At 38.1% G+C, this 53,617-nt stretch carries 46 protein-coding genes, 1 tRNA gene and 1 pseudogene; 22 read left to right on the top strand and 26 right to left on the bottom strand.

The features are described from left to right. The first annotated feature begins 499 nt into the window (after positions 1–499). Both BMW39_RS16355 and BMW39_RS16350 read left to right on the top strand, forming a co-directional pair. Positions 500–1,045 carry a tRNA methyl transferase PRC-barrel domain-containing protein gene (locus tag BMW39_RS16355; RefSeq protein WP_051880041.1) on the top strand — a complete coding sequence of 182 codons (546 nt, stop codon included), beginning with the start codon at positions 500–502 and terminating at the stop codon, positions 1,043–1,045. Between the two features lie 10 nt (positions 1,046–1,055). Next, positions 1,056–2,810, top strand: a complete 1,755-nt coding sequence (locus tag BMW39_RS16350; RefSeq protein ID WP_034978462.1) for an endonuclease — start codon at positions 1,056–1,058, stop codon at positions 2,808–2,810. A gap of 551 nt (positions 2,811–3,361) precedes the next feature. On the opposite strand, the gene BMW39_RS16345 is transcribed toward BMW39_RS16350, so the two are convergent. Continuing rightward, the gene (locus tag BMW39_RS16345) at positions 3,362–5,623 is read right to left on the bottom strand and encodes a glycoside hydrolase family 3 C-terminal domain-containing protein (protein ID WP_034978465.1); all 2,262 of its coding nucleotides are present in this window, start codon (positions 5,621–5,623) and stop codon (positions 3,362–3,364) included. 225 nt (positions 5,624–5,848) lie between these two features. Next, on the bottom strand, positions 5,849–6,232 hold the full coding sequence (locus tag BMW39_RS16340) for a hypothetical protein (protein ID WP_034978468.1): 384 nt from the start codon (positions 6,230–6,232) through the stop codon (positions 5,849–5,851). A gap of 210 nt (positions 6,233–6,442) precedes the next feature. On the opposite strand from BMW39_RS16340, the gene BMW39_RS16335 reads away from it, so the two are divergent. The 5 genes from BMW39_RS16335 to BMW39_RS16315 all read left to right on the top strand — a co-directional run bounded on the left by BMW39_RS16335 (position 6,443) and on the right by BMW39_RS16315 (position 12,210). After that, positions 6,443–6,979 carry an NADPH-dependent FMN reductase gene (locus BMW39_RS16335; protein ID WP_034978470.1) on the top strand — a complete coding sequence of 179 codons (537 nt, stop codon included), beginning with the start codon at positions 6,443–6,445 and terminating at the stop codon, positions 6,977–6,979. A 362-nt stretch (positions 6,980–7,341) separates the two neighbouring features. Then, positions 7,342–8,334, top strand: a complete 993-nt coding sequence (gene purM / locus BMW39_RS16330; RefSeq protein ID WP_034965419.1) for a phosphoribosylformylglycinamidine cyclo-ligase — start codon at positions 7,342–7,344, stop codon at positions 8,332–8,334. Positions 8,335–8,409: 75 nt separating this feature from the next. Continuing rightward, on the top strand, positions 8,410–8,973 hold the full coding sequence (gene purN / locus BMW39_RS16325) for a phosphoribosylglycinamide formyltransferase (protein WP_034978473.1): 564 nt from the start codon (positions 8,410–8,412) through the stop codon (positions 8,971–8,973). 197 nt (positions 8,974–9,170) lie between these two features. Next, the gene (gene purH, locus BMW39_RS16320; RefSeq protein WP_034978476.1) at positions 9,171–10,688 is read left to right on the top strand and encodes a bifunctional phosphoribosylaminoimidazolecarboxamide formyltransferase/IMP cyclohydrolase; all 1,518 of its coding nucleotides are present in this window, start codon (positions 9,171–9,173) and stop codon (positions 10,686–10,688) included. 352 nt (positions 10,689–11,040) lie between these two features. Further along, positions 11,041–12,210 (top strand): proline dehydrogenase family protein, encoded by a 1,170-nt coding sequence (locus BMW39_RS16315; protein WP_034978479.1) that lies wholly within the window; start codon positions 11,041–11,043, stop codon positions 12,208–12,210. 30 nt (positions 12,211–12,240) lie between these two features. On the opposite strand, the gene BMW39_RS16310 is transcribed toward BMW39_RS16315, so the two are convergent. Genes BMW39_RS16310 through BMW39_RS16300 form a run of 3 tightly spaced genes read right to left on the bottom strand, consistent with a single transcriptional unit; the run spans position 12,241 to position 14,175 of the window. Then, complete coding sequence (locus tag BMW39_RS16310; protein WP_131474359.1) at positions 12,241–12,630, bottom strand: hypothetical protein; 390 nt, start codon at positions 12,628–12,630, stop codon at positions 12,241–12,243. A 17-nt stretch (positions 12,631–12,647) separates the two neighbouring features. Further along, positions 12,648–13,091 carry a nuclear transport factor 2 family protein gene (locus tag BMW39_RS16305; protein WP_051880042.1) on the bottom strand — a complete coding sequence of 148 codons (444 nt, stop codon included), beginning with the start codon at positions 13,089–13,091 and terminating at the stop codon, positions 12,648–12,650. A gap of 43 nt (positions 13,092–13,134) precedes the next feature. Further along, a complete protein-coding gene (locus tag BMW39_RS16300; protein ID WP_034978485.1) occupies positions 13,135–14,175 on the bottom strand; it encodes a hypothetical protein in 1,041 nt (346 codons plus the stop codon). A 143-nt stretch (positions 14,176–14,318) separates the two neighbouring features. On the opposite strand from BMW39_RS16300, the gene BMW39_RS16295 reads away from it, so the two are divergent. Next, entirely contained in the window at positions 14,319–14,837 is a 519-nt protein-coding gene (locus tag BMW39_RS16295; RefSeq protein WP_034978488.1) for a DUF421 domain-containing protein, read from the top strand. Between the two features lie 113 nt (positions 14,838–14,950). Here BMW39_RS16295 and pncA read toward each other — a convergent pair whose 3' ends face one another. Together pncA and pruA are read right to left on the bottom strand one after the other, a co-directional pair. Beyond that, positions 14,951–15,556 carry a bifunctional nicotinamidase/pyrazinamidase gene (gene pncA / locus BMW39_RS16290; RefSeq protein WP_034978491.1) on the bottom strand — a complete coding sequence of 202 codons (606 nt, stop codon included), beginning with the start codon at positions 15,554–15,556 and terminating at the stop codon, positions 14,951–14,953. Between the two features lie 292 nt (positions 15,557–15,848). Further along, a complete protein-coding gene (pruA, locus tag BMW39_RS16285; protein ID WP_034978494.1) occupies positions 15,849–17,474 on the bottom strand; it encodes an L-glutamate gamma-semialdehyde dehydrogenase in 1,626 nt (541 codons plus the stop codon). A 358-nt stretch (positions 17,475–17,832) separates the two neighbouring features. Between pruA and BMW39_RS16280 the strand changes: the two genes are divergently transcribed. Further along, positions 17,833–18,684 carry a T9SS-dependent choice-of-anchor J family protein gene (locus tag BMW39_RS16280; RefSeq protein ID WP_051880043.1) on the top strand — a complete coding sequence of 284 codons (852 nt, stop codon included), beginning with the start codon at positions 17,833–17,835 and terminating at the stop codon, positions 18,682–18,684. Positions 18,685–18,755: 71 nt separating this feature from the next. Here the strand turns inward: BMW39_RS16280 and trhA are convergent, their stop codons facing one another. Further along, positions 18,756–19,391, bottom strand: a complete 636-nt coding sequence (gene trhA, locus BMW39_RS16275; RefSeq protein WP_034978665.1) for a PAQR family membrane homeostasis protein TrhA — start codon at positions 19,389–19,391, stop codon at positions 18,756–18,758. Positions 19,392–19,543: 152 nt separating this feature from the next. Between trhA and dacB the strand changes: the two genes are divergently transcribed. From dacB to BMW39_RS16260, 3 genes are all read left to right on the top strand, one after another. Next, on the top strand, positions 19,544–20,917 hold the full coding sequence (gene dacB, locus BMW39_RS16270) for a D-alanyl-D-alanine carboxypeptidase/D-alanyl-D-alanine endopeptidase (RefSeq protein WP_034978497.1): 1,374 nt from the start codon (positions 19,544–19,546) through the stop codon (positions 20,915–20,917). Positions 20,918–20,978: 61 nt separating this feature from the next. Beyond that, entirely contained in the window at positions 20,979–21,464 is a 486-nt protein-coding gene (locus tag BMW39_RS16265; protein ID WP_034978500.1) for a DNA-deoxyinosine glycosylase, read from the top strand. Beyond that, entirely contained in the window at positions 21,461–22,111 is a 651-nt protein-coding gene (locus BMW39_RS16260) for a hypothetical protein (RefSeq protein WP_034978502.1), read from the top strand. Before BMW39_RS16265 ends, BMW39_RS16260 begins: the two co-directional genes overlap by 4 nt. Position 22,112: 1 nt before the next feature. On the opposite strand, the gene BMW39_RS16255 is transcribed toward BMW39_RS16260, so the two are convergent. Further along, positions 22,113–22,838 (bottom strand): shikimate dehydrogenase family protein, encoded by a 726-nt coding sequence (locus tag BMW39_RS16255; protein ID WP_034978505.1) that lies wholly within the window; start codon positions 22,836–22,838, stop codon positions 22,113–22,115. A 127-nt stretch (positions 22,839–22,965) separates the two neighbouring features. Between BMW39_RS16255 and BMW39_RS16250 the strand changes: the two genes are divergently transcribed. Next, positions 22,966–23,799, top strand: a complete 834-nt coding sequence (locus tag BMW39_RS16250) for an aldo/keto reductase (protein WP_034978667.1) — start codon at positions 22,966–22,968, stop codon at positions 23,797–23,799. 66 nt (positions 23,800–23,865) lie between these two features. Here the strand turns inward: BMW39_RS16250 and BMW39_RS16245 are convergent, their stop codons facing one another. From BMW39_RS16245 to BMW39_RS16235, 3 genes are read right to left on the bottom strand one after another with little or no spacing between them, the layout of a single operon-like run. Continuing rightward, positions 23,866–24,225, bottom strand: coding sequence for a response regulator transcription factor (locus BMW39_RS16245; RefSeq protein ID WP_034978508.1), 360 nt, complete (start codon positions 24,223–24,225; stop codon positions 23,866–23,868). Between the two features lie 31 nt (positions 24,226–24,256). After that, positions 24,257–26,125, bottom strand: a complete 1,869-nt coding sequence (locus tag BMW39_RS16240) for a PAS domain-containing sensor histidine kinase (protein ID WP_034978511.1) — start codon at positions 26,123–26,125, stop codon at positions 24,257–24,259. Between the two features lie 11 nt (positions 26,126–26,136). Further along, a complete protein-coding gene (locus tag BMW39_RS16235) occupies positions 26,137–27,813 on the bottom strand; it encodes an amino acid permease (protein WP_034978670.1) in 1,677 nt (558 codons plus the stop codon). A 207-nt stretch (positions 27,814–28,020) separates the two neighbouring features. Between BMW39_RS16235 and BMW39_RS16230 the strand changes: the two genes are divergently transcribed. From BMW39_RS16230 to BMW39_RS16215, 4 genes are all read left to right on the top strand, one after another. Next, complete coding sequence (locus BMW39_RS16230; protein ID WP_034978514.1) at positions 28,021–30,015, top strand: T9SS type A sorting domain-containing protein; 1,995 nt, start codon at positions 28,021–28,023, stop codon at positions 30,013–30,015. Between the two features lie 171 nt (positions 30,016–30,186). Then, positions 30,187–33,159 (top strand): tetratricopeptide repeat protein, encoded by a 2,973-nt coding sequence (locus BMW39_RS16225; RefSeq protein ID WP_034978672.1) that lies wholly within the window; start codon positions 30,187–30,189, stop codon positions 33,157–33,159. Positions 33,160–33,295: 136 nt separating this feature from the next. Next, positions 33,296–35,089, top strand: coding sequence for a TonB-dependent receptor (locus BMW39_RS16220; protein WP_034978517.1), 1,794 nt, complete (start codon positions 33,296–33,298; stop codon positions 35,087–35,089). Between the two features lie 67 nt (positions 35,090–35,156). Then, positions 35,157–35,230 (top strand) — tRNA-Arg (locus BMW39_RS16215). A 580-nt stretch (positions 35,231–35,810) separates the two neighbouring features. On the opposite strand, the pseudogene BMW39_RS19550 reads toward BMW39_RS16215, so the two are convergent. Next, positions 35,811–36,758 (bottom strand): annotated as a pseudogene (locus BMW39_RS19550) (recombinase family protein); the annotation flags it as partial. Positions 36,759–36,809: 51 nt separating this feature from the next. Next, complete coding sequence (locus BMW39_RS16205; RefSeq protein WP_034978520.1) at positions 36,810–37,028, bottom strand: hypothetical protein; 219 nt, start codon at positions 37,026–37,028, stop codon at positions 36,810–36,812. A 433-nt stretch (positions 37,029–37,461) separates the two neighbouring features. On the opposite strand from BMW39_RS16205, the gene BMW39_RS16200 reads away from it, so the two are divergent. The 5 genes from BMW39_RS16200 to BMW39_RS16180 all read left to right on the top strand — a co-directional run bounded on the left by BMW39_RS16200 (position 37,462) and on the right by BMW39_RS16180 (position 41,539). Next, positions 37,462–38,094, top strand: coding sequence for a Crp/Fnr family transcriptional regulator (locus tag BMW39_RS16200; protein ID WP_034978522.1), 633 nt, complete (start codon positions 37,462–37,464; stop codon positions 38,092–38,094). A 71-nt stretch (positions 38,095–38,165) separates the two neighbouring features. Next, a complete protein-coding gene (locus BMW39_RS16195; RefSeq protein WP_034978525.1) occupies positions 38,166–38,960 on the top strand; it encodes a sulfite exporter TauE/SafE family protein in 795 nt (264 codons plus the stop codon). Positions 38,961–39,045: 85 nt separating this feature from the next. Beyond that, positions 39,046–40,458: an MBL fold metallo-hydrolase gene (locus tag BMW39_RS16190; RefSeq protein ID WP_034978527.1), complete on the top strand. Its 1,413-nt coding sequence runs from the start codon at positions 39,046–39,048 to the stop codon at positions 40,456–40,458. Positions 40,459–40,481: 23 nt separating this feature from the next. Continuing rightward, positions 40,482–41,045 (top strand): YeeE/YedE family protein, encoded by a 564-nt coding sequence (locus tag BMW39_RS16185; protein ID WP_034978529.1) that lies wholly within the window; start codon positions 40,482–40,484, stop codon positions 41,043–41,045. An 11-nt stretch (positions 41,046–41,056) separates the two neighbouring features. Continuing rightward, positions 41,057–41,539, top strand: a complete 483-nt coding sequence (locus BMW39_RS16180) for a DUF6691 family protein (protein WP_034978531.1) — start codon at positions 41,057–41,059, stop codon at positions 41,537–41,539. Here the strand turns inward: BMW39_RS16180 and BMW39_RS16175 are convergent, their stop codons facing one another. The 12 genes from BMW39_RS16175 to BMW39_RS16120 form a co-directional block, all read right to left on the bottom strand. Next, positions 41,540–42,235, bottom strand: coding sequence for a VIT1/CCC1 transporter family protein (locus BMW39_RS16175; protein ID WP_034978533.1), 696 nt, complete (start codon positions 42,233–42,235; stop codon positions 41,540–41,542). A 1-nt stretch (position 42,236) separates the two neighbouring features. Beyond that, positions 42,237–43,004, bottom strand: coding sequence for a phosphatase PAP2 family protein (locus tag BMW39_RS16170; RefSeq protein ID WP_034978534.1), 768 nt, complete (start codon positions 43,002–43,004; stop codon positions 42,237–42,239). 6 nt (positions 43,005–43,010) lie between these two features. Next, entirely contained in the window at positions 43,011–44,201 is a 1,191-nt protein-coding gene (locus BMW39_RS16165; RefSeq protein WP_034978536.1) for a DUF3570 domain-containing protein, read from the bottom strand. A 33-nt stretch (positions 44,202–44,234) separates the two neighbouring features. After that, positions 44,235–44,465, bottom strand: coding sequence for a DUF4266 domain-containing protein (locus BMW39_RS16160; RefSeq protein WP_034978538.1), 231 nt, complete (start codon positions 44,463–44,465; stop codon positions 44,235–44,237). Positions 44,466–44,508: 43 nt separating this feature from the next. Continuing rightward, complete coding sequence (locus tag BMW39_RS16155; RefSeq protein WP_034978675.1) at positions 44,509–45,435, bottom strand: FAD:protein FMN transferase; 927 nt, start codon at positions 45,433–45,435, stop codon at positions 44,509–44,511. A 3-nt stretch (positions 45,436–45,438) separates the two neighbouring features. Continuing rightward, on the bottom strand, positions 45,439–45,879 hold the full coding sequence (locus BMW39_RS16150) for a thioredoxin family protein (RefSeq protein ID WP_034978539.1): 441 nt from the start codon (positions 45,877–45,879) through the stop codon (positions 45,439–45,441). 82 nt (positions 45,880–45,961) lie between these two features. After that, positions 45,962–46,345: a hypothetical protein gene (locus BMW39_RS16145; RefSeq protein WP_034978541.1), complete on the bottom strand. Its 384-nt coding sequence runs from the start codon at positions 46,343–46,345 to the stop codon at positions 45,962–45,964. 55 nt (positions 46,346–46,400) lie between these two features. Then, positions 46,401–46,868: a heme-binding domain-containing protein gene (locus BMW39_RS16140; protein ID WP_034978543.1), complete on the bottom strand. Its 468-nt coding sequence runs from the start codon at positions 46,866–46,868 to the stop codon at positions 46,401–46,403. A gap of 42 nt (positions 46,869–46,910) precedes the next feature. After that, positions 46,911–48,065, bottom strand: coding sequence for an efflux RND transporter periplasmic adaptor subunit (locus BMW39_RS16135; RefSeq protein WP_375600496.1), 1,155 nt, complete (start codon positions 48,063–48,065; stop codon positions 46,911–46,913). A gap of 3 nt (positions 48,066–48,068) precedes the next feature. Then, complete coding sequence (locus BMW39_RS16130) at positions 48,069–52,418, bottom strand: CusA/CzcA family heavy metal efflux RND transporter (protein ID WP_034978547.1); 4,350 nt, start codon at positions 52,416–52,418, stop codon at positions 48,069–48,071. Positions 52,419–52,603: 185 nt separating this feature from the next. Next, complete coding sequence (locus tag BMW39_RS16125) at positions 52,604–52,984, bottom strand: hypothetical protein (protein ID WP_034978549.1); 381 nt, start codon at positions 52,982–52,984, stop codon at positions 52,604–52,606. Positions 52,985–53,100: 116 nt separating this feature from the next. After that, complete coding sequence (locus BMW39_RS16120) at positions 53,101–53,601, bottom strand: hypothetical protein (RefSeq protein ID WP_074719365.1); 501 nt, start codon at positions 53,599–53,601, stop codon at positions 53,101–53,103. Positions 53,602–53,617 lie beyond the last annotated feature (16 nt).

Raw genomic sequence — 53,617 nt, 5'->3', positions numbered from 1 at the left:
GGTGGCTGAGCGTAGCCGAAGCCAACCCCGTCACTGCGAGTGATTCGACTTCAGTCGAATCGTATCGAGAAGTTTTGCCTACGTAACCCAGTTCTCGATACGCTTTGCTACTCGAACTGACGGTGCAATGTTATTTAAATTTAGAATACGAAAACTAGGAGCGTCGACTCCCGTCACTTCGAGTGATTCGACGTCAGTCGGATCGTATCGAGAAGTTTTTCCTACGTAACCCAATTCTCGATACGCTTCGCTACTCGAACTGACGGTAGATTTTTTTGTTTAACATCTTATGTTTGTCAAAATTAAAAACAAAAAGGATTTTAATGATGACCAAAGGCGGACTAGAAAGCGTTCGAATCCTGCTGTGTTATCTTTTTGTAAATCTTTAGGAATGGCGTGCTTCATTTAAATAAAATTAATTACTTTAGCGCCCCCGTTGTCTATTAACTAAAAATAATGGACTATTTCGGAATTAGAGATAATAAATAATCCATTATTAATGATTACTAAAGGTCAAATCGTCGAAATACCAGCAAGCTCCGTAATCTATGCAACCGATGAGGTGGTTTTCGATAATAAGAAAGATGAGCTCACTCGCAAAGTGGCCAAGAGAAATTATGGTCTTTTTGATGGCTTTTTGGTGGGTGAACATCAAGGTGTTGACCAATTCAAATTGGGTCAGCGCAAGGGCATCAATGTGGGTGGAAAGCAAGAACCTTTGTACGTCATCGGGATCAATGAAGAGACCAATCAGCTTTTTGTAGGCGCTGGTGAGAAGCATCCCGGTCTTTGGAGCGAAGTATTGTCATTCTCGCAGGCACAACTCAACCCAGGCAATCTTGATCTGGATTCTGAGAGAGCAGAGCAAGGCTTTGAGGTCAGTATCCATTCATCGGTCACAGATATTGATATGATCGCGACTCTTTATCTTTTCGATGGTATTTTATATCTCGAGTTCGAGGCGCCAGTTTCGATCGCCATTCAGGACCACCATCTGGAGATTTACTTCGATGACCATTCTACAGCAACTATTACAATTAATTAAATCATATCGCATGAAATTAAAATTTTCATTTTTTGCAAGCATTGTTTCGTTTGTCGCTTTTGCACAATCGGCGCCTTCGTATTATTCTGGTGTCAACTTCAATAAGACGAAGAACGAACTGAAAAATGACCTTGCTACCCTTATCACAAGCACTCACACGTCGACGATCAGTTATTCTGCAGGATTGGCCTCTCTTTTCAAAACGAGTGATGCGGATCCACAAAATCCATCCAACATGTTGTTGATCTACGGCTCGCAGAGTTCTGGAACGCACCAAAGAAGTAGACCGTACACGGGACAATGGAACCGTGAGCACGTCTATGCCAAATCCAAAGGAACGCCTAACTTGGGAGAATCAGGTCCAGGTTCTGATGGTCACCACTTGCGTCCTGCTGACAATACTTTGAACAGCACAAGAGGAAGTCTTCTTTTTGATGACGGCACCGGCGCAACAGCTTACAAAACAAGCCGTGGCGGATGGTACCCAGGTGACGAATGGAAAGGCGATGTCGCTAGGATCTTGATGTACATGTACGTAAGATACAACTCGAGATGTCTTCCATTGAACATCACGATGAATCCATCCACATATTCTCCTGATTTCCCGGATATCCTACTAAAATGGAATGTGGAAGATCCCGTTTCTGATTTCGAAAGACAAAGAAACAATGTGGTTTCAGGTATTCAACATAATAGAAACCCTTTCATCGACAATGCTTATTTAGCAACAGTGATCTGGGGTGGGCCAGCAGCTCAGAACACATGGCCAGATACCTTCAACGGTGGAACAACAACGGATACAGAAGCACCATCCACACCACTGAACCTTAGCATTTCTGGAAAAACTTCTTCTAGTATTTCATTAGCTTGGACAGCTTCTACAGATAATATCGGCGTAAGCGGTTACGATATCTATGTGAATGACAGTTTCAAAACGAATGTGAGCACCAACAGCGCAACAGTTTCAGGATTGAACGCTGCAACATTGTATTCTTTCTACGTGATCGCAAGAGATGTAGCAGGAAACAAGTCTGGAAATAGCATAACCGTACAAGGCACAACTGATAATGGCACTACGCCAGGAACAGGAACAACCTGTGGAACTGAGGATTTTGAAAGCCTACCAGCTGCCAATTCTTCATATGCCGAGAGAGAATGGTCCAACCAAGGGATTGTTTGGAATGCTACAAAAGCTAGAACTGACAAGCAGATCTACATCGACGGAGACAACAACAAAGCGATTTGTATCAGACAAGGTTCTTTGAAATCTTCTACAATCTCAGGTGGTATCGGATCACTGACTGTGAAAACTTATTTGCCTTTCGCCGACTCAAACGGAAATTATACCCTAAAAGTAAACGGTGAAGTAAAAGGTCAAATTCCTTACTCCAAAACAGCTGGCACTTTCACGATCAACGATATCAACGTGGAAGGAAATGTTGTGATCGAATTGGTAGACGAAACAAGCAACAACCGTGTTTCTTTTGATAACCTGTCTTGGACTTGCTACTCAAAATTGGCAACGGATGATGTCGCGTCTAAAAACCAAAAGCTTTCCATCTATCCAAACCCTGTGAAAAATCAAGAATTCTACATCAATGGAATCGATAAGAGTGAGACTGTAAAGATCTACAGCCTGAACGGACAATTGGTTCAGACTATCGATAAAGTGGAGAACAAAGGGAAAGTTAGCCTTCGTAAACTACCAAAAGGTATTTATTTGGTGAAAACTAAAAACCAATCTTCAAAGATCATCGTTGACTAATCTTTTAGAGACGATTAACTAATCTTAAAACCCCGGAAGTTTATGCTTCTGGGGTTTTTGTTTCTCAAGATTTTCGGGGCAGCTTTATCCGCCCTCCGTTCCCGCTTTTTTTTGCCTAAGCATTTCCAGCTGCAAAAAAGAGCTCCACTCAGGTCGGGCTGCGGGTTTCGGTTGCAAAATACACGTTTGGTGTAAATCAATGTTGATTCCTTCTATCGAAAATTCAAAAGGAATTTATTTTTGATTGGGCTTCGAGAGCCTCAGCTTGACAAGGTTTTAGGTGATTAAAGAACATTAATCTGATTCACTGTAAGTGATGGATAATGAATTTAAAAGGAATTTTATTTTTGATTGGGCTTCGAGAGCCTCAGCCTGACAGTATTGTAGATAATTAAAAAACCGAAGTGTTCAATGTGAGTAGCCGTATGTTAAATCTATGGTAATCATAACAAAAAAACAAAAGCCTAAGAATCTCTCAGGCTTTTTATTGTAAATATGACTTCGACTACGCTCAGCCAACAAATGACTTCTGTAGTTTCAGTAATATGTAATTATTTCAAAGTGAACTTCACTTTGGTTTTGATGTTATCGGAAGAATTCCCGATCAAAGCTTCAAAGTCTCCTGGCTCAGCCACCCAAGCATGCTTATCAGCATCGAAGAAACTCAAGGCTGCTTTGTCAATAGTGATGCTCACTTCTTTTTCCTCGCCAGGATTTAGGAATACTTTTTCAAAGCCTTTCAGCTCCTTGGTTGGTCTTGGAAGGGAAGATTTCAAGTCAGAGATATAAAGTTGGGCCACTTCGGCACCCGCTTTTTTTCCTGTATTTTTTACAGTGAATGTAAATGTGATCTTATCATCCTGACCAATCGTCGTTTTATCTGCCTTAGCTTTTCCAATCTCGAAAGTCGTATAACTCAAACCGTGACCAAAACTGAAAAGAGGTTTGATCTTCTTCGTGTCATGCCAACGGTAACCTACGAAGATGCCTTCGTTGTAGGTGATGTTGATCGGGTTTTTCTGGTCTTTGCCTTTGCCAGCAGCCAATTCCTCTTTGTTTCCAGGGTATTCACCAAGTTGGTGCGCGGAATTATCTTCCAACTTCACAGGGAAAGTGAATGGTAATTTTCCAGACGGATTCGCATCACCAGCCAAAACAGAAGCTAATGAATTTCCTGCCTCAGAACCAAGATACCAAGATTCTACAATCGCGGGCACCTCTTTGATCCAAGGCATTGCCACCGCATTTCCGGAAACCAGAACCACTGCTAGATTTTTATTCGCTTTAGCCAAAGCCGAGATCACATTATCTTGATTATAAGGCAATCCATAACTTGTTCTGTCAACGCCTTCAGCATCTTGATGATCTGCTTTATTCAGTCCGCCAACAAAGATCACGAAGTCAGATTTCTTAGCCAGCTCAACTGCTTCATTCAGAATGACTTCAGGAGCACGGTCGTCTTTCAGGTCCTGTCCGGATTTTACACCATTATATTCGCCGCCTGGGTCACCCACGTAACCTCTTGCGAAAGTTACTTCCGCTTCCTTACCAAATCGGCTTTTGATTCCGTCCAATGGCAAAGTTTCGTATTTCGCTTTCAGGGAAGACGATCCGCCACCAACGGTCATCATTTTGATGGCATTTTCTCCGATCACTGCGATGGTTTTCACTTTTGTAAGGTCGATTGGAAGAATATTATTTTGATTTTTCAATAATACAATTCCTTCTTCACCTACTTGTTTTGCCACCGCTCTGTGGTCTTCAGAAGCCACATTTCCGAACGGCTTGTTTTTGTTCATTGTGGTCTTGTAGGCTAGGTTCAAAAGTCGGGTCACTTTATCGTCCAATTCCTTGGTGCCCACTTTTCCGGATTTGATGAGGTCAAGATAAGGCTGAGCCAAATAGTAGTTGTCGTAAGCATTCTTGGTTCCGGCAGAAAGTCCATTGGTCCAGCTTCCGAATTCCAGGTCCAAGCCGTTTTTGATAGCCTGCTCTGTGTTATTGACTGCGCCCCAATCTGATACCACCACACCTTTGTAGTTCCATTCACCTTTGAGAATGTCATTCAGTAAATATTGATTTTGACTCGCATATTGTCCTTTGTACATGTCGTACGCACCCATGATCGTCCAAGAGTCACCTTCGGTCACCGCTGCCTTGAAAGGTGGAAGATAAAGTTCGTACAAAGCTCTGTCATCAACTGTGACATTGCTTGTGTGGCGGAACATTTCCTGATTGTTCAAAGCATAATGTTTTACAGAAGTGGCCACGCCATTGGATTGTACACCTTGGATGTAAGGAACGACCATTTTTGATGTTAAGAACGGATCTTCTCCCATGTATTCGAAGTTTCTTCCGTTAAGCGGCGTACGGTAGATGTTGACACCAGGTCCGAGTAGAATATCTTTTTTTCTGTACCTTGCTTCTTCACCCAAAGCTTTTCCGTAGTTCCAAGACATTTTCTTGTTCCATGTCGCAGATAGTGCGGTAAGAGCGGGGTAGGCCACGATTGAATCATTGGTCCATCCGGCCTGGTCCCATTCGTCCCATTTCACTTCGGCACGTACACCATGAGGACCATCTGTGGTCCAGAATTCTGGAATTCCCAATCTCGGGACACCTGCCGAACTGAACTTCGACTGTGCGTGGAGCATTCCCACTTTTTCCTCCAGGGTCATTCTGGAAAGCGCATCCTTCACTCTTTCGGCTACGGGTTTGGAATCGTCAAGGTAGGTCGGGATTGTTTTGGTTTGGGCTGTGGAAGCCGCATATGTCAGTGTTAAAAAACTAAGAAAGACAATTTTCTTTAACATAAAATTTATTTAGTGGTTGTTGACAAATGTAATAAAATCTTTATTATCCCACTATGAGAAAATAAAGATTTTTGAATTAAATCAATTATTTGCATGTTGTTTTGCTTTTACAAAAGTATGATTTGTTCATATTAAGTTCATTCTAAAAGCATAAAAAGAGACCTGAAATTACTCAGGTCTCTTTATTAAAAATATATCGATTTGAAGATTTGATCTAATGGCTCATTATTGAATGATCCTTACATTGTCTGGGTCGTTGATATCCAATTTGTCAATCAGCTTTTGAATGTTTTCCAGATCCTTTAAGACTTTCAAATACGATGCTCTGGCGTAATCTGCAAATGAGGCTGTTGTATTCATCTCATCCACGTTTTTAAAGACATTGATCTCGGGATTTGCAACCATGTCATCTTTGTAATTGTTGAGACACTCATTGATGGCTTTCCGCTTTCTTTTGCAAACAACTTTACTTTTCAGCTTTTGAAGCGAGCTGATCAGATATGGACTATCATTATAGGGATTGACAAAATCTGCATTTCCAGATTCTTCTTGGTAAACGTGATAAGTACTCTCGTTACTTGGCTTAATAAAATTTTTGTCGAAGATCATAGCGTTACAGATTTAGAATTATCAATCAATAATGAAGTTGGTTTGAATTTTCATTATCAATTTTAAGACCAATTTCTACTATACCTATTGGCCAAAATTCATTATCGAACATAAATCGCATCATAACACATCGCCACAAATGAAAATCATATCATAAATCAAGCTTTGTCCTACTAAAAGTCTCTACATTTGCTTCTTTAAAATTAAACAATGAAAATACTAGCATTTGGCGGAAGTAACGCCAAAGATTCGATCAATAAAACATTAGCTGGATTTGCAGCAAAACAATTTACAGGAGCAGAAGTGGAAGTCCTTGATCTTAATGATTTCGAGATGCCACTCTTCAGCACAGACAGAGAAAAGCACGAAGGAATTCCAACTGTAGCATTGAGATTTGCTGAGAAAGTGGATGCCGCAGACTTACTGATCATTTCTTTAGCCGAGCATAACAGCACTTATACCGTTGCTTTTAAGAATGTATTCGATTGGATTTCAAGAATCAAAGACCGCAAGCATTTTGGCGAAAAACCGGTTTTCCTTTTGGCAACTGCACCTGGTCCTGGAGGTGGTAAGAATGTGGTAGCAGCGTTTGAAGCGAGAGCACCTTTCAGCGGAGCCAATATTTTACAAAGCTTTACATTACCAAAATTCAAAGAGAGTTTTGATGCAGAACAGGGGATTGTGAATGCGGAGAAAAAGGCGGAGTTCGAAGAAAAATTATCTGTTGTTAAAAACTTTTTTGGATAAGATTTTGGAAATTGATATTAAGAATGCGTAACTTTGCCATCAAATAAGGACAATGAAAATTCAACAAGTTCATTTTGAGAAATATCCTAATTCTTGCCAAGAGAATTACATCAGCACCTCCGAACTTGTGGACTAAAATAACGGCCGATAATCTAAAAGATTGTCGGCTTTTTTATTTAAAAAATCTGAAGAAGTAAGTTTGAAATAAATCTAGTAAATTCTGATATTCTTTCAGGCCTCAAAAACCTGAAAGAGTTGATGAAGAGAGAAAAAAAGTCAAACAAGCCAAAGCGTGGCGACCGATTTATCAGCATTGGATTTCAATCCAATGAATAAGAATAAATGAAATTAAAAATCTAAAAATGAGCAATACCTATAAATCCGCCGGAGTCGATAAAGAAGAAGGCTACAAAACCGTAGATAAAATCAAATCTGCCGTTGCCGAAACCCACAACAAAAATGTTCTCAACAATCTTGGAAGCTTTGGCGCTTTCTATGAGATTGCTGGCTACAAAAATCCCGTATTGGTTTCCGGAACAGATGGCGTCGGAACCAAGCTGAAAATCGCGTTGGATACAAAACAATACGATTCTATCGGCATCGACTGTTTTGCAATGTGTGCAAACGATATTCTTTGCCACGGTGCAAAACCCTTGTTTTTCCTGGATTATCTAGCTTGCGGAAAACTCGATTCTGAGATTGCCGCTGAGATTGTTCTCGGAATGGTAAAAGCTTGTAAAGACAACAACTGTGCATTGATTGGTGGCGAAACTGCCGAAATGCCAGGAATGTACCAGCCAGGCGATTACGACGTTGCAGGATTCTGCGTCGGAATTGTGGAAAAAGACCAAATCATCGACGGTTCCAAAATCAGAGCAGGAAACAAAATCATTGTGATTCCAAGTTCTGGATTTCATTCCAATGGATTTTCACTGGTGAGAAAGATATTCCCGGATTTTGAAGAGCAATTTGAAGGAAAACCTTTGTACGAAACACTTTTGGTTCCTACGAGATTATATTATCAGGACATTCATAAAGTGTTGGAAGAAGCACCACTTTACGGCATCGCGCACATTACAGGAGGCGGATTGTACGAGAATGTCCCTAGAATCATCCCAGAAGGACTTTGCGCAACCATCGATGCTTCAAAAATCCAAATTCCAACCGTAATGCAGGAATTGGAAAAACGTGGCAATATCGCAAGAGAGGAGATGTTCGGAACGTTCAATATGGGTGTTGGAATGGTGCTCGTGACCGATGAAAATCACGTTGATAAAATCCTTGACCTTTTGGAAGATGCTTATGTAGTGGGCGAAATCACGGAAGGAAGCGAGAAAATAAAATTATCAATCTAGCAATTTAATAATGTACCAGTTTACCAATTTGTTCAATTGTTAAATTATTAAACTGATACATTGTTACATTTATAAATGAAAAACATCACCATTTTAATTTCAGGTTCAGGAACCAATCTTCAAAGGATTATCGATTGCATTGACAACGGAGAAATCCGAAATGCAAGAATCATCCAGGTCATTGCTGACAGAAAATGCTACGGACTGGAAAGAGCGCAGAAACATCAAATCCCGAATGAATTAATAAAACGCGGAAAAGACTTCGCTGAGAATCTTGAACAAGCTGTTCCTGAGAATACAGATTTGATTGTTTTGGCAGGTTTTCTATCTATTTTGAAGCCGGATTTCTGTGAAAAATGGGAAGGCAAAATCATTAATATTCATCCGGCATTATTACCAAAATTTGGTGGAAAAGGAATGTGGGGACATCACGTTCACAATGCGGTCATCGAAGCAGGCGAGAAAGAAAGTGGTGCAAGCGTTCATTATGTGACCTCAGGCATCGATGAAGGCGAGGTGATTTTGCAGGGAAAATTTGAGATTGATGAAACTGATACTGCGGAAAAAGTTGCGGAAAAAGTTCATCTTGTTGAATACAATATTTTTCCGAAAGCCATAGATATGGTTTTAAATAAATGATATTATTTAGTTAAAGTAAAAATTAGTAAAAATATTATAAATATCTATTATATAGTAATTTATAATATTTAATTTAAAAATAACTTTAATAAATTAAATATAAAATCTAAGTAAATAAAAAGTAAATCCGGAGGTGAAAGAACCGGTAAATCACAGTTTGGATAAAACTGTAAAAAGTAAAATTTGAAAGAGAAGGTATGAGTAAAAAGAGAGCACTTATCAGCGTATCTGATAAAAGCGGTTTGGTGGATTTCGCAAGATTTCTCGAAGAACAGAACTACGAATTGATTTCCACTGGCGGAACATTCAAACATTTGAAAGACGCCGGATTGAGCCCAATTCAAATCGATGAAGTCACAGATTTTCCAGAAATGCTGGACGGCAGAGTAAAAACTCTGCACCCGAAAGTTCACGGCGGATTGTTGGCGGTTCGTTCCAACGAGGAACATATGAAAACCGTTCAGGAGTACGAAATCGGACTGATTGATATGGTCATCGTGAATCTTTATCCGTTTTTCGAAAACGTGAACAAAGAAATTTCTCTTGACGAAAAAGTAGAATTCATCGACATTGGCGGACCTTCTATGTTGCGTTCTGCAGCTAAGAATTTTAACTCGGTTGTGGTTTTGACAGACGTGAATGACTACGAAATCATCAAAAATGAAATGTCAGAAAATGGCGATTCGACCATCGAAACGAGAAAAAAATTGGCTGGAAAAGTATTCAATCTAACTTCTGCTTACGATGCAGCAATTTCCAGAATGCTTTTAGATGAAGAATATCCAACTTATCTGAACGCCTCTTACAAAAAGGTTTCAGACTTACGTTACGGTGAAAATCCGCATCAATCTGCGGCTTATTACACTTCGACTTTCGAAAATGGTGCAATGAAAGATTTTGAAATTTTGGGAGGCAAAGAATTGTCTTTCAATAATTTGAGAGATATGGACTTGTGTTGGAAAGTGGTTAATGAGTTCAAGGATGAATTGGCTTGTTGTGCCGTAAAACACTCAACGCCTTGTGGTGTTGCGGTTGGAACTACAGCTTTGGAAACTTATACAAAAACATTCGAATGCGACCCAGTTTCCATCTTCGGTGGCATCATCGGAATGAATTATAAAGTTGATGCGGCAACGGCTGAGGAATTGAACAAAACGTTCCTCGAAATCGTGATGGCAACAGACTTTGACGAAGATGCTTTGGAAATCCTTAGAAAAAAGAAAAATCTTAGAATCATCAAAATCAAAAATCAGGTGACAGACAAACAAGCCTGGGTGAAAATCGATGGCGGAATGTTGGTTCAAAGCGCCGACGACCAATTCTCAGACGATATTAAATTAGTGACAGAAAGCGCTCCAACAGACGAACAAAGAAAAGCATTACTGTTCTCTCAAAGGGTGGTGAAATATGTAAAATCAAACGCAATCGTGGTTTCAAACGGCGTTCAAGCCATTGGAATAGGTGGTGGACAAGTGAATAGGATTTGGGCAACACAACAGGCGATTGAAAGAGCCAAAGAGAAATTCGATGGTGAGTTGGTTTTGGCTTCGGATGCATTTTTCCCTTTCCGAGATGTGGTGGATTTCTGCGCGCAGGAAGGCGTCAAGGCGATTATTCAGCCGGGTGGAAGTATGAGAGACAATGATTCTATTGAAGCGGCGAATGAGCATCAAATCCCAATGTTGTTTACGGGAATGAGGCATTTCTTGCATTGATATTATTTGGGCAGCTATTTCCGCCTTCCGCTCCCAATCTTTTTTGCAGACGATTTCACACTAAATAGAACTTTAATCCAAGCAAAAAAGGATTTCCGCTCAAGTCGGGCTGCAGATTCAACATAAATCAACGTTTTTACAAAATATAACCCTTTCAGAGTCTGACTTCGAAAGGGTTTTTTTTTAATAATTAATAAAAATTAGTCTGAAAAATTATCGTTCGTTTGATGGATTTAGAATTATGTTGAGATATTGATTTTCTTGTCAGTTAATTTTAAATTAATGATAAAATTTCGGCTAAAAATTCATCTTGAAATCGAAATAATATTTACTTTTGGGACAAATTCTGGATATGAGTATTTTCAATGATACAAAGCTCGCATTTGCCGATAAAACGGATGCTCAGCTGAGAAAAGCGTATTGGATGTTCAAGGCAATCGAACAGCCTACATTGACGAATATTGGCGTTTCACTGCTCAATTTTACTGTTAAGAACAATTTCCCGTTTGTGGACGGCATCGTGAAGCAAACTTTGTTCGAACAGTTTTGTGGTGGCGAAACCCGCGAGGAAAGTATGTCTGTCGTGAAACAGATGTTCAAACGTGGCGTTGGAAGCATTTTCGATTACTCCATTGAAGGGAAAGAAGAAGAGGAAGTTTTTGATGCGGTTTGCAAAGAAATCAAAGATATCATCAGATTTTCTGTTGGAAATCCAGCGATTCCGTTTATCGTTTTCAAACCGACGGCTTTTGGAAGAATCGATATTTATGAAGAAGTTGGGAAAGGCAAAGAACTCACCACCAGCCAAAAAGAAGAATGGAATAGAGTAGTGAAGCGTTTTGATGAAGTCTGCAAACTCTGTTTCGAGAACAACAAAAAAGTAATGGTGGACGCCGAAGAATCCTGGATGCAAGACGCGGCCGACCAACTTTGTGAGGAGATGATGGAAAAGTACAATCAGGAAAAACCCATCGTTTGGAACACCATTCAAATGTACAGAACCGGCCGTTTGGAATATATGAACGCACATCTTGAAAGAGCTAAAGAAAAAGGCTATTTCATTGGTTATAAGATTGTTCGTGGCGCTTATATGGAGAAGGAAAGAAAGCGCGCCGAGGAACAAAATTACCCAGACCCAATCCAACCAACCAAACAAGCTTCCGACGATAATTACAATGCAGGAATTGATTTTGTGATGGCGAATCTCGATAAAGTTTCAGCATTCTTTGGAACGCACAACGAGAAATCCTCCGAATTGGTGATGGATAAAATGCAAGCCAACAATCTGGAGCACAACAATCCGCACATCTATTTTGGACAGCTTTACGGGATGAGTGATAATATTACTTATTACTTGGCGGACAAACATTACAATGTTGCCAAATATCTACCTTATGGTCCTGTGAAAGATGTTGTTCCATACCTTACGAGAAGAGCGCAGGAAAATACGTCTGTTGCCGGACAAACCGGTCGGGAATTGGGACTAATTGATAAAGAATTGAAAAGAAGAAAATCGAAATAGAAAAATCCGCCTCACAGCGGATTTTTTTTATTAATTTGATTTTCTCTTGAAAATCCACTTTATTTTTGAATTTTCTGTGGGATAATTTTCAGTACACGATTTTCCTTCACAGAACGCGATTGACCAACCTGAAGGTAAGTTATAAAAATAGCCCCAACCAATTTCTTTAGTTAAGTTTTGCTTTATTTCTGAAGGAAGTTCTGAAATTTTTTTTCCAACATTTAATCCTTCTTTAATAATAAATCTACTATCAGTTGTTGCTAAATAAATTGTATCCCTATTTTTCAAAACTAAATCAAAATCTATAGAATTAATTTTGACAATCTTTGATTTTGACATTTGGCCACTAGAAATTAGTATAGACTTTTGTCCAAAAATGTTTATAGATAGGAAAATTAAAAGTATTAAATTGGCTTTCATTTTCGTTTATTCTTGACTTATTTGTTTTTCTCCACCTTCACAGCATGTCTCGCCAACAATTTCCAACCACTTTTAGTCTTAGACCAAACATATAAAATATCCAAATTCACTTCGCCTGGTTCTTTTCCAAGGTCTGCTGTTTTTCCGTACAAATGATTGCGAACTATCGCTGTTTTATCAACAATCTGGATGGATTGATTCGTGTTTTCTATGTTCAGGAAATTGGATTGTTTGCTGACCAACTTTTCTACAAATTCTTTCGCGTCATCAATGTGACCGTTGGAATGTCCGTAAGTAAGTTCCGGGAGAATTAGAGATTCTAAAGCGTTTTTGTCACGACTGAGCATCGCTAGTCTTAATTTTTCTGAGGCGTCGGCAACGGCTTGTTGGTCGCTGTTTTTCTGCGCAAACATTAGAGATACGGAAATAAAACTTAATGCGATTAATAATTTCTTGATCATAATTATAGTATTGATTTTCTATTTCAAAGATAATGAAGTTCAGTTAGGTTTTGGTTAGGTTTTCTGATTTTACCTTTCTGCGTTTGTAGATAAACCACACCAACAGCCCGTATATCAACAGTAAAAAAGGATATGTAAAGACATAAAGTAAAACATAGCCATGCTTTGTATGATCTTTTCCCAAGCTGAAATCAATAAGGTCATAGGAAAGAAAGTAAATGACGTAAAAGAGGATTGGAACAAGCAATATTCCCAGAATCATCACATACTTTTTCGGCTTCTTTTTTATCAATCTCAAATGGAGAACAAACATAGCCAAAAGTGCAATGGCAGAGATTCCAATAGGCTGAATGAATAGCAACACTTTCGAGATAAAAGATGTTTTCTCGCTGATTACAATTTTGAGGTCTTCTCTATTTTGTGGTGCGATGGTCCATTTCAAGGTGTTTTTATCTTCTTTTCCTTTCCCTAGATTGGACTCTTTGAACTCTAATTCATCACCGAATATCAATTTGACATCAATAGGTCCAAAAGATTTCCAAAATTTGGATGGTGCTAATGAATATTCCAATTCGTAGTTTGTGATAAATCCAAAGGTGTTGTAAGTCAATTCTGCATCATACTTGACCTCGATAATGTTGTCGCCCTGTTCCAAATCGGCAGCGAAGTACAGCAGGTCATTTTGGTTGACATACACTTTATGCGCGTCGTCATACTTCACAAATGTCTGGTTCCCACTTTTTTCGATGAATGGATAAGCTGTATTTCGGAGATCCAGCGGAATGATCTTGCTGATTTTATTATTGACCTTGATCTCCTTATTTTCATTGAGGTTGATCGCAATGAAGAGCAGTGGAAGTATTTGTTTTTGCTGGGAATTGATGATGTATCTGATCGTGTATGTTGCAAAATAGTGCCTATCCAAAGCGTTGTACTTCAGATTGATATCAATGGTTTCTCGCTTTACAGAGGCATTTTCTGAACCGAACAAAACAGAATGTTCAGAACCATCACTCCAAGGTTTTGCCATATTTCCAAACATCAGAAGCGGAAATAGAAGCAATAGCAACAATGTTTTTGTCATGGGTCAAGTTTTTATCAATAACTGAAATTTCATTATTGATTTCTAAATTAAGTAAAAATCACTTTCGCACCACAATTAAAATTGAAATATGTTTTCAACCGTAACCCAAAACTGTCTATCTTTAATCTATTAATTTTCAGACTTTGAATCCAATTCTTGATATTGTTCTCCGTTCGCTTGCCGTTTACTTTTTTATGGTCATTGCAGTGCGCGTTTTTGGTAAGAATCAATTGTCACAACTCAATGCTGGCGATGTGATTTTATTATTGTTGATTAGCAACGCGGTTCAGAATGCGATGGTTGGTCCTAATAATACGTTGATTGGCGGAATTGTGGCAGCCTCGGTTTTGTTTGTTGCAAATTTCATTGTCAAGAAATTCATCTTCAAAAGCAAGTTTGTGAAAGAATTGATAGAAGATCATCCTTATATTTTGGTCAAAGACGGAAAGGTGTTCACTGATGTTTTGAAAAAAGTCCAAATCTCGGAAGACGAATTGGAAGAATCCATCCACGAACACGGCATCGAGACAATTTCTGAAGTGAAGTTGGCGATTCTGGAAGTTGATGGCAATATCAGCGTGATGTCCGTTGATAAAGACAGTCACCAGACGCATTATTCCAGACATAAAACCAGGATTAAAAGAAAATTCAATCCTAGATGAAATGAACAATTCGTAAGTTAAATTAAAGTTGTAAAACACTTCGACTCCGCTCAGTGTGACAGATTTAACATTGTCAGTCTGAGCGGAGTCGAAGACTTTATAAAGGTTTTTATTTAAGCTAAAATAGTAATTCCTTTCTCAGCCAAATCATAAATCGTATTCTTTGCGCTGTCTGGTTTTACATTCACCGCTTTTGTTCCGTTGAAGTGGAGACAAGTGATAAATCCTGCATTGAAAGCGTCAATCGCGGTAAACTTCACGCAATAATCCAAAGCCAAACCAACAATCTCGACCAGTTGAATATCGTGATATTTCAGATAATCTTCCAATCCTGTTTTCACAAAATGATTGTTGTCCTGAAAACCGCTGTAGCTGTCGATTTCTATATTTTTTCCTTTTTGAATGATGTGCGTCACTTTGTCACGGTTCAAGTCCTTGTGAAACTCAGCTCCGAAAGTTCCTTGGATACAATGGTCTGGCCACATAAATTGTGCACCGCCGTTTAATGTAATGGTTTCGCCAACATTTTTTCCGTTGTTGGAGGCGAAGCTTTTGTGATTTGCCGGATGCCAATCTTGCGTCAGAATGATCTCGTCGTATTGATTGTCTTCCATCAGGCCATTGATGTACGGAATGATACTATTTGCTTCCGGAACCGCCAATGCGCCACCTTCGCAGAAATCATTTTGAACGTCAACTACTATTAATGCTTTTTTCATCTGTTAGAATATTGTCGGAAGTCGGATGTCCGAAGACCGAAGTTGGATAAATGTCGAAACCTATAGCCCCGATAGTAGCGGTTACCCCACAGCAAGCGTCGGGAAAAGCCTTGGCGCGAGGAGTAGTAGCGGATAGCGGGAAACAGCTCCATGTTAAAATAATATAACTGTTCGACGTAGTCAAATAGCTCCTAATTTTTTTAAAAGAGAAAAGTCAGATGCCGGCAGTTTTCAACACGAAGTTTTTTTTCGAATTGAAATCTTTCGTCATCTGACCTCTGACTTCAGGCTTTTAGCCTAAATATGGATATTTGTAATCTTTTGGAGAAACAAAAGTTTCTTTGATACTTCTTACGGAAACCCAACGCGTCAAGTTCATTTTAGAACCTGCTTTGTCATTGGTTCCAGAAGCTCTAGAACCACCGAAAGGTTGCTGTCCAACCACCGCACCCGTAGGTTTGTCGTTGATGTAGAAGTTTCCGGAAGCATTTTCCAAAGCTTTGTAAGCCTCGTCGATGGCATATCTGTCTTGTGCGAAAATAGAGCCGGTCAAAGAATATTGCGTCGAAGTGTCAACCAATTTCAAAGTATCTTCCCAGTTTTCATCTTCGTAAACAAAAACGGTAAGGATTGGTCCGAAGATCTCCTCCACGATACTTTCGTAGTAAGGATTGATGGTTTCGATAACGGTTGGATGCACGAACCAGCCTTTTTTGTCATCGTATTTTCCACCAATAACCACTGTTGCGTCGTTTGCCGCTTCAGCTCTGTCGATGTAGCCTTTGCATTTTTCGAAAGAATTTTTGTCGATCACGGCATTCACGAAGTTTGATGGATCTTCTGGAGAACCGATTTTGATGGATTTGATTTGAGATTCCATCACTGCTTTAACTTCATTCCAAAGGGATTTTGGAACATAAGCTCTTGAAGCTGCGGAACATTTTTGACCTTGATATTCGAAAGCACCTCTTACCAAACCAGTTGCGACTGCCTCTATATTCGCAGATGGGTGAACCATCACGAAGTCTTTTCCGCCAGTTTCTCCAACGATTCTCGGATAAGATTTGTAGTTGTGGATATTGTCGCCGATCATTTTCCACATGCCTTGGAAAACCTTTGTAGAACCTGTGAAATGAAGACCTGCAAATTCTGGATGAGCCAAAACTTTTTCAGCAGTTTCTTTTCCGTCTGTGAAGATCATATTGATAACACCGTCTGGAAGTCCGGCTTCTTTCAAAACGTCCATAATGACTTTTGCAGAATAGATCTGTTTGTCAGATGGTTTCCAAACGACCACATTTCCCATCATCGCCATACAAGCTGGCAAGTTTCCTGCGATCGCTGTAAAGTTGAAAGGCGTCACTGCAAAACAGAAACCTTCCAAAGGTCTGTACTCCACGCGATTCCAAATTCCAGCGTCAGAAACTGGTTGCTCAGAATAAAGATCCGTCATAAACTCAACGTTGAAACGCAAGAAATCTATGAATTCGCAAGCTGCATCGATCTCTGCCTGATGAACGTTTTTGGATTGTCCAATCATTGTTGCAGCGTTGATCACATCTCTGTAAGGTCCGGCTAGAAGATCAGCAGCTTTCAAGAAGATGGCTGCCCTGTGTTCCCAACCTAGGGCGTTCCATTTGCTTTTAGCAGCCAATGCGGTTTCTATAGCGCTGTCAACGTGTGACATATCGCCTTCATAGTAGAATCCGAAATCGTGCTGATGATCCTGAGGCGAGCTCAGTTTTATTTTTTTGTCTGTTTTGATATCTTTTCCACCGATCACCATTGGGATTTCGGTTTTTTCTTTCCACATTTTTTTATAAGTAGAAATAAGGCTTTTTACCTCGTCGGAACCTGGTACGTAAGAATTTACGGGTTCGTTTTGTGCAAAAGGCACTTGAGAAATGGCTTTAGACATAAATTTTAATTTTTGATTTTTACAAATTTACAACCTAAAAAATAAATGTTGAAATTTATTTATAATTAATAATACTGCAATATTAATATGAAATTATTATCACTTATATGGTTATGATTGTATTTTGAATTGAGACGAATAAATTTAATTATAATTTAGCAAATTAAAAATAAAACTTAGTATATGTGATTATTCCTTAAAATCTTATTATTTTATAAATTAACATGTAATAATTTTGATGATTAATAATGGGTCTCGTCTAAATGCTAAATTAATAATGTTAAAATTTAAATTGTATTAAAGTATTTTCAAAAATTATAACTATTTTTGAGTAGTTAACCAATTAAAATTTTTAGTTATGATTAAAAAATTACTTCTTGTTTCAACTTTAGCATTTGGGTTTGCAAATGCACAAACAACTTTGTTTGAAGACAATTTTGACTCTTACACCGCTCCTGCAAATGTAGGGAAAGGTACTACGATTCCAACTGGATTTACTTCTTATGATGTAAATTCAGATACATACAATTGGGGATTGTCAAAGGCAGCTGATTGGACACAACCAATGGGAGATTACTATAGCGGTAATTTTTTAATTTCAGCATCTTACATCACCGGAGTTGGTAACAATATTCCGGTAAATGCTGATAACATAATTGTATTACCCCTTATTTCTATCCCAGCAGAAGCAACGGGTGTTAGCTTAAATTATTTGATAGGCTCCGGAACAGACCCTGATTATTTTGCTGAGACATACGATGTTATAGTAACAACAGTAAATTCGCAATCGGCAATAATAGCAGCAACTCCTATTTATACTGAAACACTACCTGAACAAGGAACAGCAAATCATACTATTTCGTTGGATGCTTATATTGGGCAAAATATTTACATTTCTTTTCATCACAGAAATACCTATGATGAATTTGTATTAGTTTTGGATGATGTTTCTGTTAAGACAACTAATACATTATCGGTTTCAGATGTCAACAAAAAATCAGTTTCTATCTATCCAAACCCAACGACAGATTTCCTAACTTTCTCTCAAAAGGTGAATTCAGCACAAGTTTATGATCTTTCCGGTAAGTTGGTTGCATCACCAGCAATTGTTGATTCTAAAATTGATGTTAAAGGATTGCAGAATGGAACTTATGTATTGAAAATAAATACTGAAGCAGGTTCTACATCTCACAAATTCATTAAAAAATAATATTTCTAAAATATAATTTTGAAAGCCTTTCATTGATTTGGAAGGCTTTTTTAGTGCGTAAAAAAATAAATTTATGGCAGAATAAAAAAGAAAATGGCACAAAAATGAAGAATGCTACCACCTAAAACGAAAAGATGCCAGATCGGATGGTAGAATGGTTTTCTATCTTTAGCATAAAAATAAATCCCAAAAGTGTAGCACAATCCGCCAAGAATGATCAATGATAATGCGCCAGTAGAGAGATTCTCAATCATCGGTTTGATAGCGATAATCGACGCCCAACCCATCAAAGCGTAAAGCGAAAGCGAGATCTTCTCGTTGTTTCTGAGCGGCGAGAATTTGAAGATAAATCCGATCAAAGCCATTCCCCAAATCAAACCAAACATACTCCATCCCCAAACACCTTTCAATCCCAATAATGCTACTGGCGTATAAGTTCCGGCAATCAGAACATAGATGCTGAGATGATCTATTCTTTGGCAGATCTTTTTCCATTTCAATCTGTAAACAGCGTGGTAAATTGTTGACGCAGAATAGAGCAGTATCAAACTGATTCCAAAGATCAATGATGACGCAATCGCAATCGTATTCTCGCTGATGACCGAATAGTAAATCATCAAAATCAAAGCAACAACGGACAAAACCACACCTAAACCGTGGGTGATGACATTGTAGAATTCTTCTTGTTTTCGGTTTTTCTTCGGCATAATTTGATTTTTATCAAAGTTAATTATTAAAGTTTTTTTGATGAAAGATGTTTGCAGTTTTAACAAGAATTTAATTGTCGTTGGCATAAAGAACTTACAATTTGTGTCTTGACTCTGAGCTCAAAAATCATTAGTTTTGATAAAAAATCCGAATGAAGACTTTCCTTTTAATTCCATTGCTTGTTTCGCAAACTTTTTTCTCACAATCGGTTTCTGCTGACCTTGATAAATCGGTGAAAGAGATGATGTCGGCGCCAAACGCTTTGGCAGCCAATCTTTCGTTCTACGTTTCAGATGAGAATGGAAATCCGGTTTATGAATTCAATGGCAATAAAGGTCTTTCGACAGCAAGTACGCAGAAGATCTTTACTTCTGTGGCAGCTTTGGAAACTTTAGGGAAAGATTATCAATTCAAGACTACAGCTTCTTATTCAGGCAAAATATCGAACGGAAATTTGGATGGCGATTTCTACATCACTTCAAATGGCGATCCGACCTTGGGAAGTTGGCGCTACGAATCCTACAAACCAGAAAACTTTAAACAAAAATTATTAGAAGCGGTCAAGAAATCGGGCATCAAAAAAATCTCTGGTAATCTAATTATTGATGATTCTTATTTTGATTTCCAAAGTACACCTGGCGGTTGGCCTTGGAACGATTTGGGGAATTATTACGGCGCTGGAACTTTTGGCGTGAATTGGAGAGAGAATCAGTTTGATATCAACATCAATGGCAATCAAATCAAGAACTATTCTTATGATCTGGAAAATGTGAATTGGGTCAATGAATTGAAAACTGGAGGAAGCTCCGACCAAAGTCTCATTTTCACTGCGCCACATTCTGAAACTGCGATGGTCAACGGCATGTTGCCCGCAGGAAAAGTTACAACTGTTTCTGGTGCAACACCCAATCCTCCAATGCAGTTAGCTATTGAAATCAAGAAAACGCTTGAAGAAAATGGGATCTTGGTTTCCGGAAAAGTGTCTACTTATTATAATGAAAAATTAGAAGGAAAATCTGTTGCAAAAGCTCCGACTTCAAATCTAATTTTTGAACACAGATCGCCAACGCTGGATAAAATAGTCTATTGGTTTCTAAGAAAAAGTGTCAATCTCTATGGAGAAACGCTCATCAAAACAATGGCAAAAGAGAAACGCAACAATCCTACTTTTGAAACGGGAATTGACTTTTTGAAAGACTTTTGGAAATCAAAAGGGATCAATGCGAATATGATCAATTTTGCTGACGGAAGTGGACTTTCACCTCAAAATTATGTCTCGGCGAAAGCGCAGGTGCAAGCTTTGTTGTATGCGAAAAAACAAAATTATTTCGATGTTTTCTATGAAGGATTTCCGACGCAAAATGGCATAAAAATGAAAAGTGGCACCATCAAAGACAGCAAATCTTTCGCCGGTTATCAGACTTCTAAAACTGGAAAGAAATATGTATTTTCCATCATCCTTAATAATTATCAGGGTGGAAGTATTAGCAATGCGTTGTTTAAGGTATTGGATAATTTGAAATAAAAGTATAATCTGGAAAACACTGTGATTTTTCAGTCTGAGGCTCTCGAATACAATTAAAATAATGAACAGAATAAATTCTTTCCCACCAATCGTAGATGAAAATTCCAGAATATTAATTCTTGGATCGATGCCTGGTGCCAAGTCTTTGGAAATGAATCAATACTATGCCTTTCCGCAGAATCAGTTTTGGAGAATTATGTTTCATCTTTTTGACGCGGAGTTTTCCAACGATTATGAGACAAGGATCAATCTCATCAAAGCAAATCATATCGGACTTTGGGATGTGATAGAAAGCTGTGAAAGAAAGGGTAGTAGCGACACTGAGATCAAAGCAGAGATTGATAATGACATTCCGCAATTGATTGAAAATCATCCCAACATCAAAACGATATTTTGCAACGGACAAAAATCTTATAAAAATCTGCTGAAAATTCTAGGTAAAAACTTCAAAATTCCAATTGTGGTTTTACCTTCTACAAGTCCACTTCATACGGTGAGTTTTGAGGAGAAATTTCTATCTTGGGAACAAATTAAAACCTGTCTATGAAAAAAAATCTACCATTAGTTTTGATCATAATTTCCACATTCATTTTTGGTCAAAATCCATCTGATAAAATCTTTACTTTTGATCATCTACTACATTATCAAAAAGTTACAGAGAAAGGACAAGAAGATAAAATGATATTTGTTAGTTCGCAAGATTCAGAATATCAGATGGTTGTAACGATGGTTGATGGTAGGTATTTTGGAGATTTGGTTTCACATTCCGATGGAAAATCTTATTTTTTTAATGTTGATAAGAACGAAAGGACACCATCCAATTTTGATTTCACTTACTTTGGAGAAAGCAAATTAGAAAATATTTTCAGTAAGAAGTATACTTGGAAAGACAAGGAATATCATCGTTTTATTAAAATCGATGACAAAAGTTTAGAACTCAAATTCTATAAGGATAAAAAAATGAAAAGAGAGATCTGCACACATTATCTTGAAATTTCAAAAAGTGATTTTCCACTTTTTTCCGCCTATCGAAGTGCTTTTCTATCATTTTTTGAAAGAGATGATTTAAATTTATCTAATCAAGAAAATTTTATGGTTCACAGATCAGAAATAAAATATGGAAAAGGGAATTATAGGATTTTATTGAAAGAATTCAAAACAGTGATTATTTCAATCAAAATCCCTTCTACCTAATCTATTTGTTCCATACTTCCCACGCTTTTTCAGCTTGTTGCTCCAGCATATAAAAACCATTTAAAGTGGTTGCGCCTTTTTCGGCAGATCTTCGCAAGAAAGCTGTTTCTGACGGATTGTAGATCAAATCGATGACGTAATGTTTATCCGTGATCGCATCAAATGGAAAAGGAACTGCGTCTTCAATATTCGGGAAAGTGCCGACTGGAGTGGTTTGTACAATGACCAACGAATCTCTTACCAGATCTTCAGAAAGGTTTTCAAAATTGATCTCCGACTTTCTGGAAACTGTGACGTGTTGGATGTGGTGCTTATCCAAAATGTATCTCACGGCCTTTGCAGCGCCGCCATCTCCAAGGATCAAGGCTTTTTTGTGGTGTTCTTTTTTATTGATGAGAAGCGTTTTCTCAAATCCGAAAGCGTCGGTGTTATATCCGATTTTTTTTCCATTTTGAAAGCTTACGCAATTCACGGCGCCAATCTGTGAAGCTTCGTCACTTAATTCATCAAGGAACGGAATAATGGCCTGTTTGTAAGGGATCGTGACATTCATCCCAACAAGATTTGGATTTTCTGTGACAGATTTTAGGTTTTCTATCTCGGGAATATCAAAAAAGTTATAACTGTAGTCTTTCAAAAATAGTTTTTTGAATTTCTCTTCGAAGTATTTTTTTGAAAATGAGTACGAAATATTCTTGCCTAGTAAACCGAATTCCTGTTTTTCCATAGGTCAAATTTATAAAATATCATTAGAATTTTCATCATTATTTTTTGATTCTTCCATCAGTTGAATTATTTTAAGAACCGATTTCGATGGCGTAATTTTGGCTTTTAAATTCAAAAATATTTTAAAGATGAAACAAGTCATTCTAAATAATGGGACCGACATCCCAGAAATTGGTTTTGGTACCTGGCAAACTACAGAAAGCGTTCAAAAAACTGTAAAGACCGCATTGGAAGCAGGCTACACACATATTGATACGGCGGACATCTACGGAAATGAAGCGGAAATAGGAGAGGCGATAGAACAATCTGGGATTGATAGGAAAAATTTGTACCTAACGACCAAGATATGGAACAGCAATAGAACAGCAGCTGGTGTGAAACACTCTGTAGAACAATCGCTTAGAAAACTTAAGACAGATTATCTCGATCTCCTTTTGATCCATTGGCCTGCTAATGCGAAACAATTTGAAAATTGGAAAGAGATCAATGCGGAAACCTGGAAAGCGATGGAAGAATTGAACAAGTCTGGTGTTGTGAAAACAATTGGTGTGAGCAACTTTATGCTGCCACAATTAAAAGCTTTGTTGGAAACAGCGGAAGTGATTCCTGCAGTCAATCAAATTGAGTTTCATCCAGGATATACGCAAGAAGAAACGGTGAACTACTCCAAAGAAAAGGGAATCGTGATAGAAGCCTGGAGTCCAATTGGTTCCGGAAGACTATTGAAAGATGAGGATTTGAAAGCTATTGCAGATAATTATGGCGTTTCACCAGCCATTCTATGTATTCAGTTTTGTTTGCAATGTGGCACGGTCGTTTTGCCGAAATCTGAAAATCCCGAAAATATCAAAAATAATTTGCATTTCGAAAGATTCAAAATTTCAGAGACCGATATGAAAGCACTGAAAACCTTGGAAGAAACAGGTTTCTCTGGTTTGAATCCAGAAACTGTTGATTTTTAAAGTCAATAATACAATAAAGTAAAGCAGTTCGATAGTAATATCAGACTGCTTTTTTTTGTCTTTAAATTATCCAGCTTTTTCTGAATAATATCTAATTTTTTCTACAATTTCACCCAGGTCAAAAGGTTTTGGGATGAAATCTATTGCACCACTTTCTATTGCTGTGTCGCCCAATCCTCGGCTTGCAGACATAATGACCACAGGAATGTTCTTAAAATCCTGGTGTGCTTTTATCATTTTGCAGATGTCACGGCCATCTTCGCCAGAAAGCCACATGTCCATTAGGATAACATCGGGTTTCGAAGAAGTTGAAAGTGCATTGAACATTTCCGAACCTCTTTCGTAATTGTCCACTTCATAACCTTCCATATTTAGCATCAATTTTACTGAATCCAAAATGGCTGGGCTATCATCTACAACATATATTTTTTTGACATTTTCTTAGTTTTGTAATAATTTAGTTAGGTTTGTTCATTTTCGGAATCTCAAAACAAAAATCAGACCCTTTCCCTTCAACTGAATTTACAAAAATCCTGCCACCAGTTCTCTTGATGATCTCAGATGAGATATAAAGTCCAAGTCCGAGTCCCGGAAAGGTGTGCTCCTTGCTTCCGCTGACCCTGTAATATTGTTCGAAAACTCTATCTTTTTTATTTTCTGGAATACCGATTCCAAAATCCTTAACGGAAAAAAGAATGGTATTGTTGTTTGTTAATTTGCTTGTTATAAGTATTTTATCAGAGTCAGGAGAATATTTTACAGCGTTACTGATCAGATTGCTGATGACCTGAGAAATGCGGTGCCTGTCACTGTAAACGGTTCCAACAGAGTTGTCAGATTCTACCTCGATCTTGTGTCTGGTACTCATCTGTTGCTCTTCCACAACTTCGGTCACAAGTTCCTCAAAATCGAAATCAGAATTGTTTAGAAGGATCTTTCCATTTTGGATTTTCGTGACATCCAAAAGGTCGTTGATGAGATTATTGAGTTTGTTGATCTGCTCATCCATTTTCAAAGCGACCACGGCATTGTTATCGTCTTCTCTTTTTCTGAGATTTTTTTCCAGAAATTGAGAGTAGAGTTTAAGGCTTGTCAGCGGCGTTTTTAGCTCGTGGCTGGCAATGCCGAGAAAATTGTCTTTCTGCTGCTGAAATTGTTTGAACTCGTCGATATCAGTGCAAGTTCCAATCCATTGCACGACTTCGCCATCCTGATCTTTGATTGGAATCGCTCTGCCAAGGAACCATCGGTACCCATTTTCCTTGGTTCTGTCCTTGAACTGGTACTCGATCTCATAACCTCTTTTGTTTTCTTTACTGATCTTCCAAAGTTCTGTAGCCTTTGGAATATCATCAGGATGAAGGATTTTCTGAGTTGCATTTTCTCGGGTATCGATACCGGTAAAACCAGTATAATCGTACCATTTTCTGTTGTAATAATCTATATTTCCATCTTTGTCAGCCGTCCAGATGATGATTGGGAGGCTGTCTGCAAGATTCCTGTATTTGTCTTCGTTTTCCTGTAATTTTCTTTTCGTCAAGACAACATCTGTGACATCTACGGCAACATTGGCAATGGCGTAAACTTCTCCATTGTGATTTTTGAGTGGTTGATAAGAAAAATTGTAATAGAAAGTCTGTAATTTCCCATCCACCACGAGATCAGCGCGGTCTTCATTCGCGGCGTAGGTCTCTCCAGATTCATACACCTTCTTTAAAAGTCCTAGAAAAGATTGTCCCACCAATTCTGGAATTCCCTGTTCTATTCTTTTTCCAATGATTGATTTGTCTTTTCCCCAGGTTTTAAGCATCTTGTCATTCGCCATATCGATGATGAAGTCTTCGCCTTTGTAAATAGCGATAGCGAAATCTGATTCTTTGATGAGATTGGAAAATTTGTATTCAGTTTCAGCAACTTTTCTTTCCGCCAGAACTTGATCGGTAGTTTCTGTTGCGACCACGCTTACACCGATGATCTCCGATTCATCATCATTATAAATCGGTGCATAAATAAAGTCGAAATAGCATTCCGTGGTTTCTCCATTTCGTACAATATAGGCGAGATGTTTATAGCCTTTGTACGGTGTCCCCGTTTTTTTGACGTCTGTTAAAATATCGATAAACGGTTGGTCCTTGATCTCTGGCAAAGCATCTATCAATCTTTTACCAATGATCTCTGGCTGTTTTCCCCAGAGTTCCAAAATTTGAGGATTGGCTACCTGGATTACGAAATCGTCTCCCATCAGCATTGATAAAGCAATGGGAGCCTGCGTTAATAAAAGAACAAGAGAATCTTGGGAAATATTACTCTTTAAAAAGTTTTTCATCGATTCAAAAACTAATTGTTTTTAAGTTTGTTAAGCTTGCTGTTTTTATAACCATAAAGGAAATAAAACACCAATCCGATAACAAGCCAAATGCCAAACCACTTCCAGTTGGAAACGGCCATTCCGGTAAGAAGATAGCAGCAAGAAACCAGTCCTAGCAATGGAATCAAAGACAGATTTTTGACGAAGGCAAGCACGGACATCACAATGCAAAGGATGAAAAACACGACCATCGAAATATTGGTTGCAAAGTGCTCCTCGGAAAATCTAAATGTATCCGAGAAAAATGTAGGAAATAAATATTGGATTAACCCTGCAGAAACGATGATTAAAGCAGGAAATATGAATTTTGAATTGATATAAGGAATTCTGAATTTTCCTTTTGTCGCGCGTTCTGCCAATTCGGCTTCACTCTGTGGCGATAGCATCAGAACACCGCCGCAGACCAAGACAAAAGCGAATAAAGTCCCAATACTCGTGAAATCCAAAACCAAATTTTCATTTGTAAAAAATATCGGCAGTCCAACGACAAGTCCAGTAACAATGGTTGCAAACCCAGGCGTTTTGAATTTCGGATGGATCTCTGCGAATTTTTTAGGCATCAATCCATCTCTTGCCATTGTCATCCAAATTCTAGGTTGCCCTAATTGGAAAACTAGCATTACACTGGTCATCGCCACTACAGCCGCAATCGAAACAATGAAAAGCATCCATTTTACACCTTTCAAAGCGAAAATCTCAGCCAGGGGATCACTTACTCCGAGTAATTGGTAAGAAACCATTCCAGTTAAAACCAAAGCCAAAATGATGTAGACAATGGTGCAAATGACCAAAGAATAAATCATCCCTTTTGGCAGATCGCGTTGTGGATTTTTGCTTTCTTCAGCCAAAGTTGATACGGCATCAAAACCAATATAGGCAAAGAAAACAGCAGAAACGCCTCCCATCACGCCACCAAAACCATTCGGCATAAATGGTGTCCAATTTTCAATATCAACATAAAAAGCTCCCACAACTATTACCAATGCAATGATTGCTAATTTGATGTAAACCATTGCGTTGCTGAAGTTTCTGGATTCTTTTGCGCCTCTATAAACCAAGTACGTGATCAAAACATTGATGATAACGGCAGGTAGATCGAAGATGATTCTCACATTTCCAATCACTGGTGCATTTTTCCAGGCAGCAAGACCTTCAGTGCCTTTGTTCATTGTAAAAGCTTCTTTGGCAGACAGATAATTAATGGTCAACCATTCGGGAAGATGAATGTGAAAAGTTTCGAGCAAATTGGTAAAATAACCACTCCAGGAAAAGGCGATATAAATATTTCCGATGGAATATTCCATGATCAATGCCCAACCGATGATCCACGCAAAAATTTCCCCGAAAGAAACGTAAGCATAAGTGTAAGCACTTCCAGAAACGGGAACGCGCGATGCAAATTCTGCATAGCACATTGCGGTAAATCCACAAGCAATGGCGCAAATGATATACAAAATGACAACGCCAGGACCACCGGAAAAACACGCATTACCAATGGCACTAAATGTTCCGCCACCAATAATCGCCGCAATCCCGAAGAATGTCAAATCCTTAACAGTAAGAACTTTATTGAGTGCAGAATGTTCGCCATCGCCGCCTTGGTTTAGAATCGCATTAGTAGATTTTCTTCTGAAAAGTGAGTTTATCAAAGCTTGAGATTTTTATGAAAGAAACAAATGTAATGAAAAATGATGATTTCGTTAAAAAATTGTTAAACGAAAATCAATATTTAGAAGGAATAGTTAGGCAGCAATGGCATTATTAGAAATAATATTACTAAAAAAATACTCCTTTTGGTGTATTGCCAAATCTGTTTCTATTGGAGAAATTTGTTTAAATAAAAACTCGGAACTATGAAAACTAAAATTATTCTTTTCGGATTATCATTTCTTTCTACTTTTCATTTTGGACAAGTGCAAACAGTTGTTGTCCACAATAATTATTCAAATTTATCTTCTTTGCAAATGCTTGATAATGGAAACCTTATTTATGATGCAAAAGACTCCAAAAGTAGCACTCAGGTTTTCAGCTCCAATTATTTGACAGGAGAGACGAAACAGCTTACTGATCCATGCACCACTATGAGCAATTACAATTTCTTTGCTCCTTTCACAAGTTCGGCTCAGCCAGATGGCGTTTTTTCCGACGGAGCTAATTTCTATGGAATTGTTAATACTTATAATAACTGTGGTAATTCTTCGGGTTTTGACAAGAAGGTTTTCAAAACCGATGGCAATACTTTGACGTACACAACCAATACGCAGGTTGCACTTGGTATCACGGAGTATGGAGGTCTCAGTCATCCCTTAAAAACAACTGATGGAAATCCGCTTCTGATTGGAAGATCTGAGCAACTTTTTAAAATCAATAAGTCTGACCTATCTTTTGACTTACTTTATTCTGCCAGCAATTCTATTTCTAATGTCGACCTTATTTTCGTAGGCTCGGCGAATGGCATTAAGATGTTTTATAGTAACAATAACTACAACATCTACCGTTTCAACGAGACAGAAAAAACCATGGTGAATCTAGTGAATATGAAAACCTTCTACCAGAGTGCATATCCAAGCTCACCTAATTCATTATTCAAACCAACAATCTATAAGAATAACACAGTCACCAACTACGTCGAGAATGTGGGCGTTCTGAATGGCTATCTTTATTTCTGGGTGAGTGGCAATGTTACAGGCGTTGGCAATGTAAATGTTCTCTGGAAAACCAATGGAACTGTCGAAGGTACCACTGAGGTCAAGAGATTTGCCAAGAACAATCAGCCGGTTCATCAGGAAGCGGTCTCTTTTACTAATTTTAATGGTGAGTTATATTTTAGATTCAACGACGAGATTGGAAATACGGCAGGTCTTTGGAAAACCAATGGAACAGAAGCAGGAACGGTCCTTGTGAAAAAACTTAGTAACACGACGACTGCCTCATTTGTTAATTTTATGAGTAACATCGTCCCTTTCAAATCCCAATTATTCTTTTTGGCCAAAGGTGATAATTCCAATTATCAGGTGTGGAAATCCGATGGGACAACAACTGGAACTTTGCAGGCTTTCAAAGTGATCGATATGGATTTTGCCAATTCTAATTCACTCAAAGAATTCAAGGTTTTTGTGGAAGGAGACAAATTATATTTTTATGGTTCACTTTATAGAGGCAAAGAGATTATTTGCTCAGACGGAACAGCTGAGAATACATATTCTTTGGGAAGAAATGGAGCAAGTCCGTCCAGTGTACTCAATAACTCCCTTATGTTTGCCAAGAACCATATTTTTTTGTCAACCACATTTTCTGACAAAACTTACTTGTCAAAATTAAATCTAAGTACCGCCAAATCTTACATTCTTCAAAACGTGACCTACAGCAATGGCCAATTAACAATCAAAGCTGATGATCTGTCAAAAGTGGTTAGGATTTTTTTCTATAATATAAATTCCAATGTTCTAGCACTACCAAGTGGAACGCATGCTGTTGTGGACAATAGTACGATCACTTACACACTATCTCAACAGGAAATCAATTATTTTAAAGACAAACCTTTCAAAGTTGCAGTAGAAACTGAAAGTGGTACATATTTGCAAAAATCATCCGAAAACATCGCTTTGACAGTAGAAGATTTAAAATCGATAAAACCAGTAGTTTATCAAACCGAACAACAGATAATCATTGAGACTAACAATCTTAAAAATGAACAAATTGTCAAAATGTTCGATGTAAGTGGTAAGCTCGTTTTTAATGATATATTCGGCAAAACAGATAAAATCACTATTCCAAAATCCAGATTTTCGAAAGGTGTTTATATTTTGACACTCAATGATATTTCCATGAAAATCATCATCCATTAACTTTGATCTTGAGAATCAACAAAGCTGTTCTTTTGAGCAGCTTTTTTTATAATATATTCCCAATTAATGCCCTTTAAATAATATCTTTTCGCTATTTTCGTTGAAAAGGAATAAACTTTGTTGAAGCCGTTCTTCGACAAACTCAGAATGACATTAATTTTGAAAATCTATATGAATTCAAAAAAAATAATAATCGCTTCGATGTTATCCCTTTATGGGATTTCCGAGGCGCAACAATCTCAATATTTTACAAAGAACGAAGATTATCATTTCGGTTTGGCAGATAATCTCTACCAGACCAAGATCTACAACGCTTCGCAATACGAATATTCCAAACAATATTTCTACAACAAGAATCTCAGCAATTCCAGAAAGGAAGCTTCGGCATTTTTCAGCAATGTGATCGGCGTGATCCTGCAGCAACAATATGCGGAAGAGGGCTTGAACGCTTTTATGAAAGAATATCCAAATTCGGCATACTTTGCACAGGCCAATGGACCTTTGGCGGATTATTATCTGGCGAAAAAAGATTTTGAGAAAGCGTTGGAAACTTTGCAGAAGGTCAATCAATACCAATTGAGCAAGGAGGAAAACACGCAACATATTATGAAGTTGGGTTACGCCAAGTTTATGACCGGCGATTCTGCTGGTGCAATCGAGGCTTTGGAAGAATCTTTCAAATCGGCGGACGAGACCAGCAAACCTGCAATTTCTTATATGCTCGGACATTTGTATTACGCTGACAAACAGAATGATAATGCCTTTATCTATTTTGACCAGATTAAAAATAATGAGGAATATGCGCATCTCGTGAAGCCTTATTATGTTCAGATGTACTACAATCAGAAGAATTATGACCTTGCAATTTCGGAAGGGAATGAGCTTCTTAATAATGGAAAATCAACAAGTTACGATACGGAAATCCATAAGATAGTTGGTGAAAGTTATTTTATGAAAGGCGATTACCAATCGGCTTATCCGCATCTGAAATTATTTTTGGATAAGGAACAAACGCCTTCAGAATCTGACCTTTATGAGATGGGATTTGTGTCCGCTCAACTGAAGAAAAATGATGAAGCGGTTGGCTATTACAACCAATTGATCAACAGCAATTCTCCGTTGGCGCAGAACGCTTACTACCAATTGGGAAATGCGTATTTGGAAACGGGGAAAAAGCAGGAAGCTTTGTCGGCGTATCGTAATTCTTCACAAATGAATTATGACCCGAAAGTTCAGCAATTGGCTTTGGAACAATACGCGAAATTGAGTTACGAACTGGGAAATCCGTTTGAGAATTCATCGAAAGTCATTCAGAGATACATTGATAAATATCCGAAGAGTACCAAGATTCAGGAAATGAGATCGCTTCTGGTTAAATCTTATCTGTATTCCGGAGATTACAAAGCGACTTTAGAAGCACTCGGAAAGCTCGACCAGAAAACGAACGAGACCAAGAAAATAGAGCAGGAGGTTTCCTATCTTTTGGGTTCTGAGGAATTCAACAAAGGGAATTTTGATGTGGCTGAAAAATATTTCAAACAAAGTCTTCAATCTAATTTAAACAAAGAATTTTACAAGAAAGCGCAATATTGGTTGGGTCAGACTTACTATCAAAAAGGAGATTACAAATCAGCGATCGCGACTTACACAAAACTCGAGAACGAAACAGCAGAGGGTTTCCCAGAGCGTGAGCAATTGGATTACGATTTAGGTTATGCTTATTTCAAGGCTAAGGATTTTGCGTCGGCGCAGGAATATTTTAAGGAATATTTGAGATTCCCGAAACAAGAATTCAAGGCGGATGCAGAATTGCGTTTGGCGGATACTTTTTATGCTAACAATCAGTTGAATGAAGCTTTAGAGATTTATAACAAAACCGAAAACGCGAGCGATTACACATTATATCAAAAATCTTTAGCTCTCGGTTTTAAAGGTGATACGGTTGCGAAAATTACGGAGCTGAAAACCTTGATCTCAAAGTATCCAAATTCAGAATATGTGGATGATGCGAACTACGAAATCGGAACGGCCTATGCGCAGAATGATGATTTCAATAATTCAAATTCATACTTTGATAAAGTTATCAAATCAAGTCCGGACAAAGACTTAGTTGCAAATTCCCAGATCTACCGGGCTCAGAATTACATCGACCAAGACCAAACGGACAAAGCGATTGCTGAGTTCCAGCTTTTGGCCAATCAATATAAAAATACAGCGTTTGCAGAGAAAATCGTTTTGGCTTCCAAACCTGCCTTCGTGAAAAAAGGCGACGTTGCCGGTTACGAACAATTTGCTAAAACTTTGAATGTGAAAGTTGACACTTCAGAGATCAATGAGATTAATTTCAATCTGGCGCAGGAAAGTTTTGCTAAGAAAGATTATGCGAAAGCCGTTTCTTACTACGAGAAATATCTGGAGCAAAGTCCGAGTGGTGATAATCTCTTCAAATCTCAATATGAATTGGGCGAAAGTTATTATCAGTTAAAACAAATTGACAAAGCGATGTTGCCGTTGCAAAATGTTGCCGATTTCCAGAATGATTATCAGCAAGATGCGCAAGTTCGATTGGCTCAAATCTATATTTCGCAAGACAAAATTGTGGATGCGAAAAAATATCTGGAACAAGTTGCCAACTCCCCGAATGTCAATATCAAAAACTTTGCTTCGATTGAATTAATGAAAATCTACGCGGACGAAAAGAACTTTGCCGAAGCGGAGAAATTCGCCAATGCCGTGATTTCGAATTCTAAAAATTCTGCAGCCACATTGGAACAGGCGAAAGTCATCAAAGCAAGAAGTCTGATGCAACAATCGAAAGATAAAGAGGCGCAAACAGCTTACACAGCTCTAGAAAAATCCTCTAATACAGAAGTTGCGGCGGAAGCTCTTTATGCAAAAGCCTTCTATCAAAACAAAGGAAAAGCCTTCAAATCATCCAACGAAACGATTTTCAAATTGGCAAATAATTACGCTTCGGAAGAATATTGGGGCGCAAAAGCTTTGGTCATTATGGCAAAGAATTATTTGGCTTTGAAGGACAATTACCAAGCGAGTTACACTTTGGACGAGATCATCAATAATTACGGTGATTTCCCGGAAGTTGTGGCGGAAGCGAAGGAAGTGAAAGCGCAGATCAAGAAGTAAAGATAAAGGTTACAAATTTTTAAATCAATTTTTACCCCGACCCTAAAGGGAGAATTGCTTTAAAAATTTCATCAAAATTACTCCCTTTAGGGTTGGGGAAATAATTTTGATGAAATTTTAAAAAATAGAAAAATAAATGAACAAACTGAAATATATCGCCGTTCTGGCATTTTTAGGAACTTTCGGAATTTCGGAAATCGGAGCTCAGATCAAAGAAGAGCAACTGATCCTGAACAGAAAACGTGAACCTGAAGTTAAGAAGATCGAGAAGAAAAAAACGTCTGTGATCCAGGAAAAAAATTATCCGCCGGAAAACAAAAAGAAGGAAGACTCTCTCAATCTGAAATACGATATTGTGAATGTTCCGCCGGTTTCTGACTTCAAAACGACCGAGATCCAAAGCGAAGATATCTCTCCAAAATTCAACAATGATTTTCAGTCCAACTATTTCAGATTGGGTTACGGGAATTATGGAAAGTTCCTGGCAGATGCGAATATTTCTGGAAAAGTTCAGGACAATGTGGAAGTAGGAGCGGACGTTCATTATTTGTCAACGACTGGACTGAAGAAAGATTACGATTGGGATTCCAAAAGCAGTCAGGCAAAAATTGGCGCTTATGCGAACATCTACGCGGAAAAAGGCAAGTACAATCTGGACGCGAATTATGGTTTTAATAATTACAATTATTACGGAATTTACGCGTTTTCGCCAACAAATTCTGATCTGGATCTACAGCAAAAAGTCAATAAGTTCAGTGTGAATGCTTCGTACGACCATTATTCCAATGAGATTTTGAATAATGTAAAAGTGAGATCGTATTTCCTTAGTGATCATTTCAATGCGAAAGAAAGTTATGCTGATGTTGAACTGAATTTGTCAAAACACGATTTTGAAATTAGCAATGACATCACGGCAAACGCAGATCTGGGAATCGATTTGGTAACCGTTAATTCAAAATTCGAATTGCTGAATCAAAATAATTCCAACCAACTGAATTTCACTCTGTCTCCAAAAGTCACTTTCTACAAAGGCGAATCTTATTTGTTGATCGGGTCGGATTTTAGTTTTCTTAATTCAAAATTATCCGATTTTACGGGAGAAAATAAAGGAAGCAAATTCTATTGGTTCCCAAGAGCGGAAGTTTTGGTTGCGGCCGCAGATGAATTCAAGTTCTATGGAGGAATCGATGGCGGTTTGAAGCTGAATACTTATGGAAATCTGTTGGAGGACAATCCATTTTTGATCTCCGACTTGCTTTTGACACCAACTGAAAATAAATACCATTTCTATTTCGGTTTGAAAGGTGACATCAACCAAATGTTCAAATACGATGTGAACGCAGGATTCAGCAAAGTGAATAACGCGCAGTTTTTTGTCAGCAACCCATTATTGTATTTGCCCAATCCGAATCCACTGGGTGTAGATCTGAATCTCGGTAGAGATGGATACGATTTTGCCAATACATTCCGTTCGGTTTATGATAACGGGACATTGATGGAAATCAAAGGTGATTTGCAGGCATTTCCAATGGAAAATCTGACTGTTGATGCAGGTTTGCATTTTATGAAATATAAGTTGGACAACCTGGAAGAAGTTTATTACAAGCCTTTGGTACAATTCAATCTCGGCGCAAAATACACAATGCTCGAAAAGAAATTAGCTTTAGGTTTCAAAGGATATTTTGTAACGGACAGGACTGCAAACTCGTATTCTATTGGGACGACTTTTCCTGCATTTTCGCAGCAAGAGAATATAAATGAGAAAGTTGGCGGCTACGCAGATTTAAATTTGTCTGCAGAGTACAAACTTCACAAAAATTTCAGTATTTTCGCACTCGGAAATAATCTTCTAGGCGCCAAATATCAGAATTACTTGGGCTACAAAGTTTTGGGAGCACAGGTTGTAGGAGGTGTGAAGATTACGTTCTAAAAATAATTGATAGATGATAATAGATAAATAATCATTCATCACTTGTCGATTATCATTTATAAAAAACGGCTTCGTAGTTCAACTGGATAGAATATCGGATTTCGGCTCCGAGGGTTGGGGGTTCGAATCCCTTCGAGGTCACTTGGCGGGAAAAATCACTTTTAGGAGTGATTTTTCCTTTTTTTTTCCTTTGTAATTGATTGTTAATAAGCAAGATAGAAGATAGAGCAGAATTGATCTGGGGTGTTCGAAAAGTTGTTTCGTAAAATTCGAGTTTTTCGGCAAAAATCGAACACATTACCGTTTTTTTAGTCTCAGAATCCCCTGTAGTATAGAGTTGCGAGAGATTCGGTAATACTTTTAGCACTTGATCAAGTTTTGTTCTAATATCGGTATTTTTACCAGTCAGCTTTTGATTCTGTAGTTCCATTTCTAATGCATCAATTTTCTTTTTACTTTCATTTTTTATCAATTGATAATCTTCAAAATCCAATTTGTCTTCTAAATATTTTTCTCTGGCACTATTTAGACGATTGTTTAAGTTGATAATTTTTGAAGAGATTTCTTTTCTCTTCACGTCAAGACCTTGATGAATATTTTTAAAATTGATTAAAAGTATTTCCTTAATAAGTTGACTAAATCCAATATGACACTCATATTTTTTTAACTCTTTTATAAATGCGTCATTAACCATTTCAGAGCCATATCTGTATCCACATCTGGATTTGCAGTGATAATAATAGTAGACATTCTTTTTACCTTTCGATCCGCTACCGCTAATATGACCTCCGCATTTTGGACATTTTAAAAAACCTCTTAATGGAAAATGATTATGAGCAATTATTTTTCCTTGTGGTCTTTCTTCCCAAGTTTTTCCACTTATTACTTTCTGTACTTTATTAAACAGTGATTCCGAAATCAAACTTTCATGGGTAGCCTCAACAAGACAGGCTTCTTCGTCTTTATAAGCTTTAATAAATATTTTACCACAGTACATAGGATTTTTGATTGCCCGGTAGAATGATGTACTGCTAATGTTTGCACCCTCCATAGCATTCATCTTCAGCCTTATTTGATTGATGGCGTATTTGCCTTTAGCAATCTCATTAAATGCCCAGAGCATATTTGAAGCTTCCGGCTCTTTAAGACCAACATATTTTCTACCATCTTCGGTGCACTTATTAACATAACCATACGATGCTGTTCCCATGAGCCTGCCTTCTTTCTGAGCTCTTCTCATTCCATAAAAAGTATTCAAGGCTCTGCGATCATTTTCAACTTCCGGAGCTGCCAAATAGATTGCCAGCATCATCTTATTTTCAGGAATAGACATATCAAGAGGCTGCTCAATTGCTTGAGGGGAAATGTTGTTACCTAGCAGCAATTTAATCATCTGATAAGCGTCACCAGCGTTTCTGCTAAAGCGATCCCACTTTGTAAATAGAACTAAATTGGATTTTAGACTTCTTTTTTTAATATGATTGATATATTTTGTCCACTCCGGTCTATTAAAGTTTTTTGCAGAGTGGTCTTCAAAGATCACCTGACCGATCGTGATCTGGTTTTGATTACAATATCTTTCTAATCTTTCATGCTGATCCCTCTGTGAATAACCTTTGTCAGCTTGTTCATCTGTAGAAACTCTAATATATAAATCTGCTATTAGCATAGTGGTAGGTTTGATGTTAACATTGTGGCTATCAGGCTAATGTAGTAAAATTTATTTTAAAATATAGTTTTTAATTATAAGATCTGCCAACTGATGTGCAAAATCCATTATACTCCTGACTTCGTCATCTGTTGGATTTAACCCAGATTCCGTGAGAATCTTTTTAGATCTTTCGAAAGAAACTTTTTTTAAAGTATTCTGCGAAAAGTCTATAATTCTATCCTGCGATTCATTTTTCCGATCGCTTTTTTGTGAAGAAATCTTTTTCATAAGCACTCATCATATTTAATTTCTTGTCGTTGATTTAAATTAAATTATGATTGGCAATTATGAGGGAAGTAAGTTCGACGTATGTTCGTATTATTTGTCTTTTAATGTCTTTTTATTTTGAATCAATTGCTGCACCAATGTTCATAAAAGCAAAAATTCTGTCGGTTATTTTAGTGAAAAATAATAGTTAACTATGTACATTTTTTTAAAACTAAATCATTTTTTTATGTAACATAAGCCATTTTATTAAGAGTACATTTGAGGAAGAACTAAACTTTATGTTTAAAACTTTTCTTTCATCGTCATCTATAAAATCTTCCATCTCTGAAGTGGGAGATATAGGTCATCAACATCATTCAATTAAAAAATTTGAATGATCAATGGTCAGTTCAATTTCCTCAAATATCTTTAAATTTGTTATAAATTTTTAATAATGGACAGTCTTCTTTTTTCCTCTGAATTCAGTTCTTCTCCTGATTTAAAGGATAAACTTTACCAGAATGGTATACTGAAAACCTATCACGAAGGCGATATCATTCTGGATGAAAATGCTTCTATACGTTCGATTCCGATTGTGATGAAAGGATTGTTAAAAGTCATCAGGACGGAAGAAGACGGCAGAGAGATTTTACTCTATTATATCAAAGCTGGTGAAAGCTGCATTATGTCGTTTTTGGGAGGTATGCACAATGAGAAAAGCATTGTAAAAGCCGAAGTGGAAGAGGATTCCGAAATCCTTTTTTTACCAATAGATAAGGTCACACTATTCATCAAAGAATATCCTGAATGGCTGGATTATATTTTCAGGCTTTATCACAAACGTTTTGAAGAATTGCTCGATATTATCAATGCGATCGCCTTCAAAAAAGTAGATGAAAGACTACTCAATCTGCTCCATAAAAAATATGAAATTTCCCGATCTAAAACCATTATCATTACCCACGAACAGCTTGCCAATGAGCTAGGAACGGCTAGAGTAGTGGTGTCAAGACTTCTGAAACAGCTGGAGGATTCCGGAAAATTGATGTTAGGAAGAAACAAAATTATCCTTTCAGATTCTATTTAAATTCCCTTTTGTAACAAAAGTAGCGGTGCAGCTTCAGAGATATTTCCATTTTTGCCTTATAAAGTTAAAGAATGGAAATTTACGGTTATATCGCATCGGTTTTTATAGGAGTTTCTTTAGGGTTAATAGGTGGTGGTGGAAGTATTCTTACCTTACCTGTCCTTGTTTATCTCTTTGGTGTAGATGCTTTTCTGGCAACAGAATATTCGCTTTTCATTGTCGGTGTAAGCAGTATGGTTGGCTCGGCTTCTTATTTCAAAAAAGGATTGGTCAATTTTAAAACGGCTTTTGTCTTTGGTCTTCCCTCCATCGTTTCTATTTTTCTGACCCGTAAATACCTTTTGCCATTGATTCCTGATGATATTTTCAGTCTTGGAAACCTCATAGTCACCAAGAATCTATTTCTGCTGTTGATTTTTGCAGGCCTAATGATCATTGCCTCTTATAAAATGATTCAAAAACAAGTTGAAATTACAACTGAAATCAATCATTCAGAAAACCACAAAACGCTTTTGGCCGCAGGAGAAGGTTCAATAGTCGGAGTTTTCACCGGTTTAGTTGGCGCAGGCGGCGGATTCATGATCATTCCGGCACTGGTCAACCTTCTGAAAATACCTATGAAAGTTGCGATAGGAACTTCTTTAGTGATCATTTCTTTTAATTCTCTGATCGGATTTTTTTCAACATTCAATGCAATGAAAATTCAATGGAATTTATTGGGAACCATCTCTGCCATTGCGATTGGAGGAATTCTCATCGGTACCCAATTATCAAAGAAGATTGACGGTAAAAAACTAAAGCCTGCTTTCGGATGGTTCATTTTGGTAGTGGGGATTTACATCATCATCAAAGAACTTTTCCTTTAAAAATTCTTGTGTAACAAAAGTAGCTGTACAACAAAATTCAAACCCGGAAATTTATATCAAATTAAAATTTAAAAACAATATTAAAATGCAAATAGAACAGATCTATACAGGATGTCTCGCTCAGGGAGCTTATTACATTGTTTCAAACGGTGAAGCAGTGATCATTGATCCTTTAAGAGAAACCCAGCCATACATCGACAGATTGGAAAAAGACAATGTAAAACTCAAATACATTTTTGAAACGCATTTTCACGCAGATTTTGTGAGTGGCCACGTTGATCTGAGTAAGAAGACAAATGCACCAATCATATACGGACCAACTGCAAAGCCCGAGTTTGAAGCCATCATTGCTGAGGACGGGCAGATCTTTGAAATCGGGAAAATCAAAATCAAAGTTCTGCATACTCCGGGACACACAATGGAAAGCTCTTCTTTTTTATTAATTGATGAAAACGGAGAGGAAAAAGCACTTTTCAGTGGAGACACTTTGTTTCTTGGCGATGTAGGTCGCCCGGATCTGGCTCAGAAAGCGGCGAATATGACCCAGGAAGAATTGGCAGGACTTCTTTACGAAAGTTTATACAAAAAAATTCTGCCTTTGGACGATGAAATCATCGTTTATCCTGCGCACGGAGCGGGTTCTGCCTGCGGAAAAAATATGCAGAAAGAAACCGTTGATACGTTGGGTAATCAAAAGAAAACCAATTATGCGCTCAATCAAAAAGACAAAGAAAGCTTTATAAAAGCTGTTACAGACGGACTTCTTCCACCGCCTGCCTATTTTGGGATGAATGTAGCGATGAATAAAAAAGGCTACGACAGTTTTGATGAGGTTTTGTCTAAAGGTCTCCACGCTCTCTCTCCTGAAGAATTTGAGGAAATGGCAGAACATTCAGGAGCTTTGATTCTGGATGTAAGGAATAATGAAGATTTTGCAAAAGGTTTTGTTCCCCAATCAATTAATATTGGATTAGACGGAGATTTTGCACCTTGGGTCGGCGCTTTGATCGTAGATGTGAAGCAACCGATTCTTCTCATTACCAATGATAATGAAGAGCAGGAAACGGTCACAAGATTGAGCAGGGTAGGTTTTGATAATGTTATAGGTTTTCTGAAAGGTGGTTTTGCAGCCTGGAAAAACAGCGGAAAAGAAATTGACAAAGTTCATCGAATTTCTGCTACAGATTTTGAAAAGGAAATTGAAAATAAAGAGGTGAAAATTATTGATGTACGAAAAGAAAGTGAGTACGAAGCAGAACACGTCGATGAAGCCTATAACAAACCATTGGCTTACATCAATGAGTGGGTTAACCATCTTGAACCGACCGAACATTTTTATCTTCACTGTGCAGGCGGGTACCGAAGTATGATGGCGGCAAGTATCCTTCAGGCAAGAGGTTACAGAAATTTTACCGAAATTGAAGGTGGATTTAAAGCCATCGCACAAACTGATGTTCCCAAAAGCGATTTTGTATGTCAAAGTAAAGTTTTGAAGTAATTTTGAATTAAATAAGTAAATTAATGTTAGATATTATAAAAGAACCCTGGCCGTGGTATATTGCAGGTCCGCTAATTGGTCTTACTGTTCCGGCTTTGCTGATTTTAGGCAATAAATCTTTCGGAATCAGTTCATCATTGCGACATATTTGCGCAGCCTGTATTCCGGCAAACGTGAGTTTTTTCAAATACGACTGGAAAAAAGAATCCTGGAATTTGTTTTTTGTACTAGGAATTTTCTTCGGAGGAATGATCGCTGCTCATTTGCTGATGATTCCCGGAGAAATTACAGTCAATCCAAACCTTAAAGCAGAATTGGCAACCTATGGGATCACAGATTATAGCAATCTTGTCCCGACACAACTGATGAATTTTGAAAGTTTATTGACGTTAAAAGGATTCATTCTGATGGTTGTCGGTGGATTTTTGGTTGGCTTCGGAACGCGATATGCAGGAGGCTGCACCAGCGGACACGCGATAATGGGGCTTTCCAATCTGCAATGGCCGTCTTTAGTAGCAACGATTTGCTTTATGGTCGGCGGTTTTTTAATGGCCAATGTCATTCTTCCAATTATTTTATCTCTATAATATTATCAACTATGAAAAAAGAAACAGATATACGTCACCAGGACACCATTTGTACCAACGAAAGCCATCTTCAACACAAATGGTACCACGATTTGAAATATTTAATAGTTGGTGTTTTATTCGGGATCGTGTTTGTAAAAGCTGAGATCATCAGCTGGTTCAGAATCCAGGAAATGTTCCGTTTGCAGTCATTTCATATGTACGGCGTGATTGGAAGCGCAGTTGTGACTGGGATGATTTCCGTTTGGATCATCAAAAAATTCAAAATGAAAACCATTTATGGAGTAAAAATCTCCATCGCTCCTAAAACTTTTAACAAAGGACAAATTTACGGAGGTTTGATCTTCGGGTTTGGCTGGGCAATTACAGGAGCTTGTCCCGGACCTTTATTCGCACAGATTGGAACAGGAGCTTTTGCGGTTATTATTACGTTGGTGAGTGCTGTTCTCGGAACTTGGGTCTATGGATATTTTAGAAATAATCTGCCCCATTGATTATGAGACCGTCACTCCAAAATAGTGTCCTACGACTGCAGTGATTCCCATGGCGACAGTTCCCCAGAAACATATCCTTAAAACAGCCACTCCTATTTTGGAACCTCCGGTCTTTGCAGAGATTGCTCCCAACACCATCAGAAAAACAATAGAAAATCCATACTGGAAATACACCATTTCTTTGATAGGTGCTAACATTGAAACTGCAAAAGGTAATAAAGCGCCCAAGGCAAATGAACCAAACGAAGCAAAAGCAGCCTGGAAAGGTTTGGCCTGAGTGATCTCATTTATTCCCAGCTCATCGTGTGCGTGAGCAGCCAAAGCATCGTGCTCTGAAAGTTCCGTTGCTACCCGTAAGGCAGTGTCTTTGCTGACGCCTCGTCTTTCATAGATCTTTGCCAATTCCTTCAGTTCAACTTCCGGCATTTCTTCGAGTTCTCTCTTTTCACGAAGCAGATCAGCCTTTTCAGTATCCTCCTGTGAACTGACCGAAACATATTCTCCGGCAGCCATAGACATAGCCCCGGCGATCATTCCTGCCAGTGCTGCAAGTACGATAGTGTGACGGTCCGGCTGTGCTGCAGCAACGCCGATCACGATACTTGTAGTGGACAACAATCCGTCATTGGCACCTAAAACCGAGGCACGGAGCCAACCCATTCTGTTGACATAATGTTTTTCTAATAGATGATGCATATCAAAAGTTTAAGACCAATCCTGCTCCAAGACTTTTAGGTTCTAGTACGGGATAGATCATTGTTATGGTATTGGATTCTTTTTTATTGAACAGCTTGTTTACGGTAGGAAAAAGCCAATAGGCCAGCTCAGTACTTAAAATACCAAATCCGGCTCCTGCGACCACATCGCCTACCCAGTGCTTATTATTGAGGGTTCTGTATACTCCCGTAAAAATGGCAATGGGGTAGCCTGAAATGGCGAGCCAGATGTTCTCATCCTGATATTCCCTGAACAGAAAATGTGCCGAAGAAAAAGCGGTCGTGGTATGTCCTGAAGGAAAAGAAAGATGATTGGTGCCATCCGGACGTTCCTCTTTTACCAGATGCTTTAAAGGCAAAACAATCGCAGCAGAAATCAGTTGTGAGGTTCCGTATATAATGGTCCGCTCCTTTAAATTATGCTTTCCTTTTATGCCTGTAAGATTATATCCGTAGACCATTGCTGCAGGCAAATATTGAGTATAGTTGTCCAGTTTGATGTGTTTAGGTTGATGTTCTCCGATCTCATACTTTGTGGAACTGTTCAGATTTTTGAGCGCATCAGAACTTAAACTGACCACTCCGAAGCCAATAAACACAGTCGGAATAATGAGTTTTTTGTAGCTTGGATGATATACTTTATCACCATAAGTCTCTATATCTTGTTTTTTCAGTTCGGCTGAATCAGATTTAACCTGTCCAAAACAAATATTGGAACAGGTTAAAACAATGATTGTTACTATTTTCATGGCTAGTTACTTAAACCTTAAATTTAAGGAAATAATATCTGATTTCATCCCTATTGATTTGGTATAATGTCCGTACCTTATCTCCAGCATATTGAGTCTTTCTATCCCGAACAGTCCATTTTTAGGATTGATGCGTATGCCCGCCCCGTAAAAGTTGCTGCTGAATTTTGAAAGGTCATAATTGCTGGTATAGAAATCATCAAACGCCGTGTGCTGCTGATAAGGTGAAAAATATTTGGCACCCGTCTGAGAATAATACCTGTAAAAAGGACTCACCGAAACAAAAGGTGATATCTTCACAGGCGTTTCCAGACTGATCGTATTGGATCTCAATCCCCAGTCATCGGTATAATAGCGGTAATAGGCTCTCAGGATCACCTTATCTCCGAAGAAATAATTTGCTCTAAGTCCCAAAGGAAGTTTGAATCTCTTATCCGGCAACGCTTCCTGATGCACAGATCCATCCGTAAAATAAACCCTGTGGAAAGGTAAACTCAAATAACCTGTCTGCTGAACGGCATCTGTCATCAATTCCAATTGAAAATTCTTATTGATGATCTGAGAATAAGATAAGGAAAGCGCATAGGTATTTCTCCCGCTGGTTCCATAACCTTCGTGTTCTCCTCCGCCTGTACTTCCAGTCCGAAGTTCGATCGGAGCAATAAGCTTTACCTGATCCAGAAAAGCCTGAAACTTGGCAGTGAATTCTCCCATTCTGTTTGGTGTTTTCTGTGAAAATCCAATATTGGCTCCGATAGACTGGTAATCAAACTCTCCCGAATAGGAAACGCCGGCCATTATCGTGCTCCCTTTGGCTTCGTTTTCACGGCTCCATCCCAAAGAAGGATAAATCCTTGTATCTGCGTGTGAAGCCGATGAGTTGGCCTTGAGATCGATCATATCTGATGAGGCTGACGTATAATGGTCTATCCCGACATCCAAAGTATATTTGTTCTTTCTTAGTTTCTTGTCATAATTCACAAGGACAACGTCTATCGAATTAGAAATATCGTTGAGTTTTTCTGATCCTACACCGCCCGTTACCGCAGAATTATTTCCGTCTTGTTTATAATAACTCGATACAAGATTGATCTCATCCAGACTTAATTTTTTGGAGGCTTCAGTATTGGTGTTTTCCTGTGCCTGAGCATTGAAGAATCCAAAAAGGGCGATAATGCTTATAATTACTTTTTTCATTTTAATTCATTTTAGGTTTTAGTAATTATTATGTTAATTACATCCGCATCCACCACCCACTTTACCGGCGTTAGCTCCTGAAGAGCCTTCGCGATAAGACTGGAAACTGAGTTCTGTCTTTTCAATTGTCCGGTTGCCAAGAACCATCTCAGCATCGTTGAGCTTGCTTTTTTCGTATTCTTTTACTGTTGTGCAGGAATGAACTGATGAAAGGGCAAAGAATATAAAAATGCCCATCATTATTTTTATTACACTATTTTTCATTAGGATTTTTTTACTTGTTTAATGTCAAAGATTCTCAAAGACATTATTTGAAATTGATGTTTTTTGATGAATGAATATTGTTTTGATCATCGATAATAATACACTCTAAGTGGTTGATCTGATCCACGAGACCAATTGCAGCCTCTATTCCCATAATCGTTACTGGCGTTGCCATGGCATCCGCAATCTCGGCGTTCGGACAGATCATCGTCACACTTTTGATTCCCGAAACCGGCATTCCCGTTTTGGGATTGATGGTATGGGAATATTTTTTACCGTCTATCGTTACGAATTTCTCGTAATTGCCGGAAGTTGCTACGGAAGTATTGGTGATGTTCATATAAGAAAACGGAAGCGCAGCATTGTCGGGATCTGCAATACCGATCGTCCACGGTTTTCCGTCTGCCTGTAATCCCCAAGTCGTAAGGTCTCCGGAAGCATTAACGACTCCGGAAGCAACCTCTCTTTGTTGGAGAATTCTTTTCGCCATTTCGGCAGCGTAACCTTTGCCAATACCGCCGAAACCGATCCGCATTCCTTTTTCTTTTAAAAAAACCGTTTGGCTTTCCCCATCTAAAAGAATATTTTTGTAATTGACCAGTTTCAGATGCTCTTTTACCAATTCGGGATCAGGAAGTTGCTTCATTTCACGGTCAAAATTCCAGAAGGTTTTATCGATTCCGCCATAAGAAATATCAAAATATCCATTTGTAATATGGCTGATCCTTAAGCTTCTTTCAATCAGCTGAAAAACTTCTGCATCTACTTTTACAGGTTGGATACCGGCATTTTTGTTGATAAGACTGGTCTGGCTGTCATCGCTGTAAGTCGTGAGCAATTTCTCGATCCTCTGGATTTCTGAAATTGCAGCTTCGATATGGTCAAAAGCAATTGCTTCACTGTCATCCACAACAGTGATCTCGAAGATATTTCCCATTAGTTTTTGGGATTTTCGAAACTCTTTCAGCATCATTTACTTCTTTTGATAAAAACTTTTTATTTCATTGCTAAAAGAAACTGCACTTTCCGACGGAAGACCTTCCCAGGTTTTCAGAATTTTTCCTTCAGAATTGAGCAAAAGGGTGAACGGAAAAAGACCTTTAGAATTGTATCGCTCGGCCAGAGAAGCATTTTCTTTTTTAATCTCTGCGGAAGGTTGATTTTTTTTACTTCTTGGAAAATCTGCATTGACATACTCCAAAATATGATCGGTTGTCAGCTGTTTGAATGTCTCGGTTTCAATAATATTCTTATGCAGCTTGATACACGGAATACACCAGTCTGAGCCGGAAAAGTTAAGAAGAATCAATTCGTTTTGTTCAGAAGCTGTTTTCTTTGCTTTTTCAAAACGTGTTTGTGCAATTGCTAGTACAGAGAATAGAGCCAAAAAAATGGCTGTAAATATTGTTTTCATAATGTGTATAAATTAGATTGTAGAACCAATTGTGTCTGAATGATGTTAAATTCATTCAGATCCTAATATTTTGTAAAGTATTTTAAGACAGTCTTGGTGGCTGCCAGATAGAGTGCAAATAACCTTTAAAGAAGAAATCATTATCTGATGATGCTATTTTTTCACGTGTAATATGTCCAAAAAAAATATTTCTTTCTTCAAGTTTAAAGACCTGATTTATTGTGAAAATAAGATTTAGTGGGGTAGAATGTATTACAAAAGGCAGTTTCCTATCTGTTTTGTAATCTGCATCTTTTACCGGATTATCATAGTGGGTTTTAAGAAAAGCTTCAAATGTCATTTCTGAATTCAGCTTTTTGTGTTCCATAAAATGCTCGACAAGAATCGGAACTTTCAACAGCTGATAAAGTTCAGTTGTTGAAAAGAGAAACAGTGCGAGTAAAACTACGGAAACCCATTTTTTCATATATCAAAATTATGTAATGTTTCGTTAAGAATGATTTTAAATAGTATGTAATCAGTTATTTCACTTCCTTTTTTATTTCACTGACCCACTTTTCTATTTCAGCCCGAGTAGAAGCAGATAGTTTTGCATCCTGATGAATAACTGTATAGGAAGCAAGCGGCATTTCGCCTTCTTTGACGGTTTCTACGATCTCATCGAGTTTTTCAAGCTTTTTTTCGCGGCTGTAAGAATTGAATTCATCAAAGTTCAAATGTCTTTTACCTGAATTCACGTGATCTGCCAACCACCATTTCACAGGCTGTACTTTACTGTACCACGGGTAAGAGGTATTATTGGAATGGCAGTCATAGCAACTTGTTTTCAAAATTGCCTGAACTTTTTCAGGTATTTTATAGTGATTTTCGATAGCGTTGGCAGATTGACTCTGACTGATGTTTTTCTGGACATCAATAAACTGAATACCGATAAACAGCAACAACAGTACAGTTAAAATATTTTTTAAATTTAAAATTGACTTATTCATAATTTTTTATTTTTTTTTGGATTAATATTTATTTGAGTGGAATTATTCCTCTTCACTTGCCGTATTTTTTAGCTTCATCAAAAGCGTGTACGCATTCTTGGTAACGATTTTTCTGTTCTTAAAATTTTCAAAATTTTTGATTTGAATGAAACCGTTTTCAGCTTCTCCCAGCGTTACCGGAATCATTTTATAAGTTTGTTTTTTCCCCTCAACAAAAACATAATCTTTACCTTCAAAATTAACAATGCTTTCCTCTGGTAGCGCGTTGGAAAAGGATGTTTCAGTCTCGATCTCAGCGTTCATATACATCCCTGGAGTCAGATTGTGATCGTACTGCTCAAAATGGCAATGCACATCTGCCGTTCCGTCTGCATTGATATCTTTGCTGATCAGGATAATTTCGCCACCGTATTTTTTATCCGGCTGCGTATTGGTATTGGCGGTAAATCTTTGTCCGATTTTCAACATTTGCAGGTCTTTTTCATACACTTTTAGGTTCAGGTGAATGTCATTGGGATTGATGAGTTCAAACAAAACATCAGAAGGATTGACAAACTTTCCGATATTCACATTCACTTTGCTCACAAAACCGTTGATCGTGCTGTACACCGGAACACTTTTCCTGATGTTCCCCGAAGTAAGACTGCCCGCGTTGATGTTCACGATCTTAAGCTGTTCTGCCAAAGTATTCATCATAATTCTCTGGCTGTTCATCTCAGACTGCGCCATCTGCATCACTTTATCACTGCTTGCCTGGCTTTGGTTCAGCTTTTTTTGCCTGTTATAATCCAGTTCTGCAAAATGAAGCTTCGATTTAGCCATCAGATAATCCTGCTGAAGCTGTATAAACTGAGGATTTTCTATCACAGCGATCACCTGTCCTTTATTTACCCGCATTCCCGGAAGGAGATTGGTATTTTTCAGATAGCCGCCCAACGGAACACTTACGGAAACCAAATTCTGTGGTGGTACATCTATTTTTCCGTTGATCTTGAGCACCGTAGAAATATTTTTCTCAGACAATGGCATTGTTTCGATAGTCGTATTTTTAAGCTGAGCATCGGTCAATGTAACCGTAGTTTCATCTTTAGGAGCTGTTGGCTTTGCAATAGTTTCTTCTTTTTGATGGCACTGAACCGAAAAAAAGAGAGCAAGTATTAATAAAACCGAATATTTATTTTGAATTGATTTTAACATAATTTATTGATTTAAAGTGATATATTCCAGCTCAACAATACTTTCATTAAGATTCCAAACGGCATCTGTATAATTATTTTTGATGCTGATCGCATGATTGGCAAGCATTACGAATTCGAGATAATTAATTTCTCCGTTGATGAACTGTTTTTGAGCGGTTTCCAGAATCGTATCGGCATTTTTAAGTTCATATTTCTCGTACTGAGAAACAATTTCCAGGTTTTTCTGCTGAATTTCTGATAGTTTTTTATACTGATTTTTTAATGTAAACTCCGCATTCTGAAGATCATTTTCGGTCACAGATTCTGCAATTTTTGAAGCTTCAATTCTCGCTTTTTGTCCGCCCGAAAATATGGGAACTGAAACACCAACCTGAACCGAATGAAACTGTGGTGAAGCATTGTACACTTTGTCATCCGCACCCATTCCACGGAAACTGTTGAGATTATAAGCGAATTGTAAACCCGGCAATAATTTGGATTTTTCCAAAGCCGTTTGTTGTGCTGCAATGCTTTTTTGCTGTTCCAATATTTTTAACGAAGGATTACCGGAAACGTCATTTTGAAGATTGGAAAGAGAAAAAATACGGTCTCCATCAAGAATTACTTCAGTTTCTGAATTCAGAAGCCATTGCAATTGCAGCTGCAAAGTTCTGAGTTCCTGTTTCACCTGTTTGATCTGAATTTCAATAGCTGATTTTTGATTGGCAGCAGTTGCTTTTTCCAAAATATTACTCTCGCCACTTTTTAATCTTAAAGTTGCCTTATCCAGAAATTGAGCATAAAAATCCAAAGATTCATTCAGAATTTTTTTCTTTTCCTGCCAATACAGAATGTTGTAGAAGGTGAGTGTCACGCTTTTTTTCAGCTGATATTCTTTTAATGAAATATTCAGCTCGCTTTTTTTCCATTCTTCTGTGTACAGATTTTTCTGTTTTTTGTAAACAGTGGGAAATGCAATGCTCTGGGAAACCCCAAATTTCAGATCACTGTAAGCGCTGTTGATTTGCCCGTAATCCGCAGAAATTCCTGTCTGAGGAATGTCAGAAGAAGTCTTGATGAGTGCTTTTGCATATTCTGATTTTAATTTCTCATTCTTAAGACCTCTGTTGTTTTTCAAAGCGATGGCAACCGCTTGATCTAAAGTAACTTTGGTTTGAGAATTCATCATATTTCCTGTTAAAACACAGAAAATAATGAGAACAGGCGTTATTATATTTTTGCGGTTATTTTTCATTTTTAATCCTTTTTCAATAGTTACGTAAAGCAGTGGAAGCACAAAAAGGGTGAGCAATGTCGCAATCAAAAGTCCGCCGATGACAACGGTTGCCAATGGTCTTTGGACTTCTGCTCCGGCGCCGTTACTCACTGCCATCGGGATAAATCCTAATGAAGCCACAAAAGCAGTCATCAACACTGGTCTTAATCTGGCTTCTCCGCCGTCTACCACAATTCTGACAATATTTTTAATGCCACCTTTATACAGTCTGTTGAATTCTGAAATCAGTACAATTCCATTAAGGACAGCCACACCGAAAAGCGCGATGAATCCAACACCAGCACTGATGCTGAAAGGCATTCCTCTTGCAGCCAGTAACAGCACACCGCCTATAATGGAAAGCGGAATCGCCGTATAAATCAAAAGACTTTCTTTCACCGAATTAAACGCCAGAAACAACAGTACAAAAATTAAAACCAAGGCAATAGGAACTGCAATCATCAGTCTGTTTTTGGCATTTTTGAGGTTTTCAAAAGAACCTCCGTACGTGACATAATATCCTGTAGGAAGTTTCAATTGTTTGTCAACTTTGGCTTGAAGTTCTTCTACAATTCCCTGAACATCACGGTTTTTGATGTTAAAACCTACCACAATTCTCCGTTGCCCGTTCTCACGCTGGATTTGGTTCGGACCATCTTTAATCTCGACATTGGCAAGCTGAGAAAGCGGAATCTGATTACCAGACGGCGTGGGAATTAATAAATTCCTGACATCATCCAGATTCTTTCGGTCATTACTGTTTAATCTGACGACCATATCAAAACGTTTTTCGCCCTCGAAAACCAGACCTGTGCTTTGCCCTGCAAAAGCGGTATTGATCACTCTGTTGATGTCTCCGATAGACAAATGATATTGTGCAATCACCGGTCTGTTGTATTGGATAATCACCTGCGGAAGACCAGAAACAGGCTCGATATATAGATTTTGAGTTCCCTTTACGGTATTGATTATTTTACCAAGCTGATTGGCATTTTTCGCCAATATTTCCAGATCTTCTCCGAATATTTTCAAAACAACATCCTGTCTTGCGCCGGTCATCAATTCATTAAAACGCATCTGCACAGGATACTGAAAACCAACGGTAATTCCGGGAACATCTTCCAACGCTTTGCTCATTTTGTCTGAAAGCTCCGGAAAGGTTTTGGCGGAAGTCCATTCGCTTTTATCTTTCAGGATTACCATCATATCCGAAGCATCCATCGGCATCGGGTCGGTGGGAACTTCTCCGCTTCCTATTTTGGTAACTACTTTCTGAACTTCCGGAAAGCGGGTTTTCAGAATATGAGCTGCTTTCTGCGTACTTTCAATTGTGGTTTTGAGGTTGCTTCCGGGCAAAACTCTGGTATCAACAGCAAAATCTCCTTCTTCCAGGGATGGTATAAATTCGCCTCCCATTCTGCTTAGAACCACTACTGAAAGGACAAAAAGTACAATCACAATACTGAAAATGGTTTTCGGTATTCTTAAAACTTTTAGTAATGTTTTTCGGTAAAGATTTTCAGCCTTCGCCATTAATCGGTCTGAGAAGTTCATTTTGTGGTTTATTTTTTTGCTTAAAATGATAGAACTCATCATCGGAATGTAAGTCAGCGAAAGCAGAAACGCGCCCAATAAAGCGAAGGCAACTGTTTGTGCCATTGGTTTGAACATTTTACCTTCAATCCCTTGTAATGTTAAAATAGGCAGATATACAATTAGTATGATGATTTGCCCGAAAACCGCACTGTTCATCATCTTTCCAGCAGAATCTATGACAATAGTGTCCATTTCCTGTTTTGAAACTGATAGCGCCTTCCGGAATTTTGAATTGTGGGTAAACTGATGCATTACAGATTCTACAATAATCACGGCACCATCTATAATCAGCCCAAAATCCAGCGCACCAAGGCTCATCAGATTTCCGCTGACGCCGAAGAGATTCATCATACAAACCGCAAAAAGCATTGCCAATGGAATAACAGAAGCGACCAATAGACCTGCACGGAAATTCCCTAAAAATAAAACCAGTACAAAAACGACAATCAATGCGCCTTCCATCAGGTTTTTTTCAACAGTACCAATGGCGTTGTTCACCATTTTGGTTCGGTCTAAGAATGGCTCAATCACAACTCCTTCCGGCAAGGTTTTTTGAATCTGTGCGATTTTGGCTTTTACATTTTTGATCACCTCGCTGCTGTTTTCACCTTTCAGCATCATCACGATCGCACCGGAAACTTCGCCATTGTCATTATAAGTCATTGCCCCAAATCTTGTCGCATAACCGTAACGCACCTCTGCAATATCTCTTATAAACAGAGGAACATCATTGTTTTTGTTGGCGATCGCAATGTTTTTGATATCATACAGATTTCCGACCAATCCTTCGCTTCGTATGTATAGGACAGTAGGTCCTTTTTCTATATAAGAACCGCCTGTATTCTGGTTATTGGTTTTCAACGCATCGAAAACATCGGTAATGGTGATTCCGTAAGCATTGAGTTTATCCGGATTGACGGAAATTTCATATTGTTTCAGTTTACCACCAAAACTGCTGACTTCTGCAACGCCTTTTACACCAAGCAATTGTCTTCTGACAATCCAATCCTGAAGCGTTCTGAGTTCCGTAATATCGTATTTGCTTTCGTATCCTTCTTTCGGACGGACAACGTATTGATAGATTTCACCAAGTCCCGTAGAAATAGGTCCTAAAGAAGGTGTTCCGACGTCTTGCGGAATTTGATTTTGAACTTGTTGCAGTCTCTCTGCAACTTGTTGTCTTGCCCAATAAATATCAACATTGTCATCAAAAACAATGGTCACTAATGAAAGCCCGAACCTTGAAAAACTCCGGATCTCTTTCATCCCCGAAATATTACTGTTGGCTTGTTCTATTGGGAAAGTGACCAATCTTTCGATATCTGTCGCCCCAAATGATGGAGCAGTTGTGATCACCTGAACCTGATTATTGGTTATGTCAGGCACTGCATCTATTGGTAGTTGCGTGACCTGATAAGCACCTACGCCTATCAACCCGAATACCAATAATGCTATAATGAGTTTATTCTTTACAGAAAACTCAATGATTTTTGTTAGCATAAATAATTCTGTTAAATCTTAATTTTAAATAGATAGTTTTTGCTCCCTATTCCTGTCAATGATGTTCTACAAAATCGCTGTGCTTACCAGTAAGTACAGACCTGATTTTTCTTTTGTTGATGAATAATAGAAGCAGGGGAGAGCTCAACACAAGACGTGTTGTAACATAAAAATAAAAAGGCTGATTAACAGTTTTTTGGCGGCTGCCAGATAGAATTTACCGCGTCTTTATGATAGAAAACCAGGCTGTAAGAAAAAGTTACCTTCGGGTGATCACAGGGTATTTGCTTTTTTATTTCTACACTGAAATCAGGATTCACCGTAAAAACGAGAGCGAGTGGAAAAGAGTGATCTGCAAAAGGCAATTTTTGGTCTGTCTTATAATCCGAATCTTTAACAGGATGGTCGTAATGTATTTTCAGAAATTCAGTAAAGGTCATTTCCGGATTGAGCCCTTTATGCTCAATATAATGCTCTACAAGAATAGGCAGCTTCAATAACTGATTAAGCTCAGTTGTTGAAACCAGATATAAGGAAAGCAATAATATGGAAACCCACTTTTTCACAGATCAAAATTATGCAATGTTTCGTTAAGAATGATTTTAAATTAATGATAAGCACTTCATCTTTATAAATAGTAAAATGCTACCACATAGATTAAATTCTAATCAGACTGAATTTTTTAAATTTTCGTTGATAAACTGAGGAGGAGATCAAGATCGTCCCTCACAACGATCATTCCGCCCATTTTTTTTGGTGGTGTGATCCTGAAATCACTGAACTTTACATTTTTTCTTCCTATCATTTTGCTGTCTTCTATCCAGAATTCTATGTTGTAACGTTTGATCTGGTTCATCATTTTCACTTCTACCACCGCAAGAAAGTTCTTTTGAGTTTTACTGAAGTTGATGAATCTGATGGTCATCTCAGGATATTTTTCTGCATTCAGGATCTTCTGAAAATCCTTGGTCATCATCTTGTTTCCGCAATCAAAATCTTTTACATTCAGAATGATATAGGGTAATTTTTTATCGAAAAAATGATAAAGACCTATTTCTGATTTGAACTTTTTGTTGATGCATTGGAAACTGTTGACATTCTTACTGCCATTGATCTTTACAAAGTTTTCCTGGGCGTTTGCAAAAAGAAAACATAAAACGAAAAGCAAATTTAGAAGTTTCATGACGCTTGTTTTAAAA

Source organism: Epilithonimonas lactis (assembly GCF_900110605.1).
Lineage (GTDB): Bacteria > Bacteroidota > Bacteroidia > Flavobacteriales > Weeksellaceae > Epilithonimonas > Epilithonimonas lactis.
This window is presented reverse-complemented; position numbering and strand designations above follow the sequence as displayed.

Bases quoted from the DNA above. Each gene is read 5' to 3' on its own strand.
- BMW39_RS16175 (WP_034978533.1), bottom strand. From the start codon at position 42,235: ATGCATCATCTATTAGAAAAACATTATGTCAACAGAATGGGTTGGCTC.
- BMW39_RS16350 (WP_034978462.1), top strand. From the start codon at position 1,056: ATGAAATTAAAATTTTCATTTTTTGCAAGCATTGTTTCGTTTGTCGCT.
- BMW39_RS16305 (WP_051880042.1), bottom strand. From the start codon at position 13,091: ATGATCAAGAAATTATTAATCGCATTAAGTTTTATTTCCGTATCTCTA.
- BMW39_RS16315 (WP_034978479.1), top strand. From the start codon at position 11,041: ATGAGTATTTTCAATGATACAAAGCTCGCATTTGCCGATAAAACGGAT.
- BMW39_RS16140 (WP_034978543.1), bottom strand. From the start codon at position 46,868: ATGAATAAGTCAATTTTAAATTTAAAAAATATTTTAACTGTACTGTTG.
- BMW39_RS16145 (WP_034978541.1), bottom strand. From the start codon at position 46,345: ATGAAAAAATGGGTTTCCGTAGTTTTACTCGCACTGTTTCTCTTTTCA.
- BMW39_RS16345 (WP_034978465.1), bottom strand. From the start codon at position 5,623: ATGTTAAAGAAAATTGTCTTTCTTAGTTTTTTAACACTGACATATGCG.
- BMW39_RS16310 (WP_131474359.1), bottom strand. From the start codon at position 12,630: ATGAAAGCCAATTTAATACTTTTAATTTTCCTATCTATAAACATTTTT.
- BMW39_RS16335 (WP_034978470.1), top strand. From the start codon at position 6,443: ATGAAAATACTAGCATTTGGCGGAAGTAACGCCAAAGATTCGATCAAT.
- BMW39_RS16220 (WP_034978517.1), top strand. From the start codon at position 33,296: ATGAACAAACTGAAATATATCGCCGTTCTGGCATTTTTAGGAACTTTC.
- trhA (WP_034978665.1), bottom strand. From the start codon at position 19,391: ATGCCGAAGAAAAACCGAAAACAAGAAGAATTCTACAATGTCATCACC.
- BMW39_RS16230 (WP_034978514.1), top strand. From the start codon at position 28,021: ATGAAAACTAAAATTATTCTTTTCGGATTATCATTTCTTTCTACTTTT.
- BMW39_RS16255 (WP_034978505.1), bottom strand. From the start codon at position 22,838: ATGGAAAAACAGGAATTCGGTTTACTAGGCAAGAATATTTCGTACTCA.
- BMW39_RS16120 (WP_074719365.1), bottom strand. From the start codon at position 53,601: ATGAAACTTCTAAATTTGCTTTTCGTTTTATGTTTTCTTTTTGCAAAC.
- purH (WP_034978476.1), top strand. From the start codon at position 9,171: ATGAGTAAAAAGAGAGCACTTATCAGCGTATCTGATAAAAGCGGTTTG.
- pruA (WP_034978494.1), bottom strand. From the start codon at position 17,474: ATGTCTAAAGCCATTTCTCAAGTGCCTTTTGCACAAAACGAACCCGTA.
- BMW39_RS16280 (WP_051880043.1), top strand. From the start codon at position 17,833: ATGATTAAAAAATTACTTCTTGTTTCAACTTTAGCATTTGGGTTTGCA.
- BMW39_RS16205 (WP_034978520.1), bottom strand. From the start codon at position 37,028: ATGAAAAAGATTTCTTCACAAAAAAGCGATCGGAAAAATGAATCGCAG.
- BMW39_RS16190 (WP_034978527.1), top strand. From the start codon at position 39,046: ATGCAAATAGAACAGATCTATACAGGATGTCTCGCTCAGGGAGCTTAT.
- BMW39_RS16155 (WP_034978675.1), bottom strand. From the start codon at position 45,435: ATGCTGAAAGAGTTTCGAAAATCCCAAAAACTAATGGGAAATATCTTC.
- BMW39_RS16300 (WP_034978485.1), bottom strand. From the start codon at position 14,175: ATGACAAAAACATTGTTGCTATTGCTTCTATTTCCGCTTCTGATGTTT.
- BMW39_RS16200 (WP_034978522.1), top strand. From the start codon at position 37,462: ATGGACAGTCTTCTTTTTTCCTCTGAATTCAGTTCTTCTCCTGATTTA.
- BMW39_RS16240 (WP_034978511.1), bottom strand. From the start codon at position 26,125: ATGAAAAACTTTTTAAAGAGTAATATTTCCCAAGATTCTCTTGTTCTT.
- BMW39_RS16265 (WP_034978500.1), top strand. From the start codon at position 20,979: ATGAACAGAATAAATTCTTTCCCACCAATCGTAGATGAAAATTCCAGA.
- BMW39_RS16170 (WP_034978534.1), bottom strand. From the start codon at position 43,004: ATGAAAATAGTAACAATCATTGTTTTAACCTGTTCCAATATTTGTTTT.
- BMW39_RS16195 (WP_034978525.1), top strand. From the start codon at position 38,166: ATGGAAATTTACGGTTATATCGCATCGGTTTTTATAGGAGTTTCTTTA.
- BMW39_RS16225 (WP_034978672.1), top strand. From the start codon at position 30,187: ATGAATTCAAAAAAAATAATAATCGCTTCGATGTTATCCCTTTATGGG.
- BMW39_RS16130 (WP_034978547.1), bottom strand. From the start codon at position 52,418: ATGCTAACAAAAATCATTGAGTTTTCTGTAAAGAATAAACTCATTATA.
- BMW39_RS16340 (WP_034978468.1), bottom strand. From the start codon at position 6,232: ATGATCTTCGACAAAAATTTTATTAAGCCAAGTAACGAGAGTACTTAT.
- BMW39_RS16165 (WP_034978536.1), bottom strand. From the start codon at position 44,201: ATGAAAAAAGTAATTATAAGCATTATCGCCCTTTTTGGATTCTTCAAT.
- BMW39_RS16180 (WP_034978531.1), top strand. From the start codon at position 41,057: ATGAAAAAAGAAACAGATATACGTCACCAGGACACCATTTGTACCAAC.
- BMW39_RS16150 (WP_034978539.1), bottom strand. From the start codon at position 45,879: ATGAAAACAATATTTACAGCCATTTTTTTGGCTCTATTCTCTGTACTA.
- dacB (WP_034978497.1), top strand. From the start codon at position 19,544: ATGAAGACTTTCCTTTTAATTCCATTGCTTGTTTCGCAAACTTTTTTC.
- purN (WP_034978473.1), top strand. From the start codon at position 8,410: ATGAAAAACATCACCATTTTAATTTCAGGTTCAGGAACCAATCTTCAA.
- BMW39_RS16260 (WP_034978502.1), top strand. From the start codon at position 21,461: ATGAAAAAAAATCTACCATTAGTTTTGATCATAATTTCCACATTCATT.
- purM (WP_034965419.1), top strand. From the start codon at position 7,342: ATGAGCAATACCTATAAATCCGCCGGAGTCGATAAAGAAGAAGGCTAC.
- BMW39_RS16185 (WP_034978529.1), top strand. From the start codon at position 40,482: ATGTTAGATATTATAAAAGAACCCTGGCCGTGGTATATTGCAGGTCCG.
- BMW39_RS16355 (WP_051880041.1), top strand. From the start codon at position 500: ATGATTACTAAAGGTCAAATCGTCGAAATACCAGCAAGCTCCGTAATC.
- BMW39_RS16135 (WP_375600496.1), bottom strand. From the start codon at position 48,065: ATGTTAAAATCAATTCAAAATAAATATTCGGTTTTATTAATACTTGCT.
- pncA (WP_034978491.1), bottom strand. From the start codon at position 15,556: ATGAAAAAAGCATTAATAGTAGTTGACGTTCAAAATGATTTCTGCGAA.
- BMW39_RS16160 (WP_034978538.1), bottom strand. From the start codon at position 44,465: ATGAAAAATAGTGTAATAAAAATAATGATGGGCATTTTTATATTCTTT.
- BMW39_RS16250 (WP_034978667.1), top strand. From the start codon at position 22,966: ATGAAACAAGTCATTCTAAATAATGGGACCGACATCCCAGAAATTGGT.